At 34.2% G+C, this 57,671-nt stretch carries 52 protein-coding genes (2 of these 52 cut by a window edge); 29 read left to right on the forward strand and 23 right to left on the reverse strand.

The window, feature by feature from the left end; translation table 11 throughout:
• The 5 genes from G3A47_RS00445 to G3A47_RS00465 all read right to left on the reverse strand — a co-directional run.
• On the reverse strand, positions 1–252 hold the 5' portion of the coding sequence (locus G3A47_RS00445; RefSeq protein WP_166919376.1) for a hypothetical protein. The gene continues 198 nt to the left of window position 1, outside the view; the window shows 252 of its 450 coding nt (coding positions 1–252); it begins with the start codon at positions 250–252; the stop codon falls past the left edge of the window.
• Between the two features lie 96 nt (positions 253–348).
• Positions 349–879, reverse strand: coding sequence for a GNAT family N-acetyltransferase (locus tag G3A47_RS00450; RefSeq protein ID WP_166919378.1), 531 nt, complete (start codon positions 877–879; stop codon positions 349–351).
• Positions 880–1,536: 657 nt separating this feature from the next.
• On the reverse strand, positions 1,537–3,291 hold the full coding sequence (locus G3A47_RS00455) for a TonB-dependent receptor (protein WP_166919380.1): 1,755 nt from the start codon (positions 3,289–3,291) through the stop codon (positions 1,537–1,539).
• 156 nt (positions 3,292–3,447) lie between these two features.
• Positions 3,448–4,311 carry a PhzF family phenazine biosynthesis protein gene (locus G3A47_RS00460; RefSeq protein WP_166919382.1) on the reverse strand — a complete coding sequence of 288 codons (864 nt, stop codon included), beginning with the start codon at positions 4,309–4,311 and terminating at the stop codon, positions 3,448–3,450.
• Between the two features lie 90 nt (positions 4,312–4,401).
• Positions 4,402–7,416 carry a tetratricopeptide repeat protein gene (locus tag G3A47_RS00465; RefSeq protein WP_166919384.1) on the reverse strand — a complete coding sequence of 1,005 codons (3,015 nt, stop codon included), beginning with the start codon at positions 7,414–7,416 and terminating at the stop codon, positions 4,402–4,404.
• A 239-nt stretch (positions 7,417–7,655) separates the two neighbouring features.
• Between G3A47_RS00465 and G3A47_RS00470 the strand changes: the two genes are divergently transcribed.
• From G3A47_RS00470 to G3A47_RS00480, 3 genes are read left to right on the forward strand one after another with little or no spacing between them, the layout of a single operon-like run.
• Positions 7,656–8,339: a cell division ATP-binding protein FtsE gene (locus G3A47_RS00470; protein ID WP_166919386.1), complete on the forward strand. Its 684-nt coding sequence runs from the start codon at positions 7,656–7,658 to the stop codon at positions 8,337–8,339.
• Entirely contained in the window at positions 8,339–9,223 is an 885-nt protein-coding gene (locus G3A47_RS00475; protein ID WP_166919388.1) for a glycosyltransferase family 2 protein, read from the forward strand. The genes G3A47_RS00470 and G3A47_RS00475 overlap by 1 nt, the downstream gene beginning before the upstream one ends.
• A 6-nt stretch (positions 9,224–9,229) precedes the next feature.
• The gene (locus G3A47_RS00480) at positions 9,230–10,165 is read left to right on the forward strand and encodes a glycosyltransferase family 2 protein (protein WP_166919390.1); all 936 of its coding nucleotides are present in this window, start codon (positions 9,230–9,232) and stop codon (positions 10,163–10,165) included.
• On the opposite strand, the gene G3A47_RS00485 is transcribed toward G3A47_RS00480, so the two are convergent.
• Positions 10,152–10,550: a sugar 3,4-ketoisomerase gene (locus tag G3A47_RS00485; protein ID WP_166919392.1), complete on the reverse strand. Its 399-nt coding sequence runs from the start codon at positions 10,548–10,550 to the stop codon at positions 10,152–10,154. The two genes, G3A47_RS00480 and G3A47_RS00485, sit on opposite strands and share 14 nt — an antisense overlap.
• A 4-nt stretch (positions 10,551–10,554) precedes the next feature.
• Entirely contained in the window at positions 10,555–11,658 is a 1,104-nt protein-coding gene (locus tag G3A47_RS00490) for a glycosyltransferase (protein ID WP_166919394.1), read from the reverse strand.
• A 416-nt stretch (positions 11,659–12,074) separates the two neighbouring features.
• Here G3A47_RS00490 and G3A47_RS00495 point away from each other — a divergent pair, with 416 nt between their 5' ends.
• On the forward strand, positions 12,075–13,208 hold the full coding sequence (locus tag G3A47_RS00495) for a glycosyltransferase (RefSeq protein WP_166919396.1): 1,134 nt from the start codon (positions 12,075–12,077) through the stop codon (positions 13,206–13,208).
• Positions 13,209–13,262: 54 nt separating this feature from the next.
• Here G3A47_RS00495 and G3A47_RS00500 read toward each other — a convergent pair whose 3' ends face one another.
• The 7 genes from G3A47_RS00500 to G3A47_RS00530 form a co-directional block, all read right to left on the reverse strand.
• Positions 13,263–14,705: a lipopolysaccharide biosynthesis protein gene (locus G3A47_RS00500; RefSeq protein ID WP_166919398.1), complete on the reverse strand. Its 1,443-nt coding sequence runs from the start codon at positions 14,703–14,705 to the stop codon at positions 13,263–13,265.
• 111 nt (positions 14,706–14,816) lie between these two features.
• A complete protein-coding gene (locus G3A47_RS00505) occupies positions 14,817–16,133 on the reverse strand; it encodes a CDP-glycerol glycerophosphotransferase family protein (protein ID WP_166919400.1) in 1,317 nt (438 codons plus the stop codon).
• A 16-nt stretch (positions 16,134–16,149) separates the two neighbouring features.
• Positions 16,150–17,250 carry a DegT/DnrJ/EryC1/StrS family aminotransferase gene (locus G3A47_RS00510; RefSeq protein WP_166919402.1) on the reverse strand — a complete coding sequence of 367 codons (1,101 nt, stop codon included), beginning with the start codon at positions 17,248–17,250 and terminating at the stop codon, positions 16,150–16,152.
• Positions 17,247–18,224: a GNAT family N-acetyltransferase gene (locus G3A47_RS00515; RefSeq protein ID WP_166919404.1), complete on the reverse strand. Its 978-nt coding sequence runs from the start codon at positions 18,222–18,224 to the stop codon at positions 17,247–17,249. The genes G3A47_RS00510 and G3A47_RS00515 overlap by 4 nt, the downstream gene beginning before the upstream one ends.
• 11 nt (positions 18,225–18,235) lie before the next feature.
• On the reverse strand, positions 18,236–18,838 hold the full coding sequence (locus tag G3A47_RS00520; protein ID WP_166919406.1) for a trimeric intracellular cation channel family protein: 603 nt from the start codon (positions 18,836–18,838) through the stop codon (positions 18,236–18,238).
• A gap of 95 nt (positions 18,839–18,933) precedes the next feature.
• The gene (locus G3A47_RS00525; protein WP_243860361.1) at positions 18,934–19,827 is read right to left on the reverse strand and encodes a hypothetical protein; all 894 of its coding nucleotides are present in this window, start codon (positions 19,825–19,827) and stop codon (positions 18,934–18,936) included.
• 259 nt (positions 19,828–20,086) lie between these two features.
• Complete coding sequence (locus tag G3A47_RS00530; protein WP_166919408.1) at positions 20,087–20,830, reverse strand: RDD family protein; 744 nt, start codon at positions 20,828–20,830, stop codon at positions 20,087–20,089.
• Between the two features lie 20 nt (positions 20,831–20,850).
• On the opposite strand from G3A47_RS00530, the gene G3A47_RS00535 reads away from it, so the two are divergent.
• The 15 genes from G3A47_RS00535 (at position 20,851) to G3A47_RS00605 (ending at position 38,743) form a co-directional block, all read left to right on the forward strand.
• A complete protein-coding gene (locus G3A47_RS00535) occupies positions 20,851–21,831 on the forward strand; it encodes a stage II sporulation protein M (protein WP_166919410.1) in 981 nt (326 codons plus the stop codon).
• Between the two features lie 12 nt (positions 21,832–21,843).
• Positions 21,844–22,617, forward strand: coding sequence for a DUF4129 domain-containing protein (locus G3A47_RS00540; RefSeq protein WP_166919412.1), 774 nt, complete (start codon positions 21,844–21,846; stop codon positions 22,615–22,617).
• Positions 22,610–23,815 (forward strand): DUF4350 domain-containing protein, encoded by a 1,206-nt coding sequence (locus G3A47_RS00545; RefSeq protein WP_166919414.1) that lies wholly within the window; start codon positions 22,610–22,612, stop codon positions 23,813–23,815. The genes G3A47_RS00540 and G3A47_RS00545 overlap by 8 nt, the downstream gene beginning before the upstream one ends.
• 42 nt (positions 23,816–23,857) lie before the next feature.
• Complete coding sequence (locus G3A47_RS00550; protein ID WP_166919416.1) at positions 23,858–24,871, forward strand: AAA family ATPase; 1,014 nt, start codon at positions 23,858–23,860, stop codon at positions 24,869–24,871.
• 167 nt (positions 24,872–25,038) lie between these two features.
• Positions 25,039–26,370: a DUF58 domain-containing protein gene (locus G3A47_RS00555; protein WP_166919418.1), complete on the forward strand. Its 1,332-nt coding sequence runs from the start codon at positions 25,039–25,041 to the stop codon at positions 26,368–26,370.
• Between the two features lie 58 nt (positions 26,371–26,428).
• A complete protein-coding gene (locus G3A47_RS00560) occupies positions 26,429–27,514 on the forward strand; it encodes a phosphoglyceromutase (RefSeq protein WP_166919420.1) in 1,086 nt (361 codons plus the stop codon).
• Positions 27,515–27,971: 457 nt separating this feature from the next.
• Positions 27,972–28,763 carry a TrmH family RNA methyltransferase gene (locus G3A47_RS00565; protein WP_166919422.1) on the forward strand — a complete coding sequence of 264 codons (792 nt, stop codon included), beginning with the start codon at positions 27,972–27,974 and terminating at the stop codon, positions 28,761–28,763.
• Between the two features lie 16 nt (positions 28,764–28,779).
• Positions 28,780–30,315: a serine hydrolase gene (locus G3A47_RS00570; RefSeq protein WP_166919424.1), complete on the forward strand. Its 1,536-nt coding sequence runs from the start codon at positions 28,780–28,782 to the stop codon at positions 30,313–30,315.
• A gap of 233 nt (positions 30,316–30,548) precedes the next feature.
• Entirely contained in the window at positions 30,549–32,768 is a 2,220-nt protein-coding gene (locus G3A47_RS00575; RefSeq protein ID WP_166919426.1) for a RelA/SpoT family protein, read from the forward strand.
• A gap of 253 nt (positions 32,769–33,021) precedes the next feature.
• Positions 33,022–33,567, forward strand: a complete 546-nt coding sequence (locus G3A47_RS00580) for a hypothetical protein (RefSeq protein WP_166919428.1) — start codon at positions 33,022–33,024, stop codon at positions 33,565–33,567.
• A 184-nt stretch (positions 33,568–33,751) separates the two neighbouring features.
• The gene (locus G3A47_RS00585; RefSeq protein ID WP_026981862.1) at positions 33,752–34,210 is read left to right on the forward strand and encodes a Fur family transcriptional regulator; all 459 of its coding nucleotides are present in this window, start codon (positions 33,752–33,754) and stop codon (positions 34,208–34,210) included.
• A gap of 92 nt (positions 34,211–34,302) precedes the next feature.
• Positions 34,303–35,574: an adenylosuccinate synthase gene (locus G3A47_RS00590; protein ID WP_166919430.1), complete on the forward strand. Its 1,272-nt coding sequence runs from the start codon at positions 34,303–34,305 to the stop codon at positions 35,572–35,574.
• Positions 35,575–35,625: 51 nt separating this feature from the next.
• On the forward strand, positions 35,626–36,210 hold the full coding sequence (locus G3A47_RS00595; RefSeq protein ID WP_166919432.1) for an NUDIX domain-containing protein: 585 nt from the start codon (positions 35,626–35,628) through the stop codon (positions 36,208–36,210).
• Positions 36,211–36,252: 42 nt separating this feature from the next.
• Complete coding sequence (locus tag G3A47_RS00600; protein ID WP_166919434.1) at positions 36,253–37,749, forward strand: S41 family peptidase; 1,497 nt, start codon at positions 36,253–36,255, stop codon at positions 37,747–37,749.
• A gap of 106 nt (positions 37,750–37,855) precedes the next feature.
• The gene (locus G3A47_RS00605) at positions 37,856–38,743 is read left to right on the forward strand and encodes a L,D-transpeptidase (RefSeq protein WP_166919436.1); all 888 of its coding nucleotides are present in this window, start codon (positions 37,856–37,858) and stop codon (positions 38,741–38,743) included.
• Positions 38,744–38,993: 250 nt separating this feature from the next.
• Here G3A47_RS00605 and guaB read toward each other — a convergent pair whose 3' ends face one another.
• The 4 genes from guaB to G3A47_RS00625 form a co-directional block, all read right to left on the reverse strand.
• Positions 38,994–40,466 carry an IMP dehydrogenase gene (gene guaB / locus G3A47_RS00610; protein WP_166919438.1) on the reverse strand — a complete coding sequence of 491 codons (1,473 nt, stop codon included), beginning with the start codon at positions 40,464–40,466 and terminating at the stop codon, positions 38,994–38,996.
• A gap of 431 nt (positions 40,467–40,897) precedes the next feature.
• Entirely contained in the window at positions 40,898–42,301 is a 1,404-nt protein-coding gene (locus G3A47_RS00615) for a DUF5723 family protein (protein ID WP_166919440.1), read from the reverse strand.
• On the reverse strand, positions 42,298–42,852 hold the full coding sequence (locus tag G3A47_RS00620) for a hypothetical protein (protein ID WP_166919442.1): 555 nt from the start codon (positions 42,850–42,852) through the stop codon (positions 42,298–42,300). Before G3A47_RS00620 ends, G3A47_RS00615 begins: the two co-directional genes overlap by 4 nt.
• Positions 42,853–42,937: 85 nt before the next feature.
• On the reverse strand, positions 42,938–43,804 hold the full coding sequence (locus tag G3A47_RS00625; RefSeq protein ID WP_166919445.1) for a beta/alpha barrel domain-containing protein: 867 nt from the start codon (positions 43,802–43,804) through the stop codon (positions 42,938–42,940).
• 730 nt (positions 43,805–44,534) lie between these two features.
• Here G3A47_RS00625 and G3A47_RS00630 point away from each other — a divergent pair.
• The gene (locus G3A47_RS00630; RefSeq protein WP_166919447.1) at positions 44,535–45,140 is read left to right on the forward strand and encodes a SatD family protein; all 606 of its coding nucleotides are present in this window, start codon (positions 44,535–44,537) and stop codon (positions 45,138–45,140) included.
• A 4-nt stretch (positions 45,141–45,144) separates the two neighbouring features.
• Entirely contained in the window at positions 45,145–45,861 is a 717-nt protein-coding gene (locus G3A47_RS00635) for a DUF3307 domain-containing protein (RefSeq protein WP_166919449.1), read from the forward strand.
• Here G3A47_RS00635 and G3A47_RS00640 read toward each other — a convergent pair.
• Positions 45,847–46,881, reverse strand: a complete 1,035-nt coding sequence (locus G3A47_RS00640) for a quinone-dependent dihydroorotate dehydrogenase (RefSeq protein ID WP_166919451.1) — start codon at positions 46,879–46,881, stop codon at positions 45,847–45,849. The two genes, G3A47_RS00635 and G3A47_RS00640, sit on opposite strands and share 15 nt — an antisense overlap.
• A gap of 193 nt (positions 46,882–47,074) precedes the next feature.
• On the opposite strand from G3A47_RS00640, the gene G3A47_RS00645 reads away from it, so the two are divergent.
• The 4 genes from G3A47_RS00645 (at position 47,075) to G3A47_RS00660 (ending at position 50,683) form a co-directional block, all read left to right on the forward strand.
• Entirely contained in the window at positions 47,075–47,389 is a 315-nt protein-coding gene (locus tag G3A47_RS00645; protein ID WP_306783610.1) for a DUF6515 family protein, read from the forward strand.
• Between the two features lie 170 nt (positions 47,390–47,559).
• A complete protein-coding gene (locus tag G3A47_RS00650) occupies positions 47,560–48,696 on the forward strand; it encodes a formylglycine-generating enzyme family protein (RefSeq protein ID WP_166919453.1) in 1,137 nt (378 codons plus the stop codon).
• Between the two features lie 121 nt (positions 48,697–48,817).
• Positions 48,818–50,095, forward strand: coding sequence for a peptidase T (gene pepT, locus G3A47_RS00655; RefSeq protein ID WP_166919455.1), 1,278 nt, complete (start codon positions 48,818–48,820; stop codon positions 50,093–50,095).
• Positions 50,096–50,683, forward strand: coding sequence for a YdeI/OmpD-associated family protein (locus tag G3A47_RS00660; protein WP_166919457.1), 588 nt, complete (start codon positions 50,096–50,098; stop codon positions 50,681–50,683).
• 290 nt (positions 50,684–50,973) lie between these two features.
• Here the strand turns inward: G3A47_RS00660 and yajC are convergent, their stop codons facing one another.
• From yajC to G3A47_RS00675, 3 genes are all read right to left on the reverse strand, one after another.
• Positions 50,974–51,249 (reverse strand): preprotein translocase subunit YajC, encoded by a 276-nt coding sequence (gene yajC, locus G3A47_RS00665; protein ID WP_166919460.1) that lies wholly within the window; start codon positions 51,247–51,249, stop codon positions 50,974–50,976.
• A gap of 75 nt (positions 51,250–51,324) precedes the next feature.
• Positions 51,325–52,236 carry a transcription antitermination factor NusB gene (gene nusB, locus G3A47_RS00670; protein WP_166919462.1) on the reverse strand — a complete coding sequence of 304 codons (912 nt, stop codon included), beginning with the start codon at positions 52,234–52,236 and terminating at the stop codon, positions 51,325–51,327.
• A gap of 262 nt (positions 52,237–52,498) precedes the next feature.
• Entirely contained in the window at positions 52,499–53,605 is a 1,107-nt protein-coding gene (locus G3A47_RS00675) for a Glu/Leu/Phe/Val family dehydrogenase (protein ID WP_306783607.1), read from the reverse strand.
• Between the two features lie 204 nt (positions 53,606–53,809).
• On the opposite strand from G3A47_RS00675, the gene G3A47_RS00680 reads away from it, so the two are divergent.
• From G3A47_RS00680 to G3A47_RS00690, 3 genes are all read left to right on the forward strand, one after another.
• Entirely contained in the window at positions 53,810–55,588 is a 1,779-nt protein-coding gene (locus G3A47_RS00680) for an ABC transporter ATP-binding protein (protein ID WP_166919464.1), read from the forward strand.
• 68 nt (positions 55,589–55,656) lie between these two features.
• Complete coding sequence (locus tag G3A47_RS00685) at positions 55,657–56,025, forward strand: PUR family DNA/RNA-binding protein (RefSeq protein WP_029268690.1); 369 nt, start codon at positions 55,657–55,659, stop codon at positions 56,023–56,025.
• A 346-nt stretch (positions 56,026–56,371) separates the two neighbouring features.
• On the forward strand, positions 56,372–56,923 hold the full coding sequence (locus G3A47_RS00690; protein WP_166919466.1) for an RBBP9/YdeN family alpha/beta hydrolase: 552 nt from the start codon (positions 56,372–56,374) through the stop codon (positions 56,921–56,923).
• Between the two features lie 41 nt (positions 56,924–56,964).
• On the opposite strand, the gene G3A47_RS00695 is transcribed toward G3A47_RS00690, so the two are convergent.
• Complete coding sequence (locus G3A47_RS00695) at positions 56,965–57,300, reverse strand: tRNA-binding protein (protein ID WP_166919468.1); 336 nt, start codon at positions 57,298–57,300, stop codon at positions 56,965–56,967.
• A 130-nt stretch (positions 57,301–57,430) separates the two neighbouring features.
• On the opposite strand from G3A47_RS00695, the gene G3A47_RS00700 reads away from it, so the two are divergent.
• Positions 57,431–57,671: the 5' portion of an alpha/beta fold hydrolase gene (locus G3A47_RS00700; protein WP_166919470.1), read on the forward strand. The gene runs 653 nt beyond the window's last position; only the first 241 of its 894 coding nucleotides appear in the window; the start codon lies at positions 57,431–57,433; the stop codon falls past the right edge of the window.

Below are 57,671 nucleotides of genomic sequence, written 5' to 3' on the forward strand. Positions count from 1 at the left end.
AGTATCGGCAACTTTTGACGGATCAATTTTGTCTAAAACCGCTTTTTGAGTAATCGCTTCTTTTAACTTATTTGTCAATTTTTCCTGCTCGATGTGCATCATCGATAAGGCCGTTTCGTGTTTATCGCCGGCAGAACCTTTTGCATCGTTTTTAGAATCTTCAGTCAAGGCCGAAATCATGTCTCTGAAAACATCTATTCGGTCCTGAACCATTTGTGCGTAATGAGAATATATTTTTTGTTTGAAAGTCATTTTTTTTAAAGGTGCTTAGGTATTAAGATACTGAGGTGCTAAGATAAAGGTACAAAGGTGAAGAGATACAAAGATTTTCTTTCTTTGTCTCGATTTTTATCCGAAAAAAGCGGTGGGATATACCACTTCTCCGCTGACACCTGATAACCCGTTTGGAGTGAGTGCTATAACCATACAATTTTCAGCCGGAACATCAAATGGCATTTTTATATTGTGTTTTTCACAGCGTTCGTACCCGAATCTTGGATAATAATCTTCATGTCCCAATAAAATTACTGAATTGTATCCTAAGTTTTTTGCTATTTTGTGTCCATATAAAATGAGTTTCGAACCAATTCCTTTTCCGTGAAATTCCGGTAAAACTGAAACGGGAGCCAAAGCCAAAGACTCAAACGACTGGGATTGATTTTTAATCTCAAGTTTAGTAAACAAAATATGTCCGACAATTTTATCTTCAACTTCAGCAACAATAGATAATTCCGGAATAAAAGCTTGAGATTGTCTTAATCTTTCTACCAAAAACTGTTCTTTATGATCACTGTGCGCTTCCTTTTGGAAAGCTTTTTCTATCAATTTAAAAACACTTTCAAAATCGTTCTTGTTTTCTTTTCTTAATTTAATTTCCATATGATAAGATTATAAAAAAAAGCACCTTTATTTAGTAACTGAGTTACTGAGATTCTAAGTTGCTTAGTTTTTTTTTTTTAACCGCTAGGTGCGCAAAGATTTACGCAAAGGTCGCAAATTAATATCTTTTAACTTAAAAAAAACTTAGCCTTGAATTCGGAGACAAAACAAATTTACTCTAAATGATACTGAGTTACCTAGATTCTAAATTGCTTAGTTTTTTTTAACCGCTAAGTGCGCAAAGATTTACGCAAAGGTCGCAAATTAACATCTTTTAACTTAAAAAAAACTTAGCCTTGAATTCGGAGACAAAACAAATTTACTCTAAATGATATTAAGTTACCTAGATTCTAAATTGCTTAGTTTTTTTTAACTACAAAAGTGCGCAAAGATTTACGGAAAAACGAAAAGTCTTTTACACGCAGATTTAGCAGATTTATTCAGATTGTTTTTATCTAAATAACAAAACAAAAAAATCTGCTAAATCTGCGTGTAAAAATTTCACTGCGAACATAGGAGGTCGCAAATTAATATCTTTTAACTTAAAAAAAACTTAGCCTTGAATTCAGCAATAAAATAAATTTATTCTGAATTCAAGGCTAAAAAACCTTTGCGCTCCTTGCGTAAACCTTTGCGTCCTTCGCGGTTAAACCTATTCTAAAAATCGAATTTGTAGTTTCCTCCACCTAAGACCTGAAACCCTTGTACCGGGTAATTCAGCCATCTTTCGTAAGCCTGATTTCCAATATTATTCAATTTTAGGAAGAAAGTCAAACGTTCGCTGAACTTATATCCTACATGCGCATTGGCATCAAAATAGCTTTTTAAAGTTATTGGGGTAGCAAGAGGCGAAATAGTGGTATTCGTCTGCATGTCCTTACGATCGCCTACGTAAAAGATGTTTAAACCTGCATACCATTGTTTTGTAATACTAACATCCAGATTAGAACTCAACTTAATCGTCGGTAAATTCCATGCTTCCAGTTCCCCATCATTTTTATAGCTATTGAAAGTTCCGTTTACGCCAAAACTGACATTCTCAGAGAAATCAGCTTTTAACTCCCCATAAAAACGGAATGTTCTTAAATCCTGATAAACTACACCAAAAGAGTTTCCGTAAGCATAATTTTCATTGGAAATATCTTCTGTATAATCGTGACTTTTAAACAAAGCTCTGTCTTTTTCGTTCAAGTAAGAACCTGTAATATTGTAATTGACATTATTGGCCAGTTTCCCTTTTAATCCTGCAAAAACAGTGTACTGATTGTTTGTTGGTTTCACAGTAAGTGTTGGTGATAAAAACGGATTTTCAGTTACCAGATCAGCGTAAGAATTCTGATTTAAACCACCATTTACTCCCGTATAAAAAATCATTAAATCACCCACTAATTTATAAGAAGCATTTACTTTTGGATAAAAATAAAATTTGTTGCCGCTGTTTTCAGAATCCAAACCATAAAATATTCCGGCTCCTAATTCCAATGTCCAATCATTTTCGAGAATCACAAAACTAGGTTCAATTCCAAAATTGGTCAGACTGTATTTTAAAGATTGTGTATTATCACGCGCATAATTATTTTCAAACGAACCGCTCACATGATCTACAATAACATTGGTATTTATGGACTGATTCATTACCTCAACTTTGAAAGAAGGCTTCACATAAAACCGATTTTCAGAGGACGAAAAACTATCCGAAAAATGAGTAAACTTTGTTTTTATTTTGCTGAAAATACCTTCATTAAATTCAATATTCCCGCCTAACGAAATGGTGTTATAAGAATGATTCGGATTCATTTTATTAATCAAATCAAAACGCTGACCCGGAAGCAATGTCGCACCAAATTCGGCTGGTAAACCATACCAATTGTATATTTGGTTCTGATACCCCAAATCTACAGCCCAGGACATATCACGATTGTTTACGCCATATCCGACATTTAAGGCTGTGTCATAAAACTCATCGTTCAATTCGATACCTTTTATTCCTCCCTGAGAGGAATGGTGACGAAACATTCCGGCAAGATAATCGTTGTTCCCCAAATCGTGTGTCACAAACAATTCGGCATTTAAAGTCCCGTAATTTCCAACTCCAAAAGTGGCATAGTTACTGAACAAACGCTCTTGTTTTGATTTCTCCACCCCTTCTGCTTTTCCTTTTGAAGGCGTAAAAGTCGAAGCCACCGGAACAGACAAAATACTGTATTTAATCGTTTCCTTAGGCTGATTACCTGAATCGTCAAGCAAAGGTGTTTCTTTTACTTTAAAGGCATCTGAAATAGTTGGCGAATACGGTTTTACAACATTTACAGTTTCTGTTCCAATGCTCTCTTCTTTCTTCTGTGAAAAGGAAAACTGAAAAGCAAACAGCAAAGTCAAAATGATGGTTTTATTCTGGAAATTAATTTTCATATTTATTTTTATTTTGTGAAATGTGCTTGGTGAGAAGTGATTTGTGAAATGTAAAAAGTGAAATGTCTTTCTAAAGTCATTTTACAATTTACTATTCATCTTTTACATTTTACTTTTCGCAAATTACATTTTACATTATCCTATTTTTTTTCTATTCTACACTTCCCAATCGCCCTTGGCAATAAACTGGCTCTTCCCTCCAATTTGTATTGTAAAGTTATTGTCTGTTAATTCTCCTTTAAAATAAATCTGTGACGGTCGGTTTATAAAATCTCCCTGATGATTTATCGTTTCAATTTGAGCCGAATGGTATTTTAAAAGAAAAGCCTGTAAACAAGTACTGGCGCTTCCTGTTGCAGCATCCTCAACCAACTGATTGTGTTCTACACATAACATTCTGCTTGTTATTTTTGAGTTTTCCCAAACATAAAAATAAAAAGCCCTGTGATTGGTTTTACAATTCTTTATCAACCATTCGTTCATTTTATCTTTATCTAAAACCAACTTTTCTAAAGCTTCTGCGTTCTTTAACGGAACAATTACAAAAGCACTTCCCGTTGTCACTTCCTGAATTGGATATTGAACATGAAAATCGTCACTTTTCAGATTACTGAAGGATAAAAAATCTTCTTTATCAAAAACACTTAAAAATTCCGGTTGAGCCGCTTTTAGCCAAATCAAATCCTCTGTTTTATGAATCGGGATTTCCCCAATCGGAACCTGAAGCGTAATGGCTTTAGGGGCATTTTGAAACACTTTATGCATCAGCAACCAAGAAGTTCCAATTATAGGATGACCTGCAAACTTCATTTCGTGTGCCGGAGTAAAAATTTTAATTTCAGCCTTATTGTTATCAAAATCAAGCTTTGTAATAAAAGTACTTTCAGCAAAATTTATCTCTTTAGCTATTTTTTGCATTTCTTCGGAACTAAGGTTTCCTGCTTCTAAAAATACCGCCAATTGATTACCGGCATATTTCTTTTCAGCAAAAACATCAAGGATATAAAAAGGTAGAGTCATATGTGTAAGATGTATTTCGTAAAATGTGAAATGTGTCTTGAGATGAAAACCATTTTACATCTCACATTTTACATTTCACTCAAAAAAAACCTATTTAGTAATTGATGAATTTGTTTTTGATTCTTCCAGTTTTATAATACTCAGTTCTTTTTTAGCTTCCTCTACTACATCCGGATAATCAGTAAAATTATTGATTACATTATCTAAAATATAAGTCGCCTGGTAGCTGTCTTTTAATCCGTAGAAATTCTCGGCCATCAAAACCAAACTCTTTGCTCCATAATATTTATAAGCAGAGTAGTTTTTAGCCAGTTTTTGAACGGACACATTTGAGGCTTCAAATTTGCCTTCTTTTGTTTTAAAATAAGCATCATAATACAAGGCCTCCGCTGCTAATTCTCCCTTTGATGTGGCGGACAATTTTGCATAGGCAGCTTTTGCTTTATCCTGATCTCCAGATTGCATTGCAGAGCGTGCTACAATAATTTGCGCGTCAGATTTCACATTCGCATCTCCTTTAGGATTCTGTAATACTTTCTCAGCATATACTACCGAATTGTTATAATCCTTTTTATCGTAATAACACTTCATTAAGTTCGCCTGAGCGAAAGTTTTATTCTGAGGAAAATCGGCTTCGTCTTCTAAACGAACCAATACCGGAATCGCTTTGTCGCAATCTTTAGCTTTTAGGAAAATCTGTGACAATCGGCTTAGTGATTGTTCTGTAAACTCATTTCTTGGCTGATCAATAACATATTGATAATTCACTACCGATTTAGTTTGTGAGCCTTCTGCATAATACAATTGTGCCACATAAAAATTAGCTTCCACTGCATGAATTCCTGATGGAAATTTAGCAATATACCCTGCAAATCCGGTAATAGCTGCTTTACTGTTGTTTTGACTGTATTGTTTAAAAGCTCCTTCGTAAGTATCGTTATCCAATTCTGCATCTGTAACCGCCACAAAGTCCAATGTACGTACCCAAGTAGCATATTCATCTACTTTTCCTGAATCAACGTAAATTAATCTTGCTGTTGAAACGGCTTCTAAAGCCTCTGCTGTTTTAGGAAATTCAGCTGCCACTTTTTTCAATTTCACTAACGCTTGTTCATCGCGATCTGTATTGTAATAAATCAGACCTTGCTTCAGAATCGATTTTGAAGTAAACGAACCATTTTTGTACTCGGAAATTAACTGATCGAAAGTTTTAATCGCCTGATCGTTCTTTTTCTGGGCCACATAAGTATTCCCCAATTCATACAAAACATCATCTCGGTAAGATGATTTTTTATACATCTGCAGGAAGTTATTCAGTTCATCGATTTTTTTATCATTTTTAGACATAAAACCATAGGAAAGTGCTTTTTGATATTGTGCATAATCGGCATCAACTCCTTTTTCATCAATTGCTTTTGCATACGCTTCCATTGCAGGAGCATACTTTGCATTTACAAATCGGCAATCTCCCAAACGCAAATACGAATCATTTAAACGTATTTTATCTTCTTTTGAATTATCGATTTGTGCCTGAAAAGAATTTCCGGCCTGATCGTACTCTTTTAGCTTAAAATAAGTATAAGCAATATTATAATTAATGTTTTTGTATTCTTCCGTCGTTTTAGCGCCTGCCAAACCTGCAAACTGTTTGTAACTTACCAATGCTGATTGGAAATCATCAGTTACATATTCTGTTTCTGCTTTCCAGAAAGTGGCACGTGCTGTAAACTCAGGATTCTTTTGCTCTTTGACAGCATTATTGAACATTTTTAATGCCTCTGCATAATTCGATTCGGTGTACAATTCCAAACCTCTGTAAAAAAGCACTTTCTGGTAGGCCAATTTATTTTCTGCAGTTCTGTTTTTCTCTAATAAAACCAAAGCTTCTTTGTAGTTTTTAGAAGAAATATACGAATCAACCAATAATTTCTCTACTTCCGTTTTACTGGAATTGTTTGGGTATTTTTTTAAAAAATCAAGCAAAATTCCCGGAACGGTCTGATACACATTTCCAATTTCGTAACTCAACTTGGCATAATTCAAAGCGGCATCTTCCTGAATCTGTGCATTAAATTCCATTTCAGAAGCATTTTTAAAAGCATTCAGCGCTTCTTGTTTTTTAGCTGTATTGAGGTAGCTCAAACCCAAATGATAGTAAGCATTTTGAGCAACGAAATCTTTCCCTTCAATAATTTTATTAAACTGAGAAATGGCACTTTCGTAGTTTTTTTGTTCGTAATACGCATAACCCAACTGGTAAAAATCGGTATTGTTCCATTTTCCTTTTTTCCCTTTATATTCTTCTAAAAATGGAATCGCTTTGTCGTATTGTTTTAAATTGAAATAAGACTCTCCGATAATTTTATTCAATTCTGATTTTTCAATTGCATTTGATTTACTCATTGCTTTTTGCCCTAAATCAATCGCTTTTTGAAAATTCCCTAGTTTAAAATTCATATCGGCCTGATAATACGACAGCTTTTCTTTGTATTTTTCTTCGCCTGAAACTTCGTCAAAATATTTAGTAGCTTCTTTATAATCATCACCCTCATACGCCATAAATCCTAAATAATATTTGGCCTGAGAACCAAATTCAGCGGAGTTCACCACCTTATTAAAATAGGTTGTCGCTTCTTTCTTTCTCTTAGCATTAAAGTAGGCGTATCCTTTCTGAAAATTAAATTTATCCAGATCCGATTTACTCATATAACTTTCATCGACCTTGTCAAACCATAACAACGCTTTTGGGTAATTACCTTGTTCGAAGAAAAAATGAGCCACCTCAACATAGGCTTGATTTTGTTTGGTACTGGTCGGATAATCCGCAACAAACTTTTCCATTAAAGCATCCGCATTGGGCTGATTGGTTCTAATCGCACAATTGGCAATATAATAAGCACAATCAGACTGAACTTCTTCTGTCGTTGCATTATTTTTTACATATTCAAAAATATGTTGGGCCGAAGCATATTGTTTGTCCTTATATAAAGCCAGTGCTTTGTCAAAATCCTTTAAATCGTAAGTGTAAATAACTGATTTTTGCGCCGAAACCGTCGTCGAAGTAAGGATAATTTGGAATAAAAAGAACCAGAGAAGTTTACGCATTTTGTTTTTGTTTAGTATTCAAATTTATCATTTTCTACCGTTTATAACGAAACGTTTTGTTCTTTTATTATGATTATTTTTTTTAATAGTTGTTATTTAACAGCTTATTAATCCTCAAAATATTGGTTCTCAAATATTCAAAAACTATTATTTTTTAAACCGTTTTCTTTCGAAATGATTAAAATTTATTTTGAATCCAACCGTTATCTTATTACTTTTACCATTCAAATCAATTTATTATGTCACAAACCGTACTGTCTCTTAAAGAAGTAACTATATATCAGGAAGGAAAGAAAATTTTATCTCATATTAATCTGGATGTCCAACACGGAGAATTTATCTACATCATTGGAAAAACAGGTTCCGGAAAAAGTAGTTTCATGAAAACGTTGTACGGTGATTTACCTTTAACTGAAGGGGAAGGTCATATTGTTGAATTTGATTTGGCTGCCTTAAAAGAAAGCGAAATTCCATTCTTAAGACGTAAAATCGGAATCGTTTTTCAGGATTTCAAATTACTTCCGGATCGCTCTGTAAAAGACAATATGTTATTTGTTTTAAAAGCAACCGGCTGGCACGAAAAAGAAGCCATGGAGCACAAAATCGATGAAGTTCTGGACAAGGTGGGAATGAAAGAATTCGTAAACAAAATGCCACACCAACTTTCGGGAGGTGAACAACAGCGTGTTGCCATTGCAAGAGCTTTGTTAAACGACCCGGAATTTATCCTTGCCGATGAACCAACCGGAAACCTTGACCCTCAAACAAGCTCTGAAGTATTGGAAGTATTGAAAAAAATCAATGCTAATGGAAAAACGATCATCATGGCAACTCATGATTATGCTTTATTGATGAAATTCCCTTCCAAAACACTAAAATGTGAAGACGAAAGAATCTTCGAAGTGGTGCAACGCAGCGTATAATGCTTTCTATTTTAATTCCGGTTTATAATTATGATGTTTTTAAGCTTGTTTCAGAACTTAAACATCAGGCAGATAACTTAGGAATTGTATATGAAATTTTAGTCCAGGATGACGCAGGTAAAAGATTTATTGATGAAAACAACGCGATAAATCTTTTAGAAAACTGTTTTTTTTCTACCAATAAAGAAAACCTCGGAAGAGGTAAAAATATTAACTCGCTGTGTCTTAAATCAAAATATGAATTTATTTTGATTATGGAAGCGGATGCGTTGCCGGAGAATCCATCATACCTTAAAAACTTTTTCGAAGTATGGTCTGAATCCACAACCGTGATTTTTGGTGGCGTTAAATACCCTACTGTTATTCCTGCTACTGAAAAATTACTTCGATGGAAATATGGCAGACAAAGAGAAACTAAATCTCTAAATCAAAGACTTAACAATAATTACGATTTTGTTTTTACCTGGAATTTATTTTTAAAAAAAGAAATTCTTTTGCAATTCCCATTTCCCGAATTCATACATGATTATGGATATGAGGATTTGATTTTTATAGAGAATTTGCGTTTAAATTCAGTACCGGTGACCCATATTGAAAATTTCTTAGTTCATCACAACAATGAAGACAGTATTGTTTTTATTGAAAAAACGAATAGAGCCATTAAAAACTTACATCACTTAATTCAAATTAACAAAATTGATCCAAAAAGCACCAGATTAACTAAGGCATATCTTTTTCTAAAAAAACTACATCTTATTGGAATTACAAAAGCAATTTTCCAAACTACAAAAAAACAAATCCTTACGAATTTAACATCCGAAAATCCGAACCTGTATCTATTAGATTTGTATAAATTAGGCTATTATTGTGATTTAAAAAAATAATCGATTATGACATTTTTTTCTGTTGTTATCCCGTTGTACAATAAAGCTGATCATATTAAAAATGCAATCCGGAGTATTCTTGATCAAACTTTTACCGATTATGAAATCATTATTATAAATGACGAATCTACCGATAAAGGTGAAACTCTGGCACTTGAATTTAATGATAAAAGAATTCAGATTTACAATCAGAAAAAACAAGGAGTTTCGGTTGCCCGAAATCTTGGCATAGCCAAATCGAACGGAAAACTTATTGCTTTTCTGGATGCAGATGATTATTGGTTTCCGAATCATTTACAGGAATTATCAGACTTGCATCATGATTTCCCAGATTGCGGTATATATTGTTCACGTCATAAAATTAGAATCTCTAAAAATCATTTTCAGATTCCTCATTATAATGGTTTAGATAAATCGTTCAGAGGAATTGTAGCCGATTATTTTTTCTCCAACAGTCCTTTTAGAATTACATGGACTTCCAGTCTGGCGATTCCAAAAGAAATATTAGAACAAAATGACGTATTTACGCCAGGCATAACAAATGGTCAGGATTTAGAATTATGGACTAAAATTGGTATAAAATATCCTGTTGTTTTAGCAAATAAAATAACGGCTGTTTACCAGTATAATATTCCAAACAGTATTACCAAAAACCATATAAATGCAATGAAATTAATGGATTTTGAGCAATTCAAACTTTCTGAAAAAGAAAATAAATCCCTTAAAAACTTTCTCGATTTGTACCGAATTGAATATGGTCTGCGCTATTATATCTTTGGAAACAAAGCAAAAATGAACTTTTACCTAAAAGATGTAGACAAACAAAATATTAGCTTAAAAATTCGCTTTTTATTAGGCACACCTTCTATTTTTTTACGCACTTTTTTTAAACTAAAAAATGCCTTAAAAAGATTTGGGATTGATTTTTCTATCTACAATTAGAATATTTCAGAAATTCATCAAAATCTCTGATATAATCTTCTTCACTAAAAACCTCTGAGGCAACTACCAGACAAACAGAACCTGAAGAAAAATTCTGAAGCTCCCGCCAAATCCCCGGATTAATTAACAATCCTTCGTAAGGTTTATTTAATGTAACAATTTGTTCCTTTTTTCCATCTTTTAAAACTACATCAAAACTACCACTTAAAGCTACCAAAAACTGCTGCAAATTTTTATGCGCATGACCGCCACGTTCTGCGCCACTAGGTACATCATAAAGATAATAAACTCTTTTAATGGCAAAAGGAACTGTATCATTTTCAATAACAGAGAGATTTCCTCTTCGCTCTTCTATTTTAGGAATAGCTATAACTTCTATATTCATTTCACTAATTTATAGTATTTCCCATTAAATCCTGCCATTGTTTTCCTATTTTTTCCATTGAAAAACGTTCTATACTTTTTAGAGAATTATTTTTACATTGCATATACAAAACCTCATCTTCTACTAATAAATTCATCGCATCAACAAGTGCTTTGAAATTTTGATTTTCAACCAAAAGACCGTTTTCTTTGTCTGTTATGATTTCATTAGGCCCTGAAATACAGTCAAAGGAAATAACAGGTGTTTCGCAGGCTAGTGACTCAACTAAGGTCATTCCAAATCCCTCATATTTACTACATAAAACCAGGAATAATGCCTTTTGAAAATATTTATAAGGATTATTTTTAAACCCTAAAATATGAATTTTATCTGCCACTCCACTTTTAATTGCTATCTCTTTATAAACATCCATAAGATCTCCATCTCCTATTAACACCAGTGAAATCCCTTTTTGAGGGAGAACAGATTCTGCATAAGCTACTATTAATTTATCAAATTGTTTCACATTACCGGAGTCAAATCTTCCGGCAGCTATTATGTAAGGTGATTTCATTTCGATTTGATTATCGGCTAAAGTTTTTATTTCATCCAAATCAATCGGGTTATAAATCAAATGGCTATTCTGCAGTTGGAATTTTTCATCTACCAACATTTTAATTCCCTTTGAAACACAAACAACACTATGTTTTCCTTTGCAAATTTGCCTCGTTAAAAATCTGGAATTGGGCAAGTAAGTTTGCAAATGCGAATTATGAACGGTATAAATTGTATTCGTGGTATAAATAAATTTAGACAAAATATACTCCTGTACTGGTTTCACACGATATCTGAAATCAATAACAAAATCAAATTGATTCTTTTTTAAGTATTTATAAAAAAACAAAAGAAGTTTTAGCTTACCTAAAACTTTATTTTCCTTTGTCTTCATGCTTCCAATATTTACCAAAGTTCCGGAATAAGGGTAGCCAATATCATCAACAAAAACAATATTATGAACCTCAATACCTATCGAATCAAAATAAACGGATAAAGTTGACATTACTTTCTCCAATCCTCCACTATTCAATCGATAACCTACTAAAGCAATTTTATATTTTTTGGTTTGCATATTATTCCTGAATGCCTAAATTTACAACGAAAGTACGATAATTAATTTAAGTTGCTAGGTATGAGATGTGAGTTGTGAGATGTAAGTCTGAAATTAGATGTATTTGTTTTACGGCTCTATTTTACGTGATAAACATAGAAAGTAATAGAGTTTATAGGAATTGTCGAAGTCCAGTAATTAACAGCAACTTCATTTTCAGTTTTTAAGTCAGATATTAAAGAAATTAGTATTGTTTTTTGCTTTCGCAAACATTCTATTCATTAAATTTTGGTTGTTCTAAAAAACGATTAATTTCTCAGACTCCCCTTTCACATTTTACATTTTACATTTTACAACTAGCAACTTAAATTCATTATTCGCATTGCTTTTTTTACAGATTCAATGCTCATGAAAAATTTATAACTCATTATTAAAACATGAAAATTTTACTTGTTGGCGAATATAGTCGTTTGCACAATTCTCTGAAAGAAGGATTAGTGAAACATGGCCATACAGTAAAAATCGTTTCGAACAGCAATGGCTTTAGAAATTTTCCCGTTGATTATTCTATTGATTATACTTTCTGTAAATTAAGGTTCGTTCATTATATCAGACAACTTGTTCATAAAATAACCAAATTTGACATCGTAAATTTAGAACAAGGCTTAAGATTCTATTTTTTACTAAACCAATTTAAAGGTTATGATGTCGTTCAATTTATTAATGAGCGCCCTATAATTACAACCAAAAAATTCGAACTCTTCCTGGTAAAAAAAATTTTCAATACCAATAAAAAAGTTTTTGTATTGTCTTGTGGAGTAGATTATCTGACCTTACAGTATGATTTATCCAATAAAGATAAAAAATCTTTAATTCAGCCTTATTTACAAGACTCAGGGCTTCATAAATATTACAAATACATTGAGGAATATTTCACTCCCAACTACAAAAAAATACATGATTTTGTTTTAAAAAATTGTAATGGTATCATCGTTACAGATTTAGATTACATAGAAGCAAACCAACCCCATCCTAAATTCAGAAAATTAATTCCCTATCCTATAAATCATGATATACTCCCTTTTGAAGAACCGATTGTTCACAATAAGGTAATTATCTTTTTGGGAGTTAACCAATACTCCTATTATCAAAAGGGGATCAATTATTTTGAAGCTGCTCTGGCAAAAATAGCACTTAAGTATCCGGACAGGGTTGAAATCATCAGATCTCAAAATGTTCCTTATGCAGTATACATAAACTCTTACAATAAATCTCACATTTTACTTGATCAGGCCTTTACTTATGATCAGGGATACAATGCCCTGGAAGCCATGGCTAAAAGTAAAGTAGTTTTCACGGGAGCCGAAACGGAGTTCACAGCTTACTACAAGATCACTGAAAGAGTCTGCATCAATGCAATTCCTGATGTTGATTATCTGGTCAATGAATTGTCTTTTTTAATTGAAAACCCACAAGAAATCATAGCAATCGGAAAACGAGCAAGGGCATTTATCGAGGAAGAACACGATTATGTAAAAATTGCTCAGCAGTATTTGGATGTTTGGAAGTAGAAACAAAAACAACAGACTATCAAACACTTATAACTCTTTTTAAAAATGCATAAGTTAAAAATGTGACTTCAAAAACAACTCCCAAACCTCTTTTAATTCATCTAACTTCAATAACCAGCAGATAAACAAATAAGTAGCAACACCAATTATAACACCTAAGAGCAATTGAATTACCAAATTAGCAACAAAACAAGACATTACAAATACTAAAATTGCCATTCCTATTGTTGCAAAACAAAAAGGCAATACATCTTTTAATTGTTTAATCGCGCCAAAACCATAAAATTTCCCCGGTAAATAAGCATTTATAACAAAAAATATTGCCGAGGTAATAACATGTCCAATTACCATGATTTTTAGTCCCAAAGGAATTGTAATTAGCATTACCACTAAAGTTATTGGTAATTTTGACAAATCAACTTTTAGAAATAAGTCAGAACGTCCAATTGCATTTAATAAACTTAAATTTATGGCGCTTAATGGAAGAAAAATGCGCGATAATGCCATCAACTGTAAGAACGGAATAAGTGTACTCCATTTTTCTGTAAGCAGTAAGATCACAATTGGTTTTGCAAGCAGCGCAATAAGTACCATAAGTGGAAGAATCAAAAAAGCTGACATACGAATCATTCTTCTGTAGATGGAGACTAATTTATCTTTATCATGCTGCACTGTTGCAAGAACCGGGAATACAACTTGTTGCAAAACACTTACGACTGTACCGGCAGACAGATCCGCAAAACTCTTTGCCTTGGTGTAATATCCTAATGAAGCTGTTGGATAGAATTTCCCTATACAAATATTATAAATGTTGTTTAGAATTTGAGCATACAAAGAAGTTATTAGCAGTTTAGAGCCAAACCCAAATAAAGATTTAAAAGATTTTTTTGAAAAAGCGATGGAAGGACTCCATTTACTTAAAAACCATAATGATGCGGAAGAAGCGAAAGATCCGGTAAGAATTTGAATAACCAAGGACCATACTCCATAACCATTTAGAACGGCAATTATTGCGCATGCCCCACCGACAATCATTCCAATTACATTACTTCTAGCTATAGATTTGAAATCAATTGCAATCGTTAGTTTGGTTCGTTGAACAATTGAGAAAGCATTTATTAACAAACTCAAACCCAATATCCGTGTTAAATCAGTTAGTTGTGGTTGATTAAAAAACCCCGAAATAAAAGGGGCAGAGAAAAACAAAACCAAATAGAAAAAAAAGCTTGCAATTAAGTTAAACACAAATAGAGTAGAAAAATCAACCTCTTCTCTCTCCTGACGTTGAATTAGCCCTACATTTAAACCACTTTCAATAAAAATTTGCGATATCGTTATAAAAATGGTCATCATTCCGATTAGACCAAAATCCTGAGGTAATAAAATTCGAGCAAGTACTATACCTATAACGAACTGACCTATCTGCACTGCAAATTTATCAACAGCCGACCAGATCATTCCTTTTGTTGCGATCGCCTTAAGAGAGGTATTTTGCATTTACAAAAATTAAAAATTCATTCCAATTTACTTCTTCAATCAATGTACAACTATCATTTTCTTTCGTACAAAACTGCAAATCAAACGCTAAAATTAAAAAAACTCCATGCATTATCGAAAGATTTCCCCTTCTAAATATTCTAATATGTTTTCTGACGCGGTCAGATTTTTTTGAGGAATTAGATTCTCCTGCACAAAATTAGTACGTTCTTCTTTCATCCAATCGTTTTCATTAAGTACTACATTTTCAATAAAATCAATTACCTGCATTTTGTTTCTGGATTGATAATGTACTGCTATTGATTTTTCTCCAAAAAGACTCCAATACTGCATAACTGATTCCTCTCTAACCATAAAAAGAGACGGTTTTCCGGTAATCAGGTATTCCGACATAAAAGAACCACAATCGTGAATTAAAGCATCTGATGTTAAAAAAAGATCGATATACCCCCCATTTTTACACTGACCATTCTCCAAATTTTGCCATTTATTATAATAGTCATCTGTTTTGTCCTTACCCCAATTTGGGTCTTCTTCCAACTTGACTCTTAACAAATGATGTGGTTTGAAGGCAATTTGCAACCTATCCTTATAAATAACAGCCAACTCCAGAAAAAAATCATAATATTCTAAAAAATTGGCCACTTTATTAAACTCCTTCATCGCATGATGCGGTGCCCATATTACTTTTTTAAGACTGGAATTTTTATTTTTCCACACACCATAGTTCGGTCTCTTATTAACTAATATCGGATCGAATCCGGGATAACCCGTTACAATACTATTTCTTCCTTTGTTTGTTTGTTTTTGAATTGCTGTTTCTTTATGAAAAGGAGTTTCCGAAAAAATTCTCCAAACCAAATTATGAAATTTTAAATTATTAGTAAACTCAAAATCAACTGTCATAATAGCATACGGAACATAACAAGTTAATGTTCTAGAAAACTGTTTGATATAATACCGATAATCCTGCAAACCCTCATAGGGGTTCGTATAAAAAATCAGATCCGGCGAAAAACTCTTTTTGACATCTAAATACTTTCCGGTTTCCTTATCATAGGTTTTAACAACATTATATCCTCTTTTTTTAAATGAATTATAGGTCTTCTCCATTTCAAAAAGCATATTATCTCTGCCAAAATTTACAATGGGACAAACAAATAATGCAGGTTCAAATCTGGGGTGTTTCAACATCAAATCATAAAGAACATCGTATTTCCAAACCGATTCATGAGTCAAAAAGAAGGCGACTTTTACTTTTTCTTTTCTCCGAACAATTTGAAGCGCTTTTTGATGTTTTTTTGGTGCCTGTTTGATTTGATACCAATCAGAGACAGCCCTTAAATTAGTAAAGTTATAAACCCTGATTAGCGAAATCCAAATTGTTTCAGGTACGAATTTCTTAATAAATAATTTTAATCCTGCCATTTTTATCCAATCAAAATTAATATTTATTTAAAACTTCAATGATAAAACTGACTTCTGCTTCGGTTAAAACAGGACTCATGGGTAAACTTAAAACTTCTTTATGAATTTTTTCCGTAACCGGAAATGATAAACTATTCCAATCGGGAAATGCCTTTTGTTGGTGGGGAGGAATTGGATAATGAATAACCGTCTGAATAGCATTCCGAGACAAATAGTTTTGTAAATCTTCTCTGTTGGAAGTTCGGATCACAAATAAATGAAACACATGATTATCCGAAAAATCCCAATGCGGAAGTATTATTTTGCCGTTTTTAATTTCGGTCAAATATCGTTTCGCTACTAAGCGTCGTTTATCATTATCGTTGTTTAAATCAGGTAACTTCGAATTTAAAAAGGCAGCCTGCAATTCGTCTAATCTTGAATTTACACCTATAAATTCGTTGTGATATTTTTTATCGGAACCATAATTTCGAAGCGAAAAAAGCACTTTTGCCAACGCTGCGTCATTGGTTGTAATGGCGCCTCCATCTCCTAAGCAACCTAAGTTTTTTCCGGGATAAAAACTATAAGCAGCCGTAGCTTGTTGATTTTTAAGGTCCGATTTCAGCTTTTTTTCTGCCCCATGAGCTTGTGCGGCATCTTCTATAACCAGCAGATTATTTTTATCGGCTATTGCATTAATTGAGTCCATTTCTGCCAATTGTCCATACAAATGAACTACCAGAACGGCTTTTGTATTTGTCGTAATTTTCGCCTGAATTAAATCATGATTCAAATTGTATGTTTCTAAGCGGGGTTCAACTAAAACCGGAACTAAACCAGCTTCCATGATCGCCAGAATACTGGCAATATAGGTATTGGCAGGAACGATCACTTCGTCTCCTTTTTGCAGTTTTCCTAATTGAATATAGGCCTTAAAAATTAATGTTAAGGCATCGAGGCCATTGCCCACTCCAATACAGTATTCAGCTTTACAATATTGAGCAAAAGCTTTTTCAAACGTTTCGGTTTCTTTCCCCAAAATATACCAGCCGTTTTGCAAAACCAATTTCAGTTTTTCCTGAAAAGCAGTTTCGTACGGTTCGTTTATTTTTTTAAGATCTAAAAAAGAAATCATATCAAAACGTTGTTTAATAAACTATAACGAGACGTTTCTACCTCATAAAAATCATGAATTATAGTCCCTGCGCCAAAACTTTCTTTCCAATATGACAATCCTTCATTTAGTTTTTTGCCCTGATTTTCGTTTGAAATTCCGAAATCAAAAAAGCGCTTTCTGGCAAATTTTTCCTGGATAAGGTGCTGAAACAGAAAATCCAAACTTCCTAAGTTATCCTCCTGTTCCAACTTCGAAATATATTGACAGTGTGCTACTGTTTCTGTTTCAAAAATCGTTGTTCCGCCTACAATTTTATCTTTACAATACACATTGAACTGACGAATATTATTAGGAAACAGTTGTTTTAACCGACTAATTTCCTCCAAAGAATGAACTGGTATGGCCTTGTGCCTCTTATCCAGATTGGGAATCAGGATTTCATTCCAAAAAGATTCCAAATTATCTTCTTCTTTTATAGTTAACTGGTTTGAAATTGCTTTTTGAAAACCTCTTTTTCTAATTTTAGAAATGCTGTTTTTCTGCGACAAATCAATAACAGCAAGAGCATCCCTACGAATCAGTTTTGCTTCAGCGAGAAACAAACAATATAAAATTTCTTCAGCAGGTTTTAAGTGATAAAGAGACGGAAGTGTTTTAAAAATCAAATTTTGAATTCCATTTTCATTCAAAAAAAGCAAAACGGACTGAAAAACTCCTATCACCGTACTCAATTTCGTTTGCTCTCTATAAACCAAACCTCCGTAAGTAAGTCCCTGATGTGAATGTACAGAATTTGCTTCCTTATTTGCAGGTAAAACCGCAATTAAATTTTCATTTTTGAAAACAAGAAGCGAAAAATCGGTAAAACGATCTTTATGGTATTCGGTAAAATCACGATGAAATAAAAAGGTTGCATTTTTGGCTTTTGCAATGAAATCATTCCAAATTGCAGCATCGTTCTGATCGTATTTTTTTACCGTATATCCAGTCATCCCGATCTAATCTATTTGTGATCAAATGCTTTCAGATACCACTTGTATTTTACCGCCATTAGCCTTACCACAATAATGACCAAAGAGGTAATCAAATACAAAATATCATCCTCAAGATTCAATTTCTTTAAAATAAAAAATACCGCTCCGCCCAAAATACAGATCGTCGCATAAATTTCTCTTCTAAAGATGGTTGGAATTTCCGTACATAAAATATCACGAATGACTCCTCCAAAACAGGCCGTCATGGTTCCGAGAGCAATACAAATTATAGGATGCAAACCTATCGAAATTCCTTTTTCCAGTCCAATCAATGTAAAAACCCCCAGTCCGATAGTATCAAACAAAAACAGAGAAGTTCTTAATCTGTCAAACTTTTTTCTGAAAATTATAGCCAGAAAAAATCCAAAAGCAATAACGTAAACATACTGCAGGTCTTTCATCCAACCAACAGGAGTTCTGCCTATTAAAACATCCCGCAATGTTCCTCCTCCAACCGCAGTAACAAAGGCAATAATAAAAACCCCAAACGGGTCTAATTTTTTATGCATTGCTGTTAATGCGCCGGACATAGCAAAGGCCATCGTACCGATCAAGTCTAATAAATGAAACATTATTTATTTTAATTACAAAGATTCAATAATGCATAGGTACGACGTTTTGCCTTAATTTTTTGAATTTATTTTCTGTTTTTACAAAGACCGGACTTCTATTTTCTTGTATAAATCGGACTTCTTTTCAATAAATACTGAACAGAGTCCATCCAGCTGTCTTTCACACTTAAAAAAGGTTGTCTCGTTTGAGAATAGATTTTTGTATTGTTTTTGTACATATCAAAATATACAGTATAATAATAATTCAACTGAGTGCTGGTATTGGCTATTGAATAATCATTTGTTTTTACTTTTTTATTATTGTTGCTAACTTTGGCATTTCCACCATTATAAGCCAGTGCTGTAGAACTTTCGGTAGTAGTAAACGAAACCTTGACAGCCACAATATTATCAACTCCAAGAACTCTTTGAAGATCCTCGATGGGAATTTCATCAATATTTTTGTAATCAATTCCCGCTTTACGTAACAGATTGTTTGTTATTCTTAAATCCTGAACAGTAAGAGGAAAAATATTAGACGATTTATCTAATAACTTGTTATAAAGATCATTTTGCGCAAACTTAGACATCTCCTCAGAACTCTGCAAATTGTCTGCATTCAGATAAGGAACAGGTAGTACCCCAATTGTATTGGGTTTCATTTCTGCTGTAACCAATACCTGATTGGCATTACTGTTACCAGTAGCAACACTGCCATCATTATTGCCTCCTGTACTCACAATAGTGCCCGATGAAGGGACATCAAAAGTCTGTGAACGACCACTGCCAAAGTCAATTCTGGCAATTTGAGCAATATCAAGTGAAATTCGCAACGTTTCTCCGGGCAATGAATACTCTACTGTTTTATCGGACATTTTTGCGATAGTACATTCAATAATCTGGTAGTCACGTTTTATAATTTTGTCCAATTTTTTGTTCCCATTCTGAGCAAAACCAACAACGGTAACCAATAACATTATGAGTGCAAAAATTTTTGTAACTCTCATCATCTTTTATAATTTAATTTATCCTACTCTTATGGCTTTTCGGTGACGCCTCTTAAGTTTCAAAACTATAGCTATCATTTATTACCTTCTTGATTAAATTTATAAATGATACTTATCCACTTATTTATGTCAAATTTATTAAATTACTATGTATCAAAAAATGATATATGTCATACCTCTTTTTCACTTATCTTTTTCCCTCTTCTCCCAATTCATTTCTCACAACTCACTTCTCACATCTCACATCTCACATCTCACAACACTACATATTCTGCGTATAAAAATTATAATCTTTTAAAATTACCCGTAGAAAATCGCGTTCATTTCCGGATTGATTTTTAATTCCGGTAACACTTTCTATTTTAGAAACCAATTTACCAATGGTTTCATAATCATTCTTACTCTCTGCCTTTTGAAAGGTTTCTTTAATAATTCGCATATCATTATCAGACAATTTTATAACCAAAGGATAAGTTGGTATATAGGCATCTCCAATTTCTTCAAGAATAGTATGACTTATATTAATTTTATTTTTCAACGTAATAACAGCCGTTCCTGCGACCATATCTCCCAAGCGTTGTCCTTTTTTACTCGAAACTACAGCTATCAAAGCAATAACCCCGCTCATAATAGAAATATCTACAAGTCTAAAAAACCATCGCATCAGATAGTCTCCAAAACCGGCCTGATAGCCATCAATTTTCACCACTTTTATCTTAACCAGCTTTTTCCCGATCGTTTGTCCCTCAAAAATACTTTCCAAAGTGAGCGAATAGATGATTACAGGAAAATAAAGCAACAAAAGAATCGACATTCTTGACCAGTTATCTAAACCATCTAATGCCGCTCCTAAATTCAACGAGTAAAAAAATATGCCGTAAATCACTATGATATAGGCAAACTTAATAATCAAATCGATAAAATAAGAACCTATTCGCTCACCGGCAGAAGCTGCGATAAAATTTATTTTGACATTTTGCGTCGTATTTATTGATAATTCTGACATATTTTATATTTTAGCCCATAATGAGAGAGATCGCCTTCATAAAACAAAATAAAGAAAAATGGCTGGAATTTGAGCTAGCTATTTTCGGTAAAGCTAAAAAAAATCCTGATGAGTTAGCCAATTTGTACATTCAAATGATGAATGATTTGTCTTACGCCCAAACGTATTATCCAAAAAGCAAGACAGTTGTTTATCTAAATCATTTGGCTTCACAGATCTATCAGAAAATTTACAAAACCAAACGAGCCGAGAAAAACAGGTTTCTTGAATTTTTTAAAACCGAAGTTCCTCTACTGGTGTACGAATACAGAAGATATCTCCTCTATTCTTTTGTCTTATTTTTTATAACCGTGGGTATTGGTGTGATCTCGGCACGATACGACCAGAATTTTGTTCGCCTGATTTTAGGGGACGGTTATGTAAACATGACTTTAGAAAACATTAAAAAAGGAGATCCTATGGCCGTTTATGGCACGGGAAGCAACTGGGGAAGTTTTATTGGCATCACCATGAACAATCTTTATGTAGGCGCCAGATGTTATATTTATGGTATTTTCGGGGGAATTGGCACTTTTTACATTGCCTTGCAAAACTGTATTATGTTAGGGGCTTTTCAGTACTTTTTTTACGAACAGGATGTTTTCTGGAAAAGCGTTCGCGGCATCTGGATTCATGGTTCAATGGAAATTTTTGCTATTGTAATTGAAACTGCTGCCGGATTTATTTTGGGAGCCTCGATATTGTTTCCCAAAACATTTTCGCGAGTAAATTCTTTTAAAATAGGTTTCAAAAACAGTTTCAAAATTTTCCTGAGCACCTTTCCTTTTACCATTAGTGCAGGATTTCTTGAAGGTTTTATTACCCGATATTCTATCGATATGCCCAACTGGATGAGCAGTTTTATCATACTGTTGACACTAGGTATCATCTCTTTTTACTATTTGGTTTATCCTTTTATCGTATACAAAAAAACACAACAACTATCAGCCAAATTGACCTAATCAGAACCGATAATGAATAAAATTTTCTTTGTTTTATCTTTTCTTTTTTTCTTCAGCATCACCAATGCTCAGGATACTTTAGTGACTGCCGATCCGCCAAAAATTACTTCGGTAAAATACACGGAGAAAGATATCAAAATCGATTCGGACACTGTTGAAACCAAAAAATTCAAGAAAAATTTCAAAAAAGAATACACTTCCTCTGATTTCGTATACGAATACAAAGCACCCGAAAAAAATGCCTGGGATCATTTTAAAGAATGGCTCGCCGGCATTTTAAGAAAACTGTTCACTTTTAGCAATCCACAGGCCGCATTAGATTTTGTCTCTATTTTATTGAAAGTACTGGCTGTTCTTATTATTGTTTTTGTCATCTATCTGATCGTAAAAGCAATAATCAATAAAGAAGGAAGATGGATTTTCGGAAAAGATTCTCATAAAAAAACGGTTTATTACTCTGAACTTGAGAAAAACATACACCTCTTAGATTTCAAAAAACTCATTGAGGAAAGTATCGAAAAAGGAGAAAAAAGAATCGCAATTCGCTACTATTACCTGTGGTTATTGAAAGTTATGGCGCAAAACCATTACATCGAATGGGACATCGAAAAAACCAATTCCGATTATCTGTACGAGCTTCAAAGCCCTGTTTATAAAGAAGAGTTCACTTACTTATCCTATTTGTACAACTATATTTGGTATGGCGAATTTGAAATTGATGAAACCACTTTCAAAAAAGCAGAAAACCGTTTTAAGAATTCAATAAAAACCTTTAGCAATGAATAAATCCGTCAAAATTTACATCGCTATTCTGGTTTTTGTTTTTGCCATAATCATAATAGCCAGCTCTAACCAACCTAAACCTATCGATTGGCGTCCAACCTATTCTGTTAATGATAAAATTCCGTACGGTTTGTACATTTTTGACAAAGAAATTAGCGGTATATTAAAAAAGCAAAAAATTGAACGCATATCTACTGTAACTCCTTACGAGTTTTTAGATTCAAAATATATTCCTGATACCATTTCCGGAAAATACAGTATCAAAGGTACTTTTTTCAATGTAGCCGAATTTAGCGACATTGACAATCAGTCTATGACAGAACTTTTTTATTTTGTATCTCATGGCAATAATGCTTTTTTGAGTCTCAAAACATTTCCGCAGCCCCTGTTAGACAGTTTAAAAATTGAATTGAACACCAATTTTCAAGCTCCGGATAATGCCACAGTCTGGATGGCTAATAAAAAAGTAAGTTCCAAAAAATACCGCTTTAAAGATGTTGGTATCGAGAATTATTTCACAAAAATCGACACGGCAACAACAACCATACTGGGGTATCAAGGCACACCAAAACAAAAACACGTCAATTTTATAAAAGTCCCTTATTCAGGTGGTTATTTCTATTTGCACGTACAGCCCGTTGCTTTTACCAATTATCATTTATTAAAAAAAGATCATTATCAATACGCTGAAAATGTACTTTCTTATATGCCGAAAGGAAACGTTTACTGGTACACTAAAGGGCAAAACAACGAATCGATTTCCGATTCACCACTACGATACATTTTAAGTCAGCCCGCATTAAAATGGGCGTGGTATCTGTTGCTAATTGGAATTCTGATTTTTATTCTTTTTAATGTCAAACGAAAACAACGCATTGTTCCAATCTTAAAACCGCTTCCGAACCTAACCGTTGATTTTACCAAAACCATCGGAAACTTATACTATCAGGAAGGCGATCATGATAATATTATAGACAAAAAAATCATTTACTTTCTGGAAAGAATACGAAATGAATACTTGCTCGACACCACAAAACTCGATGATACTTTTATCCAAAAACTGCATCATAAGTCAGGAAAAGAAGAAAAAGACATCCGCGAACTTGTATTTTTGATCAACGAATACCGAAAAAGTTATCACGGAAGTCTCGAAGAAGATCTAATTCGAATTAATAATGCCATCGAAAAGATTTTAAATTAATACTTTTAACAGAAATTCATTCAAAAGAAAATATACCACAATATGGACGATATAAACACCAAAGAAACAGAAATTACAAACGAAAATGTAAATTTTGAAACCCGATTAAACCTAACTCCACTTTTAGATCACGTTAACAGTATCAAAAAAGAGTTGGAAACGGTAATTGTAGGTCAGCATAAAATGATTGATCAACTTTTGGTGGCTATACTTTCAAACGGACATGTTTTGCTTGAAGGTGTTCCCGGGGTTGCCAAAACAATCACCGCAAAATTATTGTCAAAAACCTTGAACATTGGCTTCAGCCGAATTCAGTTTACGCCGGATTTAATGCCGTCAGATATTTTGGGAACTTCTATTTTTAATCTAAAAAATTCTGAATTTGAATTTAAAAAAGGTCCTATTTTCTCTAATCTAATTCTGATTGATGAGATAAACCGTGCTCCTGCCAAAACACAGGCTGCTCTTTTTGAAGTTATGGAAGAGCGTCAGATCACCATTGACGGTTCTGCTTATAAATTGGAAACTCCATTTTTGGTAATCGCGACACAAAACCCTATTGAGCAGGAAGGAACCTATCGTTTACCGGAAGCACAATTAGATCGTTTTTTATTCAAAATCAGTATTGATTATCCAAAATTAGATGAAGAGATTCAGATTATCCAAAGGGAACATCTATTACAGGACCACGGCAAACTCGAAGCGATAAAAACGATTCTTTCTGCAGAAGAAATCAAAGGCTATCAGGCGCTAATCAAGCAAATCAGAGTAGAACAAAACCTATTGGAATACATTGCCCGAATTGTAGTAAACACGCGTGAAAATGCCTTCCTGTATCTTGGAGCCTCTCCTCGTGCCTCAATAGCCATTCTGAATGCTGCCAAAGGTTTTGCAGCCATTCGTGGTCGCGATTTTGTAACGCCCGAAGATATTAAAGAAGCAACAGTTCCGGTTTTACAGCATCGTGTTATTGTTTCGCCGGAACGCGAGATGGAAGGAATTACAAGCTCTGAAATCATTAAACAGATTATTGAGACCGTAGAAATCCCTAGATAATTTATCGATAAACGACTCCGGCAAGGTTTGAAAAAAGACCTTGCTGAAGTTCTAAAATAACAAGTAACAAGTCAATATTTTATACCCTAAAAGGTCTGAAAAAAAATTGCAGGAAAATCGAATAAAAAACCTGAAACCTGAAACGTTAAACCTGAAACTTTAAAAAATTGAAATTCATAAAAAGTGTATACATCAACAACTTCTTTTTTTATGTGCTTCTTGGCATTATAGGAATGTTTGTTTGTGCTTTTATTTTTCCTAATTTATACAACGGTGTTTGGTTTATCGTTTTAGTGCTGGCTACTTTTCTGGGACTTGATATTTTACTGCTGTATTTAACAAGAACCGGTATTGAAGCCTCAAGAAATACGCCCGAAAAACTTTCGAATGGCGATTTAAATCCAATCCGGATCACCATCAAAAATCAATATACTTTTACTGTTTCGGTAAAGATAATTGATGAAATTCCGTTTCAGTTTCAAGTGCGTGACTTCAAAATTGTAAAAACGATCAAAGCCTCTGCTCAGGAAGATATTGGATATGATTTGCGTCCAACGGAACGCGGTGAATACTATTTTGGAAACCTGAATATCTATGTCTCTTCGCCACTAAAACTAATCTCCCGCAGATTTACATTTGACAAAGGCCAAATGGTTCCAACCTATCCGTCTTATATTCAATTAAGAAAATACGATCTTTTTGCTATTTCAAACAATCTGTTTCAATACGGAATCAAAAAAATTCGTCGTATTGGACATACGATGGAGTTCGAACAAATCAAAGAATACGTTCAGGGCGATGACCTTAGAACCATAAACTGGAAAGCCACAGCAAAAAAAAATGCGCTGATGGTGAATCAATTTCAGGACGAAAAATCACAGTCAGTTTATCTGGCAATTGACAAAGGACGTGTCATGCAAATGCCTTTCAATGGCTTAAGTTTATTAGATTATGCAATCAATTCAACTTTGGTTTTATCGAATGTGATTCTGAAAAAGCAAGACAAAGCAGGGATTTTTGCTTTCTCCAAAAAGGTCGAAAACAGAGTTTTTGCCGAAAAAAGAGGATCACAAATGCAGAAAATCCTCGAAACTTTATACAACATCAAAACCGATTTTTTTGAGAGTGATTACAGCCGTTTGTATGTTGACATCAAAAAAAACATCAATCAGAGAAGTTTAATTATTCTGTACACGAATTTTGAAACGATGGATGGTTTAAACAGACAATTACCCTACTTAAAAGGAATCGCAAAGAGTCATTTGTTAGTGGTTATTTTCTTCAGCAACACTGAATTAAATGAAATTATTCACAAAAAAACGGGTACCATTCAGGAAATATACGACAAGGTAATTGCAGAAAAATTCATGTTCGAAAAACGACTAATCGCCAACGAACTAAAAAAATACGGAATTCATTCGATACTTACACAGCCCGAAAACCTGACTTTGGATGCTATTAATAAGTATCTGGAAATAAAGTCAAGAGGCATTTTGTAAGTATGTGAAATGTTTTTTGTGAAATGTGAGATGGTTACTAAATTTAAAATATAAAACTATGAAAAAAGTAATTTTGATTGTATTCGTTTTAACAGGCTTTTTGTCAAGCGCACAAAAAACAGAAAATATTATTATCATCACCACAGACGGTTTCAGGTGGCAGGAAGTTTTTAAAGGAATGGATGCCGCAATTGCCAACGACAAAAAATTCAATCAGGGAGACAGTACTTACATCTACAAAAAATATTACAGTACCGACAGTAAAGAAAGTCGTGAAAAAATCATGCCTTTCTTATGGTCTGAAATTGCTTCGAAAGGACAAATTTACGGCAATCGTGACTTGGGCAGTAAAGTTGATGTTTCCAATCCGTATTGGTTCAGTTATCCGGGCTATAGTGAAATTATGACCGGAAATGTCGATTTGCAGATCAACGCTAATTCTTACAAAGCCAATCCGAATATAAATGTTCTGGAGTTTTTAAACCAACAATCCAAACTAAAAGGGAAAGTTGCCGCTTTTGGAGCCTGGGATGCTTTTGACAGAATTTTAAATGAGAAAAGAAGTAACTTTCCAGTAATTTCTGCCTTTGACAAAGTTGGAGGAAGTAAACCCACTTCTAATCAGAAATTGTTAAACGAAATGCGTGACAATTCGTTTAAACCTTTTCACAACGACGAATGTCTGGATGTATTCACACACTACCAGGCCTTGGATGAACTAAAAAACAAAAAACCAAAAGTACTTTACATTGCCTATGGTGAAACAGACGAATGGGCACACGCAGGCTTTTACAAATCCTATCTCGATGCCGCCAATCAGGTAGACAAATGGATCAAAGAAATCTGGACTTTTGTACAAAGTGATTCGCAATACAAAAACAAAACAACTTTATTAATCACAGTCGATCATGGTCGCGGTGACAAAACAAAAGCACAATGGACAGACCATGGCTCAGATGTTGTCGGCGCATCAGAAATCTGGTTTGCCGCAATAGGGCCCGAAATTGCTTCAAAAGGAGAAATCAAAACAGACTCTCAATTGTATCAAAAACAAATTGCACAAACCATTGCCAAAATCATGGGATACACCTTTACCGCACCACATCCGGTAGCTGAAGAGATTTCAGAAGTCGTTAAAAAATAGAAACACGAATTACACGAATTGACACAAATTTTTATTCGTAATAAATGCAAAACGAAGCCGAAGAGATTTCAGAAGTCGTTAAAAAATAGAAACACGAATTGCACGAATTGACACAAATTTTTATTCGTAATAAATGCAAAACGAAGCCGAAGAGATTTCAGAAGTCGTTAAAAAATAGAAACACGAATTGCACGAATTGACACAAATTTTTATTCGTAATAAATGCAAAACGAAGCCGAAGAGATTTCAGAAGTCGTTAAAAAATAGAAACACGAATTACACGAATTGACACAAATTTTCACTCGCAATACAAGCAAAACTAATTCGTAAAAATTCGTGCAATTCGTGGCAAGCTTTTTATCCCCCGTCCCTCTGAACCTTTGCAATTCTGAACCTTTGCAACTCTAAAAAAAAACTCAGTATCTTAGCACCTCAAAAACTCAGTCACTTAAAAAAAATGAAACAAATTACTTCAATACAAAATCCGTTTATCAAATCGCTTGTTTTACTTCAGGAAAAAGCAAAAGCCCGCAAACAAACCGGAACATTTTTGATTGAAGGTCTACGTGAAATTTCATTAGCCATAAAAGGAGGTTATGAAATAGAAACGGTTTTATTTTTACCTGAATTAGTCACTGAAAACCAAATCAATAAATTAGTCCAAACACCGGTTCAACTGATAGAAATAAACAAAGAAGTTTATCAAAAGCTCGCCTATAGAGACACAACCGAAGGCATACTGGCGATCGCCAAAACCAAATCGTTACAGCTAGCAGATTTAAAACTATCTGAAAATCCGTTGATTTTAGTAGCCGAAGCACCGGAAAAACCGGGAAATATAGGAGCCCTTTTGCGAACAGCAGATGCAGCCCGTTTGGATGCCGTTTTAATTGCCAATCCAAAAAGTGATTTATACAATCCGAATATTGTACGTTCGAGCGTTGGTTGTTTGTTTACCAATCAGATCGCTACCGGAACAACCGCAGAGATTATCGCTTTTTTGAAAGAAAAAAAGATTGATTTTTACTGCGCTACGTTGCAAAATTCGACCTCATATCACACACAAAATTTCACAACTCCAACCGCTTTGGTGGTCGGAACAGAAGCAACAGGCCTAACTCAGGATTGGCGTGATGCTGCTACACAAAATATCATTATTCCAATGCAGGGCGAAATCGACAGTATGAACGTATCTGTTGCTGCAGCTATTTTAATTTTTGAAGCCAAACGTCAAAGAGGATTTAACTAATGTCAAATTTAAAATTATGAAGTACAAAGTATCGCTTTTAGTCTTATTATTTAGTTTTACCGTTTCCGCACAAATCACAAATCAGGAAGTGGATGAATTGGTCAATCGAACCATCAAAGCCTTTGATGTTCCCGGTATTTCCGTTGCCATTGTAAAAGACGGAAAAGTAGTTCTGGCAAAAGGATACGGCGTAAAATCTGTTTTAACCCAACAAAAAGTAGATGCCAACACGCTGTTTGGAATTGCCTCAAACAGTAAGGCCTTTACCAGTGCCGCACTGGCTATGCTGGTAGATGAAGGTAAAATAAAATGGGACGACAAAGTCACAAAATACCTTCCGGACTTTAAAATGTCTATTGATTATGTAACAGAAGAATTTACAATCCGCGATTTACTCACACACCGCAGCGGACTTGGTCTTGGTGCCGGCGATTTAATGATCTGGCCTGACGGAAGTGACTTTACCGCCAAAGATATCGTTCATAATTTACGTTATCTGAAACCGGTTTCCAGTTTCAGAACAAAATACGATTATGACAATTTAATGTACATCATCGCAGGCGAAATCGTGCATGTAGTAAGCGGTCAAAGCTGGGCAGAATTTGTTGAGACCCGCATTATGAAACCCTTAGAAATGAACGAAAGTGTCGCTTCGATAAAACGTTTAAAAGATACTTCAAATGTCATTACACCTCACGTTCCTGTTGATGGAAAATTAAAAACAATCAAAAGATACGAAAATCAGCTTTTTGATGGTGCTGCCGGAATTTACTCCAGCGTAAATGATTTGAGCAAATGGGCTATTCTACAAATCAACAACGGAAAATATGGCGACAAGCAATTGTTCTCTGAAAAAGAGCATGACGAAATGTGGCAACTACAAACCATTATCCCCGCAAAAACAAGACCTCCTTACAATACGCATTTTTCAGGATATGGTTTAGGCTGGTTTTTGAGTGACATAAAAGGTTACAAACAAGTTTCTCACACCGGTGGATTAGAAGGAAATGTAACCCAAACGACTTTGATTCCGGAATTAGGTTTAGGAATCATTGTTTTGACCAATCAACAATCTGGAGCTGCATTTAGCGCCATTACAAATACAATAAAAGACAGCTATTTAGGCATTAAACCACAAGATTATGTAACGCTTTACAGCGACAGAGTAAAAGCCAGCGAAGCATCTGCTGATAAAGTTACCGATGAAGTTTGGGCCACAGTTGCCAAAAATAAAAAAGAAAAGCTTAAAACCGATTTCAGTAAAATAGTGGGAACCTACCAGGACAATTGGTTTGGAAAAATCACGATTACAGAGAAAAAAGGAAAGCTGTACTTTGCCTCTCAACGTTCACCACAGCTGGCCGGAGAAGTCTTTTTCTACAAAGAGGGTAACTATGTCGTAAAATGGAACAATGCCTTTTTTCACGCCGATGCGCATTTATTATTTAAATATGACGAAAGCGGAAAAGTAGCAAACCTTAAAATGCTCCCTATTTCTGAACTGACTGATTTTAGTTATGACTTTCAGGATTTGGATTTTACGAAAAACTAAGCACAGGTTTCAAGTTTCAAGTTTCACATTTTACATTTTACATTTTACATTTTACATTTTACATTTTACATTTTACATTTCAGGTTTCAAGTTCCAGGTTTCAACAAACTTGAAACCTGAAACCTGAAACTTTTTCCACCTCAAAGCCCTAAATCTAAAATCAAAATTCCCCTCTCTATTCCCTTGCGTATGTTCTAACTTATTCTTATTTTTAGTACTTGAACTATGCCGTTATGATAGAAATAGATATTGAAAAAGAAAATAAAGCAATTGCGCAAGAATACAAAGAATTACTTCGGATTAGCTACCAAACTTTATCCCCTACCGACAAAAAACTCATCAGAAAAGCTTTTGATGTAGCGGTTGATGCACATAAAGAACAACGTCGCAAATCCGGTGAAGCCTATATCTTTCATCCTATTGCAGTTGCGAAAATTGTAGCCTCCGAAATTGGTTTGGGAGCTACCTCTATTGCTGCGGCCTTATTGCACGATGTTGTCGAAGATACCCCGATAACAGTTGAAGATATTGAGCGTTTATTTAACCCAAAAGTAGCGCAATTAGTTGAAGGACTGACCAAAATCTCGATGGTTCAAAGAGATTTGAATGCGTCCATGCAGGCAGAAAATTTCAGAAAAATGATTCTGACCCTTAACGATGATGTTCGGGTAATCTTAATCAAACTGGCAGATCGTTTACACAATATGCAGACGATGGATTCTATGGCAGAATACAAACAGACCAAAATTGCCTCAGAAACCTTATACATCTATGCCCCGCTTGCCCATCGTTTGGGATTGTACAACATCAAAACAAAACTCGAAGATCTGGGTTTAAAATATACAGAACCGGCCGTTTATGAAGATATTGTCAGCAAAATAAGAGAAACTAAAGAAGAGCAGGATGCCTACATCAAAGACATTTCTGATGTTTTAAAAAAATCTTTAGATGCCGAAAATGTCGATTATATTATAAAAGGCCGTCCAAAATCAATTTATTCGATTCGTCGAAAAATGCGTGCTCAAAATGTAAGTTTTGACGAAGTCTACGACAAATTTGCCCTTAGAATCGTTTACAAATCAGATCCTCATGACGAGAAATTTATCGCCTGGAAAATTTATTCTATCGTAACAGACCATTACAGACCCAGCCCAAGTCGTTTACGCGATTGGATTTCGTCTCCAAAATCAACCGGTTATGAAGCCCTGCACATTACCGTAATGGGACCAAAAGGTCGTTGGGTTGAAGTACAGGTTCGAAGCGAACGAATGGATGAGATTGCAGAAAAAGGATACGCAGCCCACTACAAATATAAAAACGGAGCCACAGAAGAAAGCGGCCTTGATGTCTGGTTGAATTTGCTTCGTGAAGCTTTAGAAAATCAGGAAACCAATGCGGTTGATTTTGTTGAAGATTTTAAAATGAATCTATATTCAAAAGAAATCTTCATTTTTACTCCAAAAGGAGAAATCAAATCACTACCAAAAGGAGCAACTTCTCTTGATTTTGCCTTTAGTATTCACTCCGAAATCGGAATCAAAACCAGAGGAACACGTGTAAACGGACGTCTTGTTCCTTTAAATCACGAACTCAAAAGCGGGGATCAGGTTGAAGTAATTACCTCTGCCAATCAAAAACCAACCATTAACTGGCTGGAATATGTAACGACTTCCAGAGCAAAAACCAAGATTAAAAATGTTCTGAACGAGAACACCAAAAAAATTGCCGAAGAAGGAAAAGAATTACTTACCAGAAAACTAAAACACCTAAAAATAACCATCAACGAACAGGTTATTAATGAATTGGTGAACTTTTTCAAGCTTAAAACAAGTTTAGATTTATTTTACAGAGTTGGAATTGGCGCTATTGAGAATCAGCAATTAAAAGATTATGCTGCTCAAAAAAGCAACACCTTTATCAATTTCTTTAAAAATAAAATCAAGAGAAATAAAGATACTGCTGCCGACGATATACACAAACCTATTATTAGCAGCAATTATGACATGTTGGTTTTTGGAACCGAACATGACAAACTCGATTACAAACTTTCACAATGTTGTAACCCAATTCCCGGAGATGATGTTTTTGGGTTTGTAACAATAAACGAAGGAATAAAAGTCCATAAAAAAGACTGTCCAAATGCAATCGGAATGCAATCGAATTATGCGTACCGTATCATGAGTGCCAAATGGATTGATTCGTCTCAGGAAGAGTTCAAAGCCATTATCAATATTACCGGAATGGATGTTTTAGGGCTTACCAACCAACTAACCAGAGTAATTTCAAACAATATGAGTGTCAATATTCAGAGTATTTCTTTGAGCACTGATGCCGGAATTTTTCATGGTCAGATTGCGGTGATTGTTCAGAACAATACCATTTTGAAGAAAATGATTAATGCCATTAAAAAAATTGACGGAGTCGACAAGGTAACCCGCGAATACCGAACCTAAGCCGATACCCCACTCCATTTTTAACTTGTTGCGTACAATTTACTCAACAAGTTAAAAACATGAATTCTAATTATAAAAGAGTAAAAAAAGAAATATATTTTTACCACATAGCAACTATGAGGTCTGCGACTTCGCTCAGACTGACAATTGAAATTTTAAATAAGTGAAATACTTTTTTTCGTTTAAAAAAAACTATGTTCCTATGTGTTAGAAAAGCAAACGCATGCAATAGACTACTTTTAATAAAATTGTTATGATACAAAATGATTCTTTAGAAATTCCGAAATTAAATTTTGACGCCAATGGAAGTCTAGTTATTGTCGCTTCTGAATCTTCCTCAAAAGATGATTTCGACTTTTTTCAAGGAAAATCTAGTATTCAAAACAAAAAACTAAAAAAAAGATTTGCCGATTGCAACGAATGGATTGAATTCCCTTCTACTCAGGAAATGTACAAGATTCTAAACGGAATTGGCAACATTGACAATTTTCTCGCTACTTTTGATGGAGAACCTTTTGAAGGCATGACAGTTCGTTTGTTTAATCCTGTAACAAAATTATGGAGCATTTATTGGTCCGATTCTACTACAGGAGTTTTAGACAAACCGGTAACAGGTTCCTTTGAGAACAATGTAGGGCATTTTTTTTCGGAAGATATTTTTGAAGGCCGAAATGTAATTCAGGTATTTCGTTGGGATGCCCGCGATACAAAAAAACCAATCTGGAGCCAGGCCATGAGCGATGACAAAGGAAAAACATGGGAATGGAACTGGTATATGTTTATGACAAAAATAGACTAACTATTTTGTTAGTATTATCTCAAATAAAAATAAATATGTTAATAAAGCTAACTTAAGCCGGTAAAAAAAAGTAACGCAAAACCCTTAAACAGGAGCTTTTGCCACGCATAAACTCCGATTTGAAAGTTAAACTTTGAACCTGAAACTTTTATTCATTAAAATAAAAAATTATCTTTGCCAGATTATGACACTAATTTCAACTGACAATACTAAAAATCAAGAAATTGTAAAAAATGTTTTTACAATGTATCTTGAGCAAAAAGGGCATCGCAAAACTCCTGAGCGTTATGCTATTCTTCAGGAAATTTACGATAGCGAAGAGCACTTTGATATAGAAAATCTTTATATCAAAATGAAAAACAAAAACTATCGTGTGAGTAGAGCAACGCTATACAACACGATCGAGTTGTTGCTGGACTGCGCTTTGGTTAGAAAACATCAATTTGGGCAAAATCAGGCTTACTACGAGAAATCTTATTTTGATAAACAACACGATCACATTATCATGACAGATTCCGGTGAGGTAATTGAATTTTGCGACCCAAGAATTCAAACCATCAAAAAAACAATCGAAGAAATCTTTGACATCGAGATCACAAATCACTCGTTGTATTTCTACGGTAACAAAAAGCAAAAACAATAGTCCGAAAGGAATTATTTCGAAAATAAAAAAAGAAAATTAACTACATTAATCAGTAGGGCAATTTAAATTGCCTCAACGCAAATTAAAACAGAATGACCGTAGACTTATTACTAGGATTACAATGGGGAGATGAAGGTAAAGGAAAAATTGTTGACGTTCTTACCTCTAATTATGATATTATTGCACGTTTTCAAGGAGGACCAAATGCAGGACATACATTAGAATTTGACGGAATCAAACATGTATTGAGAACCATTCCTTCCGGGATTTTTCATAAAAAATCAGTAAACATCATTGGAAATGGTGTTGTAATAGATCCGGTAGTTTTTCAAAAAGAAATTGAAGGTTTAGAAAAATTTAATCTTGACATTAAATCTAAATTGATCATTTCGAGAAAAGCACATTTAATTTTACCAACACACCGTTTGCTGGATGCTGCTTCTGAAGCATCAAAAGGAAAAGCAAAAATCGGTTCTACATTAAAAGGAATTGGTCCAACTTATATGGACAAAACCGGTAGAAACGGATTGCGTGTAGGAGATATCGAATTAGAAGATTTCAAAGAAAGATACAGAGCATTGGCAGACAAACACGAAGCCATGATTGCTTTTTATGATGTTGCTATTCAATACAACTTAGACGAACTTGAAAAAGAGTTTTTCGAAGCTATTGAAGAATTAAAAAAATTAGATTTTATCGACAGTGAAGAATACATGTTCCAAGCTCAAAAAGCAGGTAAATCTATTCTATGCGAAGGTGCTCAGGGATCTTTATTAGATGTTGATTTCGGAACTTATCCTTTCGTAACATCATCAAACACCACTGCTGCCGGAGCTTGTACCGGTTTAGGAATTGCTCCTAATAAAATCAAAGAAGTTTACGGTATTTTTAAAGCTTACGTTACCCGTGTTGGTAGCGGTCCTTTCCCAACTGAGCTTTTTGATGAAGTTGGTGCCACTATGGCAAGAGTTGGTAACGAATTTGGTTCTGTTACAGGAAGACAAAGACGTTGCGGATGGTTAGACTTAGTAGCTTTAAAATATGCTGTTCAGGTAAATGGTGTAACTCAGTTAATGATGATGAAAGGGGATGTTCTTTCCGGATTTGAAACCTTAAAAGTATGTACAGAATACAACTACAAAGGACAAAATATTTCTCACTTTCCTTACAACATCGAACCTGAAAATGTAACTCCGGTTTACAAAGAATTTAAAGGATGGCAAGCGGACTTAACCGGAATGACTACTTACGATCAATTGCCAATTGAATTAAAAGAATATATCGAATTTATTGAAGCAGAAGTTGGAGTGCCAATCAAAATTGTATCGGTTGGGCCAGACAGAAAGCAAACCATAACAAAATAATACTCAAAAACGCTCTGATAATCAGAGCGTTTTTTTATATAAAATTTGATCATGAGAAAAAATCCTGAAATTAAAATTACAGAAACTAAGTTGTTATCAGACAATTGGTACATATTAAACAAAGTTACTTTTGATTATAAAAAAGAAAATCAGCCTGTAGAATCTCATATCCGTGAAGTTTACGATCGTGGCAACGGTGCCGGAATTTTACTTTATAACTACACTAAAAAAACAGTAATCCTAACACGACAATTTCGCTTACCAACTTTTCTCAACGGAAACAAAACCGGAATGATGATCGAAGTCTGCGCAGGTCTTTTGGATAAGGATAATGCCGAGCAGGCGATCATTCGCGAAACTGAAGAAGAAACAGGCTATCGTTTAAAAAAAGTTCAAAAAGTGATCGAAACGTATATGTCTCCGGGATCTGTTACAGAGATTTTACATCTATTTATTGGTGAATATGACGAAAATATGAAAGTAAGCAAAGGAGGTGGTCTCGATGCTGAACAGGAAAATATCGAAGTGCTGGAATATACTTTTGATGAAGCTTATGCCATGATTGAATCCGGTGAAATTACAGACGCTAAAACTATTTTACTATTACAGCATGCTAAAATAAAAGGCTTGTTATAAGACAATTTTCATTATTTTAGATTTGAATTTAATGCTTTTATAATGTTCAAATCTAAAATAATACTTTTTCTTTTTCTTCCATTTTTGATGGTTTCACAAAATAAGACGTTAACAACAAACGAGTTAAAACAAGATCTTACTATTTTTAAAGAAATTAGAAAAAAAGCCAATTCCGGTCTTTATAAATACCGCACCAAAAAACAAATTGACAGCATTTATTCGTGGGCATTTAACGAAATAAAGAAACCAAAAGAGTTACTTGATTTTTATAAAGTAATTTTAAAAATTACCGATTTTGAAGGAAGTACACATAATGATACTTCCCTGCCCGATGGTTTTGAAAAAAAATACTTTACCGGAAACGGATTCTTTCCTTATCCCATAAAACTAATCCAGAATAAAATTCTTGTAAATTTTAAAAATCCTGAAATTCCTTTAGGCTCGCAAATACATAGCATTAACGGAATAAAAAGTGACCAAATAATTCGTGATTTTTATAAATACTATACCACAGACGGCTTTAATATCTCCGGAAAATCTATTGGAATAACTTCTACTTTTGCTAAATATTTTGCTTTAGAATATGGCATGCAAAATAAGTTTACTGTAACGTATTCTGCACCTTATGAATCAGCGATTTTAAGCAAAACTATTGCCGGAGTAAATAATGATGTAAGAAAAGAAAATTTAAAAAAACGTTACTCCCTGCCCATTGATAGTTTGCAATTTAGCAGTGCTCAAAAAGACAAATATTATTTTAAAATTCTCAACCAAAATACTGCTTTGCTTTCTATACACACTTTTGTAATTGGCCGTAATGCCAAAGACAAAGAACATTTGGCTTATAAAAAATATCTGGACAGTTGTTTTCAAAATCTTTCTCAAAACACGGCTATTAAAAATTTAATTGTTGATGTAAGAAATAATGGCGGTGGCACAGACCCGAACGACATTTTAACTTTCTCCTATCTTACACAAAAATCATATCAGGAAAATGCATCAGCTTATGTCACTTTCCAAAATATTCCTTTTCCAAATTATTTTGTTTACGAAGAAACGGAACCTCAAAAACAAAAAGAAGAACGATTAGATTTTGAAAATGAATTAAAAGAAGAATTTACCATTTTAAAAAACAATAACTATTTTCAAAATCAAAAATTTAATGTTGTATTACAGCCAGATAAAAATGCTTTCAAAGGCCAGATTTATCTGCTTATAAGCCCTCGAATTGCTTCTGCAGGATCGCTTTTTGCTTCATTAATTGCAGGAAAAACAAACGCTATTATTATTGGAGAAGAAACTATGGGCGGCTATTTTGGGCATAACGGTCATACACCTGTTGAATATGAACTGCCGAATTCTAAAATTAAAACACAGTTTTCTATCGTCAATTTAGAACAAGATGTTACCAAAAAACCAAATCAATTCTTTGGCAGAGGCGTAATTCCAAATTATGAGGTTCCTCAGACTTTTGAAGACTTTATGAAAAACAAGGACACGCAAATAGATTATACTTTGAATCTAATAAATAAGAATTAAATTATTTCTAAAGCAAAATGAAAATCAAATAAACAATCCAAAAAATTGTATAACTGATTTTTACTTTAAAAAAGAGAACTTTATCATAATAAAAAAACGACTCATTATGAAAAAGTTATTTTACACCTCAAACGCATTACTTTTATTAGTTTTAGGTTTATTGATTTCTTGTAATCAATCTAAAACCACTCGTAATGAAACAGCAATAAAAGCCAAAGAACACAAAAAAATAGAATATAAAAAACCAAAATCTGTTGCATATCATTTTGAAAAAACTAAAGAATGGCTAAAAACAAATGAAGCTGACAGCACTAAAACTGCAATAGTTTATGCCATAAACCGAACGGATAAAAAGAATTTAGCGAAAATGGATTCGATTGTGGTTCCTACAGATTTTAGCGGTGATCTCGTTTACTATCTCCCTTTTCCCCTGCATGTTACTTCTCTGGAAAATGTCTCAAAAGTTCTTATCTTCTCTTATCCGACTCAAGTATTTGCAGCTTATGAAAACGGCGAACTGGTCTATACCGGTCCGACCAATATGGGGCGAAAAAAAGATCCCACACCAACCGGCTTGTTTTTTACCAACTGGAAAGCAGAGCAAACAACCAGCACTTTTAACGATGAATGGGACTTAAAATGGAATTTTAATATCGAAAATAAACTGGGCGTTGGTTTTCACCAATACGAATTACCGGGTTATCCTGCCTCACATTCCTGCTTAAGACTCCTTGAAAAAGATGCCAAATACCTGTACAAATGGGCAGACGAATGGATTTTGAAAGATTCCGAAAATGTAAAAGTAAAAGGAACTCCGGTTATCGTTTTTGGAAGTTATCCTTTTGACACCTCAAAACCCTGGCTAGAATTAACCAATAACCCAAAAGCATTAGATATTTCAGAATCAGAATTAGAAAAACAGGTACAACCTTTTTTAAAAAACATTTTAGAGAATCAAAAACTTAGAGAAACCGACCTGACAACAACTCCGTAAGATGTAAGATTTGTTTTTCTTGGCGATTCCTACTATTAACTTAACCGCAAAGTTCGCAAATTTCCTCACGCAGATTTAGCAGATTGTTTTTATCAAAATAATAACGCAAAAAAATCAGCGTAATCTGCTAAATCTGCGTGCAAAAGACTTTTCGTCTTTGCAGTTAAAATTCAAACTCCAGAAATCACAGAGTTCAAAAAAAAGGCGCAAGAATCAAATCTTACGCCTTTGGCTTTATACAGAGAACAAATTATCTTGAATAATTTGGAGCTTCTTTAGTAATAGTAACATTATGCGGGTGGCTTTCTGTAATTCCACTTGAAGTGATTCTAACAAAACGCCCTGTTTCCTGTAAAGTCGGTATATCTTTTGATCCACAGTATCCCATTCCGGCACGAAGACCACCAACGAACTGAAGCATACTTTCGTTTAATTCTCCTTTGTAAGGAACACGACCTACAATTCCTTCCGGAACCAGTTTTTTAACATCATCTTCAACATCCTGGAAATAACGGTCTTTTGATCCGCCTTGCATTGCTTCTACAGATCCCATTCCGCGATAAGATTTGAATTTTCTTCCTTCGAAAATAATAGTTTCTCCCGGAGATTCTTTTGTTCCTGCCAATAATGAACCTAACATTACACAGTCAGCTCCGGCAGCGATTGCTTTAGGAATATCTCCTGTATAACGAATTCCTCCATCAGCAATTACGGGAACTCCCGATCCTTTTATAGCTGCTGCTACTTCAAGAACCGCAGAAAATTGGGGAAAACCAACACCGGCAACGATACGAGTAGTACAGATAGAACCAGGTCCGATCCCTACTTTTACACCGTCAGCGCCATTTTCTACTAAATATTTAGCAGCTTCCGGAGTTGCAATATTACCTACAATTACATCAATGTTTGGGAATTTTGTTTTTACTTCTTTCAACACATTCACGACACCTTCTGTATGTCCGTGAGCAGTATCGATAATAATAGCATCTACTCCTGCAGCAACTAAAGCTTCAGCTCTCTGAACTGCATCTCCTGTAACTCCAATTGCAGCGGCTACTCTCAAACGTCCAAAAACGTCTTTGTTTGCTATTGGTTTTTGAGTTAGTTTGGTAATATCTCTAAAAGTAATTAAACCAACTAATTCATATTTATCATTTACAACCGGTAATTTTTCGATTTTGTGACCTTGCAGAACTACTTCTGCCTGCTCTAATGAAGTTCCTTCTGCAACGGTAACTAAGTTTGTACTTGTCATTACCTCTACAATTGGTCTTGCACCGTTTTTCTCAAAACGCAAATCACGGTTTGTAACAATACCTTTTAAAATTTTATTCTCATCAACAATTGGAATTCCACCAATTCCGAATTCTTTCATTGCATTTTTTGCATCTGCAATTGTTGAAGTCAACGGTAAAGTTACCGGATCGATAATCATACCTGCCTCAGCACGTTTTACTTTTCTAACCTCTGCAGCTTGCTGCTCAATAGTCATATTCTTATGCAAAACACTTATTCCGCCTTCCTGTGCCATAGCGATAGCCATTGCACTTTCGGAAACGGTATCCATAGCAGCTGATACTATTGGAACGTTTAGCGTAATGTTTCTTGAAAATTTTGATTTGATGCTCACTTCGCGTGGAAGCACATTCGAGTAGTTAGGTACTAATAATACATCGTCATAAGTTAAACCTTCGCCGATAATCTTGGAGTTGTGTGCTATCATGTTGCAATTTCTAGTTGAATTGCGTGCAAATATAGTGAATAAATTGCAAACTTGTTTACTAACTTATTCATAAAATTCGTTTTACAAGAAAGGACTTACAAATATAAAAGTATGTAATTCTATATCATAATATACTAATTTCTACTGCTGGCCTGACTGTACGGAATAGTACACAGCTAAAATATATAGGTTATCTTTTTAAACCATATAAGTTATAAAAGTTCATTAAAGTTTTTCTTTTTCTAAAATAGAGTAGAAAATTCTTATGCTCGCTTAAGCTCTGCACTCAGTATTTGGTTTTGAACCATATAAGTAATATAAGTCTATTTAAACTTTACTTTAAATAATTAAAGAGAAAAAACACATCCGCTCCCAATTTAACGCATGCTATTAATATGAACTTATATCACTTATATGGTTCAAAACACGCGTCAATCCTCATTATTCTGAAAGACAAAATTAAAGCCGAATTGAAATGCCAGACTATTCGCTTTTGCAACATCTTTATACTCCAGAACATTATCGACCAGGGCGTAAAGATTAAATTTCCCTATTGTCCCGGAAAGTCCCAGGCCAATATTCTTTTTAGAAAAGGTATCAAAAGTATAAGTAACTTTTGCATCTAACTTTTCAAAAATACTACGTTTGTAAAAAGCCGTAAAAGCTACCAAAGGACCTCTGGGCATTGTCATCATAAACAACTGACCTCCAACATCGTTCAGATACTTTCGACTTACACTACCTCTACAATTACATTCCTCATCTGATCGGGATTCTCCGAACGAATATTGCATAGAAGAATAAAATTTAACCGGCCTCCAAGTGGTATATTTACTATAAAGTGTATCACGAGGGATGGCTTTTTTGAATTCATCAAAGACATTATCAGGATCATTGCTACCGGAAAAAATAGGATTAACCCCATCGTACTTATACTGCCCTTTATAGGTTAGAGTCTGAACATCTTTTGATTGTTTTATAAAACCAACATCCACAACACTAGCCGTAAACTGAAGATTTTCTTTGAAATAATAGGTAAGCCCGGCATCGAAACCTAAACCCAAACTTCCATTAAAGAAAGTATTACGAGCCAGATCACTCGCTACATTTCCGTCATAATCGTCTTCTCTAAAATTGGCAATTCCGGACGTTTTAACTTCCATATTGGATAAAATCGCCTGATTGTAAAAATTTGGCGTACCTGCATTTTGCCCTGTATAAATATAACCGGAATTCTTTGTTGATGTTATATTAGCACCACTTGAATAAATCTTAGCGCGACCACCGAGGACTAATTTTTCATTTACTTTTTTATGAAATCCGACATGTAATACCGAAAGTACTTCTGCTTTAAGATTTAAGTCTGCCAGATTAAATGATTTTCCTATGTAATTGCGATTTCCGTCTATTGCCAGAATGCCAAGATCTTTGGGGAAATACATCAGAAAATCGAACTCCTGATAGACTCCAAACGAAACATACGATTTACTGTCCCTGTCTCCTACTCTAAAACCTCCTGAAAATATTTCAAGCTGTTGATTGACATGCGTTTTATCGCTATCAGATGATTTATTTACAATTCTTCGGACTTTCTCATTAAAATCAACTCCGTTATCAGCAAATAAATCGTAAGCAGAAAAACTCTTAGATCCTATATTTGCTGAAACTCCGGACAATAATGGAACTCCGAAATAAAATTTATACGACACATCAGCACCCGGATTTACAAGTGATGATTGCGGAATAGAGGTAAAATTATACAATACTTCTTTATTCTGAGAGAAAGAAGACAATTGAAAAAACACTACTAAAAAAACAAACCAAGCCTTTTTCATTCTACTTCCATATAAACCGTTGCACCTGATTTCAATTTTATACTTCCCGGGCTATTTTCGTTTAGAGGCGGACCGGCAGCCATTTGTACTAAAAAACCAATCTTAGCCGTATTTTTTAATAAATCTAATCGCTGATTTTCAAAAACTTCTACTGGATATTGTATCACATTTGAACCTCCTGAATAAGCAGGAACCACCAGTGTTATTGTATCCAGAGTTTTATTATCCTCACTAATAAGCAATAGTTTTACAGTAAAAGCTCTCTCTATCGTATTGTTTATTTCAAAATTAAATTCCGCTTTTATCAGATCATTTCGCAAAAATTTCCTCTTAAAAACATCAAATTCCTGTACATCAGACGCTACGTCCTGCTCCACACCGTTATCAACAAATTGATTCGCCGGAACATCAAAGTAAGCCAAATTCCCCACTAGAACAGGATTTAATTTCAGGTCATCCACCTGCTTAAAATCTAAATCACTTGAACATGAAACGAAGAGTAATGGAAAAAAAATAAAGGGGAAAATTTTATTCTGAAAGTATAATTTCATGACTACATGATAATTTGGTTATAAGAACTATAACATTAAAAGTTAATAATTATTATTTTTTTTGCGAGATAAAGATACTTGATTTTTAATGATACTTCCCAAACAATTTTGATGCTTCATTATAAGCGCTTTCAAAACTTAAAGAATTTAGTTCTGTCCTTTTTTTATTTGCCGTAAAATAAGAAATCAATTTTTCGGTAGGCATGTTTCCTGTTAGTTTATCCGTAGCCATTGGACAGCCGCCAAATCCCTGAATTGCTCCATCAAAACGAACACATCCTGCCTTATGTGCCGCATCTATTTTCTCAAACCAGCTATCAGGCGTGGTATGCAAATGTGCTCCGAATTCTATTTGCGGGTATTTCAGAATTAAATTCGAAAAAAGATACGTAATCACTTCCGGCGTAGAACTTCCGACAGTATCTGAAAGCGACAAGATTTTCACTCCCATTTCAGACAACTTTTCGGTCCATTCCCCTACTATCTCAACATTCCATGGATCTCCATACGGATTTCCGAAGCCCATAGAAAGATATGTTACCACTTCTTTATTTTTTTTATCGGCAATTTCAAGAATTTCCGTCAGAGTAACCAAAGATTCTGCTATCGTTTTATGGGTATTTCGCATCTGAAAATTCTCTGATATCGAAAAAGGAAAACCCAGATACTGAATGGGTTCGTGTTCAGCTGCTAAAGTCGCTCCTTGCGTATTTGCAATTATAGCCAAAAGTTTACTGGTAGTTTGAGATAAATCAAGCTGAGCCAAAACTTCTGCCGTATCCTGCATTTGTGGAATCGCTTTTGGAGACACAAAACTTCCAAAATCAATTGTATCAAATCCCACTCTAAGCAAAGCTTGTATATAGGAAACCTTATTTTGAGTCGGAATAAAATCCTTGATACCTTGCATAGCATCACGTGGACATTCGATAATTTTAATTTCTTTATTCAAAGCTTATTCTTTTATGAAGGCTAAGTTAGTTTCTTTTTTAAAGAAATAAAAACTATAATTTTCTTTAATGCCAAAATTACTGTATGAGGTAACATTTTGCATTGTTACCAAAAAGCGTAACAATGCAAAATGTTACACAAAAGTGTAACATCTTAAAATAATCTGTATATTTGTATTGTTATTAGTTCTTTATTTGTAATTAATTCAAGTTGTTTAGTCTAAAAAAAATAAAAAGTAAGAACCAAAAAAAAGAGAAATGCTGATTTTTTGATTGATTTAGATCAATTGCCTCCAGTTTTAACTGGAGTTAAAGAATAGATTAATAATAAAGAGGCTTTAGCCAAACTCTTTGAAGATTCAGCTAAAGCCTTTGTCTCTTTCTTAATAAATAACCTCCAGTTAAAACTGGAGGCAATTCAAATAAAATTTGCATTATTTGTATTCGGATTACAAGTAAATAAAGTGATCAACCAGCAACTTGAATTAATTATTTTCTAACACATAGAAACATAATTTTGAAAACGAAAAAAGGCATTTCGCTTATTTAAATTTTCAATTGTCAGTCTGAGCGAAGTCGGAGAACTCATAGTTTTGACCATATTCTGGAAATGTACTTCTTTTTCAAACTCATTTTATACGCAAAATATATGTCTCTATATGCTAAGTTTAATTTTTACAAACTACACCTAATGGGTCACTATTACTATTTATTTTAATTATATTTGAATCTATGACTAGTGTAATCACAGGAGACATTATTGACTCCAGAAAGCAGACATCAAAAGACTGGGTAGAAGGTTTAAAAAAAATCTTGTCATTATTTGGAGAAGCCCCCACACAATGGGAAGTGTACAGAGGAGATGAATTTCAAATCGAAATAAAGAATCCTGAAGACGCTTTATTGTCAGCGATATTAATAAAAGCGCATTTAAAAGCCATTAAACTGGATGCCCGAATGAGCATTGGTATTGGAAACAAAACGCATGCTGCCGAAAAAATATCTGAAAGTAATGGTTCTGCCTTTATACATTCGGGAGACCTTTTTAAGACTTTAAAAAAGCAAAAAGTAAATTTAGCAATACGAACAACTGACACATTGATCGATGAGAAAATAAATTTAATGCTTCAACTTGCACTTACTTTTATGAACAATTGGCCTATACAAGCTGCTGAATTTGTAGCTATTGCAATAGAAAAGCCCAATTTATCTCAAGAAGAATTAGCACCGAAGTTAGGCATCAAAAGAGCTGCTGTGAGTCGCAGACAAAAACGGGCCCAATTTGATTTGATACTAAATTTAGATCGTTATTTCAGAAAACAAATAAACAATTTATAGCCTTATGATCTTATTTGTAAAATTACTTTTGGCCCATTTATTAGGCGATTTTATAGGACAGCCAAATTCATGGGTAGTGCATAAAGAAGTTCAAAAACACAAAAGTATTTATTTATATCTTCATATTACCCTTCATGGGATCCTGAGTACCGTTCTGGTCGGCGAAATTCGATTTATTCCTTATGCTATTTTTATTGCTGTTACACATGGCATAATCGATCTGATTAAATTACATTTTCAAAAAGACAGAACAAAACGCACCTGGTTTATAGCAGATCAAATCCTTCACGTTTTAGTTTTAATTGGAGTTGTTTTTCTCTATCAAAACAAATCCATAGACATCAACTGGTTTAACAATCAGTTTTGGATTTTAATCACGGGGATTTTATTTGTAACAAAACCAACTTCTATTTTCATCAAAATAATCATTTCAATATGGAATCCTGAGAACAGCAATGCCCCTAGTGATAATTCGCTGGCCAAAGCAGGAAACTATATTGGTATACTGGAGCGTCTCTTTGTTTTCTGTTTTATTCTGACGGGTCACTTTGAAGCCATTGGTTTTTTACTGGCTGCGAAATCGGTTTTTAGATTTGGCGATTTAAAAGAAGCCAAAGACCGGAAACTTACCGAATATGTTCTAATTGGTACCTTACTGAGTTTTGGAATCGCTATTCTTACCGGACTTATCGTCCAGGCCCTACTTTTACAATTGCTTTAAAATCTTTTTGTTTATGGCTTTTATCAAGGCCGGCCCTTCATAAATAAAACCGGTATACAATTGTACCAGACTTGCTCCTGCATTCAACTTTTCGATAGCATCATCCGCAGAGTGAATTCCTCCTACTCCAATAATAGGGAATGCTTTATTGCTTTTTTCAGAAAGAAAACGAATAACCTCTGTAGAACGCTTCGTTAGTGGTTTTCCGGACAAACCTCCCATTTCTGTTTGATTTGCAGCTTGCAATCCGTCACGTGAGATAGTCGTATTTGTCGCAATAACACCTGCAATCTGAGTTGTTTTTACAATATCAATAATATCTAATAACTGCTCATCTGTTAAATCCGGAGCAATTTTCAAAAGAATAGGTTTTACTTTTTGACTGCTTGTCTTTTGTTTTTCTATATTTCTGTTTTGCAATGTCTGCAACAAAGCTGTTAATGGTTCTTTATCCTGTAAAGCTCTTAAATTTGGAGTATTCGGAGAACTTACATTCACCACAAAATAATCGACATGATCAAATAAGGCATCAAAACAAATGATATAATCGTCTACCGCATTTTCGTTTGGAGTAACTTTATTTTTACCAATATTCCCCCCAATTAAAACATTCGAATTCTTTTTCAAACGTTCAACAGCCTCCAGAACTCCTCCGTTATTAAATCCCATTCGGTTGATAATCGCCTGATCTTCTTTTAAACGAAACAAACGTTTTTTAGGATTCCCTTCCTGACCAACCGGTGTAACGGTTCCTATTTCTATAAAACCAAATCCAAAATCAGAAAGTTCCTTATATAACTTAGCATCTTTATCAAATCCTGCAGCAAGTCCCACCGGGTTCTTGAATTTAATTCCAAAAACTTCTCGTTCTAAACGACTGTCTTTTACTCCATAAACTGACTTAATAATTGAAGAAACTCCTGGTATTTTTGAAATGAATTTAACAAAAGAGAAAGTAAAGTAATGTACCTCTTCCGGATCAAACCAAAAAAGTATCGGGCGAATTATCAATTTATACATAGTGTGTTGTTGTTATTTTTTCGGTGGCAAATTTAATTATAAAACTTGAAAACTACCCTGCATTTACAAAAAACAAATTCCCTTCCTTTTATTGCAACCTCCAAAAGTAAAATTCAGGGCACCCCTAATTCCTTTTGCAAAAAAAAAGTAAAAGAAAGATCTGTAAAATAAATACCTCAATAACAATCAGATCATTCATCAAAGTTTAGCCTCTGTTCAAACTGATATTCCCAGTGGTGCACAGACCGTCAATACGGGAACGGTTGATAATTACTATTACGGAGGAGCCTATTATGAAAAAGACGACAGCAATTACAAAGTGGTAGTACCTACTGCAGGAACAATCGTTGAAAGCCTGCCGGAAGGTGGCGAAGAAGTAACTATTGGCGATGTAAAATACATCAAATTTGGCGAAACATACTATCAGCCGGTTCAGGTTGATGGCAAAGACAAATACGAAGTAGCTCTTGTTGAAGAAGACAATAGTATTGTTCAGATAAAAAATTAAAATGGTTCATACAAAAACTATTTACTCTATAGAAATAATAGAATTTTTATATATTTGAAATGAAATTGAATACCTTATTAAACAAATTACATTTAATAAGGTTATTTTTTTTAGCAGCGCAATCATTATTATCGTGTACAACAATACCTTTCAATTCAAAATCAACCAAAATGAAAACTAAAACTTATTGGATTTTTGCAATACTTACTTTTTCGATTATCAGCATTGCTTTCGGTTACACTAAATTTATCAGTCCGAAAGAAAAACTGGTTGCCATAGATTGCACCGAAACTCCACATAGTAGTGAAGAATCTGACTTTAAACCCACTATTGTAAATAAAACTCCCGCCCCTACCAAAGCTCCAAAAGGAATGGTTTGGATTCCCGGCGGAGAATTTTCAATGGGAAGCAACATTGAAGACGAAAGTTTGTGCAATATAAAAGGTGTTACAAAAGATGCGGCACCTATTCACCGCGTTTATGTAGATGGGTATTTTATGGATGAAACCGAAGTTACCAACGAAGAATATGCCAAATTTGTAAAAGCCACGGGATACATAACCGTTGCTGAACAAAAACCAACTCAGGAAGAATTTCCGGACGCTCCAATAGAAAGTTTAATTGCGGGTTCTGTAATTTTCACTCCGACATCGGCAGCCGTAAACCTGAACGATTTTCTTCAATGGTGGGCTTACATTGGAGGAACCGACTGGAAACATCCGGAAGGACCAAAAAGCACCATAAAAGGAAGAGAAAAATACCCCGTGGTTCAAATCGCCTACGAAGACGCAACGGCTTACGCAAAATGGGCAGGAAAGAGACTTCCAACTGAAGCAGAATGGGAATTTGCAGCCCGAGGCGGAAAAACAGGAAACTTATACTCCTGGGGAAATACTCTAAAACCAAATGGCAAATTTCAAGCCAACATTTATCAGGGACACTTCCCTATTAAAGACGGCGACACTGGAGAAGACGGATTTAAAGGAATCGCACCAACAGCACAATTCAAACCAAACGCATATGGACTCTACGATATGGCCGGAAATGTATGGGAATGGGTAAACGACTGGTACAGCCCTAGTTATTACAACGAATTAAACAGCAACCAAAAAGTAACCAGAAATCCACAAGGACCAGAAGCTTACAACGACCCCAGCGATCCAACAGAGAAAAAAAGAGTGCATCGTGGAGGATCCTTTTTATGCACCGATCAGTATTGCACCCGCTATATGGTTGGCACCAGAGGAAAAGGAGAAATCAGATCAGCAGCCAATCATCTTGGCTTTAGATGCGTAAAAAGCATTTAAAAATACAACACATCAAAAAGGATTCTTCAATACAGTATCCTTTTTGATTAAAATATAGATATGTATGAGCTCTAATTTTACAGCTAAGAAAAATGTCTATATTTGCTAAAAAAAAATAAAAATGCAACATATTATTGATCGTTTTATCAGTTATGTAACAATTGATACAGAATCTGATCCAAATTCAAAAACAACTCCAAGTACAGCAAAACAATGGGATCTTGCCAATAAACTGGTCGAAGAGCTAAAAACAATTGGCCTGGAAGACGTTACTATAGACGAAAAAGCATACATCATGGCTACGTTGCCAAGTAATGTTGCCCATGAAGTCCCTACAATTGGATTCATTTCACATTTCGATACTTCTCCGGATTTTAGCGGAGCAAACGTAAAACCTCAAATCGTTGAGAATTACGACGGAAAAGACATTGTGCTAAATGCTGAAAAAAACATCATTTTATCGCCTGATTATTTCAAAGATTTACTGCAATACAAAGGTCAGACTATTATCACCACTGACGGAACAACACTTTTAGGTGCCGATGATAAAGCCGGAATTACAGAGATTGTTTCCGCAATGGAATACCTGGTACAACATCCGGAAATTAAACATGGTAAAATCAGAATTGGATTTACACCTGACGAAGAAATTGGTCGTGGAGCACATCATTTTGACGTAGAAAAGTTCGGAGCACAATGGGCTTACACCATGGACGGAAGCCAGGTTGGCGAACTGGAATACGAAAACTTTAACGCTGCGGGAGCCAAAATTATTTTTAAAGGAAAAAGTGTTCACCCGGGTTACGCCAAAGGAAAAATGATCAATTCGATGTTAATTGCGAATGATTTTATCAATGAACTTCCAAAAGACGAAACACCACAACAAACCAAAGGATATGAAGGCTTTTTTCACGTTCATCATATCTCGGGACACATTGAAGAAACCGTTTTAGAACTTATTATTCGCGACCACAACAGAAAGAAATTCGAAAAACGAAAAGAATTAATCGCAAAAATTGCAAAGAAAATCAATAAAAAATTCACCAAAAAGTTCGGTGAAGACATTGTAACTATTGAGGTAAAAGACCAATATTACAACATGAAAGAAAAAGTACTTCCTGTAAAATATGTCGTTGATATAGCCGAAAAAGCAATGCGGGAACTGGATATAAAACCAATCATAAAACCTATTCGTGGCGGAACAGACGGTTCGCAGCTATCCTTTATGGGATTACCATGCCCTAATATTTTTGCAGGTGGTCACAACTTTCATGGCAAATATGAATATGTTCCTGCAGAAAGCATTCAAAAAGCAACTAATGTCATTATAAAAATTGCTGAATTAACAGCAGTACCGGGAATTTTTGATACTCCGGAAAAACCTAAAAAAAGAAAATAATTGGAACCAAAATCCGACAAAAAACACGTTTGGGACAAAGTCAATAATTGGGAGGAAGAACTTCTTCTTCTTCAATCAATTATTGACAAAACCGAACTGACCGAAACCGTAAAATGGGGCGTCCCGGTTTATGTTTACAATAAAAAAAATGTCATAGGAATTGCCGGCTTTAAAGAGTATTTTACCATTTGGTTTTACAATGGTGTTTTTCTCAAAGATGAGAAAAAGAAACTCATCAATGCACAGGAAGACAAAACAAAATCATTGCGTCAATGGCGTTTTACCTCTAAAGAAGAAGTAAACGAAAAAGAGATTCTGGACTATATACTGGAAGCCATTGAAAATGAAAAACAAGGAAAAGTAATCAAACCAACAAAAAAAGAACCAATCGTTTCTGAATTGCTGGAAAAAGAAATGAGTCAGAATCAAGCTCTGGCCGAAGCTTTTCAGACCTTTTCTCCCTACAAACAACATGAGTTTTTAGAATATATTGAAACCGCAAAACAGGAAAAAACCAAGCTTTCAAGAATAGAGAAAATAATCCCTATGATTTTACAGCATATTGGATTGAATGATAAATACAGGTAATTTAAATTCCAAGTTTTTTAAATTCAAAATTCCAATTGGCTGCGATTTTTGTCATTCCGAAGAATGAGGAATCGCACTAGAAACTCCATACAGAATGTTACCAATCTTTGCCGAATTGCGTGTGTGATTTACTTCGTCTATTCGCTATCGCTCGGGTCTCCTGCGTCGAAATGACAATTAAACAACAATTCCGTCATCTACGGAAATAAAAGAACTAAAACAAAAAATCCCAAATTCCACTACAAAAATTGGAATTTGGGATTTTAAAAATTTTGGAATTTCAAAAAAGCTTATGCCTTTTTATTCAAAGCAGCACTCATTTCCATAGAAATTGCTGAACGCTCTAATTTTAATTTTCCTGACATTGTTTCGATAACTACAGTAGTTTCTGCTAGTTCAACTACTTTACCATGGAAACCACTTTTTGTAATTATTTTGTCACCTACTTTTAGGTTGCTTTCAAATTCTTTTTCGTTTTTTGCTCTTTTTTGCTGCGGTCTGATCATAAAAAAATAGATTACCACAAACATTAATAGAAATGGCGCAAATTGAGTTAATTGTCCCATGATTTAAATTCTTTTTGTTTATTATTAATATTCTTTTTGGAATTTGGCATTTTAAAAATTGCTGTTATTGCAATTTTACATCAAACCTCTACCAACTTTAATCATCTTTTTGTTAGCTTCCAGCTCTTTAACTAAATTATCCAAAATTCCGTTGATAAAAATACTACTTTTTGGTGTAGAATACTCTTTAGCAATTTCTAAATATTCGTTAAGAGTTACTTTTACCGGAATTGAAGGGAATTTCAAAAATTCACAAATTGCCATTTTCAGGATAATGGTATCAATTTCAGCAATCCTTTCACTGTCCCAATTAGGTGTTTTATCATCATATTCTTTTGCAAAAACCGATTCATTCAAAACAGTTCTTCTGAATAAATCTTTTGCAAAATCTTTATCCTCGACATCTTTATACAATCTAGGCACTCTAAAATCGTCCGGATCTTGCGTTTTAATAGCTTTCAATTGCTTGATAATATGTGTATTTACAACCGGAATATCATCAACCCATGTTAACTTATCGTCTTCCAGATACTCATACAATTTATCATTCGGAACAATAACATCAGCAAACAAATCAATTACAAATTGTCTGTCTTCTTCAAAAGTATTTGTTGAATTGCTCATGTATTTAGCATACAATTCGCTTGATTTAATATCGTTTAAAAGCAATATGATATAATCATCATTTAATGACCAGTTATTGATTTTACGATTTTCTAAAGCAATACTAAGTGAATTGCTTTCGGCAAGAAGTTGAAAAATTTTGTTATTGATAAATTTTTCATTCGGATTACGTTCTGCAGCAGTTGCAAGATGTTTTTTACTTGAAAGATGTAAAAAAACAGACTCTTTTTTACAAATTTCTATCAATGAAGATAGCATTATAAGATATAAGTCCTGAATATTATCTATGCTGTAAAAAAGAAACTTCTCTTCTTTTTCCATATTATCAGAACCGCTTTGATGCATTGCATAAATGGACTGCATTACTTTAACGCGTATGTGTCTTCTATTTACCACCTTGTAAGAACATTTTAAAATTAGGGTGCAAAAATAAGAATTAAACAGGTTATAATAAAATTTAATCCAATAAAAAACACAATTCGTAAACAATTAAGTTTTAATCGTAAAAAAAAGTCTCAGTTTCAATCTCACTCGCAGCATTCAGATGACTTCAAAAATTGCAATTGAAACCGTGACTGAGACAGCGACAGGGACTATAACTGAGACTAAATTATAAACTTAAAAACTACTTTTTAGCGTTCTCGATTTTTCTTTGATCGATACGATTCTGAGCAATTGTAAGTGCAGCTTTATGCGTAGTGATTCCGTTTTTCACAGCATAATCGATAATTTCTAAAGTAGTATTGTAGATATTTTCGGTTTTGCTCATGATTTCAGCTTTACCATAATGCTCTAATTCCGCATAAACGTTGATAATTCCACCAGCGTTGATTAAGAAATCCGGTGCATATAAAATACCTCTTTCCTGCAATCTTGCTCCGTGCACATTCTCATCCGCTAATTGATTATTTGCTGCTCCGGCAATAACTTTTGCTTTAATTTTGTTTACAGTATCATCATTGATTGTTGCTCCCATTGCACACGGTGCATAGATATCAACATCTGCAGTATATAAATCTTCTCCGGTATAAATTGTAGCATTGTATTTTGAAGCTACCTGATACAATTTTTCTTCGTTGATATCTGTAATGGTCACCTGCGCTCCTTCTTTAGTCAAATACTCAACCAAAGTTTCTCCCACGTGTCCGATTCCCTGAACCAAAACTTTTTTACCATCTAAAACATCAGAACCAAACTGGCTTTTTGCAGCCGCTTTCATTCCTAAATAAACACCATAAGCTGTTACAGGAGAAGGATTTCCTGAACCACCTCTTTCTTCAGAGATTCCGGTAACATAAGGCGTTACGTCTCTTACAGTATCCATATCTTTAGTCTCCATTCCAACATCTTCAGCTGTAATATATCTACCACCTAAAGAGTGAACAAATTCACCAAACTTACGCATTAACTCAGGAGTTTTTTGCGTTTTGGCATCACCTATAATTACTGCTTTTCCCCCACCAATATTCAGTCCGGTAATTGCAGATTTATAAGTCATACCTCTTGAAAGACGCAAAACATCGTTTAAAGCTTCCCATTCAGTATTATAATTCCACATTCTAGTACCTCCTAAAGCTGGTCCCATAACTGAATTATGAATACCAATAATTGCTTTTAAACCTGTATCTTTGTCATTGCAAAATACAATTTGTTCGTGATCGTTAAAAGATAACTGACCAAAAACAGGATCCATTTTTTGAAGTTCCTTTCCGGTTGTGAAAGTTGCATCCATAGCGCTACTATTTATTTGTTAAAATTATGAATTTGTCAAAAAGACATCTCAAACATAAACAAAAAATACACATGTGCTAATTTTTTGTCTTTAGAATAACAAATTAACAATCAATTTATTGTGAGTAAATTGCGTTTTCTATTGCTTTTAATTCAAAGCAATTCACAAAACCAATATCATTTTAACATTGAATATCTTAAAAAAATGAAAGAATTAAGCTATTTAAACAAATACTTCATCAAATATAAATATAGTTTCTCTTTAGGAATTTTAATCACCATAATCGCACAAATTTTTTCTTTATTCACTCCAAAGCTAATTAGCAGCTCCCTAAGTGCTATTGAAAAGTTCGATAAACTACCAAAAGCTGAGCAGGCGTCAGAAACAATTATTGCTTCCTATCATCAGGATTTAATTCATAATGTATTGCTAATCATAGGCACCACAATTGTTGCAGGCTTTCTAACCTTCTTAATGCGTCAGACTTTAATCGTAATGTCACGTCATATCGAATTTGATCTAAAAAATGAAGTCTTTAAACAATATGAAAATCTCTCTCAGAATTTCTACAAACAAAACCGAACAGGAGATCTAATGAACCGAATCAGCGAAGACGTATCAAAAGTACGTATGTATGTTGGTCCTGCCGTTATGTACACCATAAACACTTTTATACGTTTTGCAATTGTCATTATCTATATGTATAGTGTATCTCCATTACTTACTTTATATACTATTTTACCCTTACCTATACTCTCCTATTGCATTTTCAAACTAAGTTCTGAAATCAACAAGAGAAGTACTGTTTTTCAGCAATACCTCTCTAAGGTTTCCAGTTTCTCTCAGGAAATATTCTCCGGAATACGAGTAATAAAAGCTTATTCTTTAGAAAATCAACATCAGAACAACATGGTTGCCCTTGCTGACGAAAGCAAAAAAAAGAGTTTGGATTTAGCCAAAGTACAATCGCTGTTTGGTCCTTTAATGATTGCTTTAATCGGTATCAGTAATCTGGTGGTGATTTATTTTGGTGGTGTTATGTACATTAACGGAACGATTAAAAGTATAGGAACAATTGCTGAGTTTATTTTATATGTAAACATGTTAACCTGGCCTGTAGCCTCATTAGGATGGGTTTCTTCTATGGTTCAGGAAGCCGAAGCTTCGCAAAAACGTTTGAATGAATTTTTGAAAATTGAACCGGAAATCAAAAACAACAATCAAAACTCATCCGATATTCAAGGTTCGATTTCTTTTGAAAATGTAAGCTATACGTATGATGATACCAATATTGAAGCCCTTAAAAATGTAACTTTCACTGTCAAAAAAGGAGAAACTTTAGCTATTTTAGGAAAAACCGGTTCCGGAAAATCAACAATATTATCTCTGATCTCACGTTTATATGATGTAACGGAAGGAAAAATTACGATAGACGGAAACGAAATAAGCACTTTAAATCTAAATGATTTAAGAAACAACATCGGAATTGTGCCTCAGGATGCCTTTTTATTTTCAGATACTATTAAAAATAATATCAAATTTGGAAATCAGAATGCAACAGACGAAGAAGTTATTAAAGCTGCCAAAAATGCTGTTGTCCATGACAATATCATCGCTTTCAACAAACAATATGATACTGTTTTAGGAGAAAGAGGTATTACGCTTTCGGGCGGACAAAAGCAGCGCGTTTCGATTGCGAGAGCCATTATTAAAAATCCGGCGATTTTACTTTTTGACGATTGCCTGTCTGCAGTCGATACAGAGACAGAAGAGACGATTTTGAACAATTTATTCGAAATTTGTAAAGATAAAACGACAATTATAGTCAGTCATCGGGTTTCTTCGGCCAAAAATGCCGATAAAATAATCATTCTGGAGGACGGTAAAATCATTCAACAAGGGGCTCATAATCAATTAATAAATCAGGAAGGTTATTATTCTTCGTTATATTTGAAACAACTTTCGGAAAAAGAATTACTTTAATTGTTGTGTAATCGATAATTTTTTATGATTTTTGAGTACTATTAATTCCAAAAATGATAGAACGTATTATGAGAGAAAATGACATGTTAGAAAAAGAAGAGATTTTTTCTAAAGTATTACGAGCAGGGAGAAGAACCTATTTCTTTGATGTGAGAGCAACAAAGGCTGACGATTATTATATCACGATTACCGAAAGCAAAAAATTTACTGAAGAAGACGGTTCCTTTCACTTTAAAAAACACAAAATCTACTTGTACAAAGAAGATTTCAGTGCTTTTGCTGAAATACTAGAAGAAATGACTTCGTACGTCTTGAACCACAAAGGCGAAGAAGTAATTTCTGAAAGACACCAAAAAGATTTTAAAAAAGAGTACGGTTCTGATAAACCTGAAGGACAGAGATCTAGCTTTACTGATATTGATTTCGACGATATTTAGTCCTAAAAATAGCTTTTTAAAAGTACGAGTCCAACATGTCCTGCATTTTGGACTTTTTTTATACCTTTAAACCAGAACTCGATTATTCATGTAGTGCCGTTACTATTCAACAATCAAATTCACATCAATTAGTGAAATTCGTGGCAAAAAAACCTAGCCACAAATTGCACGAATTTGCACAAATTATTTTTTTCACTAAGAAATAATCCATTTAATTTTTTTAATCTGTGGCAAAAAAAGTAGCCACAGATTTTACTGATTTAAATGATTTTTTTGCTAATTTGATAGCACATTCAATAATCGATTTAAGTTTTAAATTCTAACATTTTAATCAAAATCCACGGCAATGGAAACAAATTTATTAATACTACCCGGACTGGGAAATTCAGGAGAAAAACATTGGCAAACCTTCTGGCACGAAAAATTCAAAAACTCCAAACGAATTGTTCAAGACAATTGGGACGAACCTATTCGCAGCGAATGGATTGCACGACTGACAGAAGAAATTTCTAAACTAGACAGCCCGACTATTCTGGTAGCGCATAGCCTAGCCGTTTCACTGGTATTGCATTGGGCCTCCTCCAATTACAGCAAAAATATCGTCGGCGCGCTCTTAGTAGCTCCCGCAGATGTAGACTCCCCGGAACATACACCGGAAAGCATCAGAAACTTTTCTCCTATACCAACCATAAAATTACCTTTCCCGTCTATTGTTGTAGCCAGCGAAAACGACCCTTACGCTTCATTTGAGCGCAAACAATATTTTGCAGAAATGTGGGGAAGTGATTTTATTAGTGTTGGGCAACAAGGTCACATCAATTCCGACTCCGATTTAAAATACTGGGAAGAAGGGCAGTTGATTTTACAACAATTAGTTGCAAAGATTAATACTGTTTGAAGATAATTTTCAGTCGCAGCTTTAAAAACTGCGACTGAAAACTACCCAATCCGCAATCCGTTTTCGATTTTAAAGTCAGGAGCCAGTAAAATAACATCTCCTTCCTCTCCTACGGCACCAAGAACCAGACATTCACTATTAAATTTACCAATTTGCTTTTTAGGAAAATTAACAACGGCTACAATCTGCCTGTTTAGCAAATCTTCTTTTGCATATCGTTTGGTAATTTGAGCCGATGATTTTCGGATGCCAATTTCAGCACCAAAATCTATCGTAAGCTGATAAGCCGGTTTTCGGGCTTCGGGAAAATCATTTACCGCGATTATTGTTCCCACTCGCATATCGGTTCTTTCGAATTCACTCCAGGTTAAATCCATATTTCAAATCATGTTTATTTACAAACCTATTAATTTTGTAATTATTCTTCATAATTCTATAACTTTTTTTTGAGCTTCACTTATAATTTTACAAATCATATTAGTCTGGCCAACATTAAATTATACGAAAATGGAAAATAGTTTTACAAATACCCTCACTTCTTTTAGAGAAGCTGATCTTGACGCCAGAGTACAAAACACCGATAAATACATAGAAACTGCACAGAATGTAAAACTATATGTAAGAGACTACGGCAAAGGAAAACCTGTCATTCTGATTCATGGCTGGCCACTTTCTAATGAAATGTGGGAATACCAAATTGACTTTCTGGTTCAAAATAATTTTAGAGTAATTACCTATGACCGACGTG

This window comes from Flavobacterium poyangense, from assembly GCF_011751075.1.
In the GTDB taxonomy this organism is placed as follows: Bacteria; Bacteroidota; Bacteroidia; order Flavobacteriales; family Flavobacteriaceae; genus Flavobacterium; species Flavobacterium poyangense.

Bases quoted from the DNA above. Each gene is read 5' to 3' on its own strand.
- G3A47_RS00465 (WP_166919384.1), bottom strand. From the start codon at position 7,416: ATGCGTAAACTTCTCTGGTTCTTTTTATTCCAAATTATCCTTACTTCG.
- G3A47_RS00550 (WP_166919416.1), top strand. From the start codon at position 23,858: ATGGACGATATAAACACCAAAGAAACAGAAATTACAAACGAAAATGTA.
- G3A47_RS00460 (WP_166919382.1), bottom strand. From the start codon at position 4,311: ATGACTCTACCTTTTTATATCCTTGATGTTTTTGCTGAAAAGAAATAT.
- G3A47_RS00475 (WP_166919388.1), top strand. From the start codon at position 8,339: ATGCTTTCTATTTTAATTCCGGTTTATAATTATGATGTTTTTAAGCTT.
- G3A47_RS00580 (WP_166919428.1), top strand. From the start codon at position 33,022: ATGATACAAAATGATTCTTTAGAAATTCCGAAATTAAATTTTGACGCC.
- nusB (WP_166919462.1), bottom strand. From the start codon at position 52,236: ATGCAGTCCATTTATGCAATGCATCAAAGCGGTTCTGATAATATGGAA.
- G3A47_RS00570 (WP_166919424.1), top strand. From the start codon at position 28,780: ATGAAGTACAAAGTATCGCTTTTAGTCTTATTATTTAGTTTTACCGTT.
- G3A47_RS00690 (WP_166919466.1), top strand. From the start codon at position 56,372: ATGGAAACAAATTTATTAATACTACCCGGACTGGGAAATTCAGGAGAA.
- G3A47_RS00500 (WP_166919398.1), bottom strand. From the start codon at position 14,705: ATGCAAAATACCTCTCTTAAGGCGATCGCAACAAAAGGAATGATCTGG.
- G3A47_RS00630 (WP_166919447.1), top strand. From the start codon at position 44,535: ATGACTAGTGTAATCACAGGAGACATTATTGACTCCAGAAAGCAGACA.
- G3A47_RS00605 (WP_166919436.1), top strand. From the start codon at position 37,856: ATGAAAAAGTTATTTTACACCTCAAACGCATTACTTTTATTAGTTTTA.
- G3A47_RS00680 (WP_166919464.1), top strand. From the start codon at position 53,810: ATGAAAGAATTAAGCTATTTAAACAAATACTTCATCAAATATAAATAT.
- G3A47_RS00480 (WP_166919390.1), top strand. From the start codon at position 9,230: ATGACATTTTTTTCTGTTGTTATCCCGTTGTACAATAAAGCTGATCAT.
- G3A47_RS00585 (WP_026981862.1), top strand. From the start codon at position 33,752: ATGACACTAATTTCAACTGACAATACTAAAAATCAAGAAATTGTAAAA.
- G3A47_RS00520 (WP_166919406.1), bottom strand. From the start codon at position 18,838: ATGTTTCATTTATTAGACTTGATCGGTACGATGGCCTTTGCTATGTCC.
- G3A47_RS00560 (WP_166919420.1), top strand. From the start codon at position 26,429: ATGAAAAAAGTAATTTTGATTGTATTCGTTTTAACAGGCTTTTTGTCA.
- G3A47_RS00565 (WP_166919422.1), top strand. From the start codon at position 27,972: ATGAAACAAATTACTTCAATACAAAATCCGTTTATCAAATCGCTTGTT.
- G3A47_RS00490 (WP_166919394.1), bottom strand. From the start codon at position 11,658: ATGCAAACCAAAAAATATAAAATTGCTTTAGTAGGTTATCGATTGAAT.
- G3A47_RS00535 (WP_166919410.1), top strand. From the start codon at position 20,851: ATGAGAGAGATCGCCTTCATAAAACAAAATAAAGAAAAATGGCTGGAA.
- guaB (WP_166919438.1), bottom strand. From the start codon at position 40,466: ATGATAGCACACAACTCCAAGATTATCGGCGAAGGTTTAACTTATGAC.
- G3A47_RS00470 (WP_166919386.1), top strand. From the start codon at position 7,656: ATGTCACAAACCGTACTGTCTCTTAAAGAAGTAACTATATATCAGGAA.
- G3A47_RS00515 (WP_166919404.1), bottom strand. From the start codon at position 18,224: ATGACTGGATATACGGTAAAAAAATACGATCAGAACGATGCTGCAATT.
- G3A47_RS00510 (WP_166919402.1), bottom strand. From the start codon at position 17,250: ATGATTTCTTTTTTAGATCTTAAAAAAATAAACGAACCGTACGAAACT.
- G3A47_RS00685 (WP_029268690.1), top strand. From the start codon at position 55,657: ATGAGAGAAAATGACATGTTAGAAAAAGAAGAGATTTTTTCTAAAGTA.
- G3A47_RS00675 (WP_306783607.1), bottom strand. From the start codon at position 53,605: ATGGATGCAACTTTCACAACCGGAAAGGAACTTCAAAAAATGGATCCT.
- G3A47_RS00650 (WP_166919453.1), top strand. From the start codon at position 47,560: ATGAAAACTAAAACTTATTGGATTTTTGCAATACTTACTTTTTCGATT.
- G3A47_RS00495 (WP_166919396.1), top strand. From the start codon at position 12,075: ATGAAAATTTTACTTGTTGGCGAATATAGTCGTTTGCACAATTCTCTG.
- G3A47_RS00635 (WP_166919449.1), top strand. From the start codon at position 45,145: ATGATCTTATTTGTAAAATTACTTTTGGCCCATTTATTAGGCGATTTT.
- G3A47_RS00540 (WP_166919412.1), top strand. From the start codon at position 21,844: ATGAATAAAATTTTCTTTGTTTTATCTTTTCTTTTTTTCTTCAGCATC.
- G3A47_RS00505 (WP_166919400.1), bottom strand. From the start codon at position 16,133: ATGGCAGGATTAAAATTATTTATTAAGAAATTCGTACCTGAAACAATT.
- G3A47_RS00595 (WP_166919432.1), top strand. From the start codon at position 35,626: ATGAGAAAAAATCCTGAAATTAAAATTACAGAAACTAAGTTGTTATCA.
- G3A47_RS00590 (WP_166919430.1), top strand. From the start codon at position 34,303: ATGACCGTAGACTTATTACTAGGATTACAATGGGGAGATGAAGGTAAA.
- G3A47_RS00545 (WP_166919414.1), top strand. From the start codon at position 22,610: ATGAATAAATCCGTCAAAATTTACATCGCTATTCTGGTTTTTGTTTTT.
- G3A47_RS00530 (WP_166919408.1), bottom strand. From the start codon at position 20,830: ATGTCAGAATTATCAATAAATACGACGCAAAATGTCAAAATAAATTTT.
- G3A47_RS00615 (WP_166919440.1), bottom strand. From the start codon at position 42,301: ATGAAAAAGGCTTGGTTTGTTTTTTTAGTAGTGTTTTTTCAATTGTCT.
- G3A47_RS00455 (WP_166919380.1), bottom strand. From the start codon at position 3,291: ATGAAAATTAATTTCCAGAATAAAACCATCATTTTGACTTTGCTGTTT.
- G3A47_RS00620 (WP_166919442.1), bottom strand. From the start codon at position 42,852: ATGAAATTATACTTTCAGAATAAAATTTTCCCCTTTATTTTTTTTCCA.
- G3A47_RS00575 (WP_166919426.1), top strand. From the start codon at position 30,549: ATGATAGAAATAGATATTGAAAAAGAAAATAAAGCAATTGCGCAAGAA.
- pepT (WP_166919455.1), top strand. From the start codon at position 48,818: ATGCAACATATTATTGATCGTTTTATCAGTTATGTAACAATTGATACA.
- G3A47_RS00600 (WP_166919434.1), top strand. From the start codon at position 36,253: ATGTTCAAATCTAAAATAATACTTTTTCTTTTTCTTCCATTTTTGATG.
- G3A47_RS00450 (WP_166919378.1), bottom strand. From the start codon at position 879: ATGGAAATTAAATTAAGAAAAGAAAACAAGAACGATTTTGAAAGTGTT.
- G3A47_RS00695 (WP_166919468.1), bottom strand. From the start codon at position 57,300: ATGGATTTAACCTGGAGTGAATTCGAAAGAACCGATATGCGAGTGGGA.
- yajC (WP_166919460.1), bottom strand. From the start codon at position 51,249: ATGGGACAATTAACTCAATTTGCGCCATTTCTATTAATGTTTGTGGTA.
- G3A47_RS00525 (WP_243860361.1), bottom strand. From the start codon at position 19,827: ATGATGAGAGTTACAAAAATTTTTGCACTCATAATGTTATTGGTTACC.
- G3A47_RS00485 (WP_166919392.1), bottom strand. From the start codon at position 10,550: ATGAATATAGAAGTTATAGCTATTCCTAAAATAGAAGAGCGAAGAGGA.
- G3A47_RS00640 (WP_166919451.1), bottom strand. From the start codon at position 46,881: ATGTATAAATTGATAATTCGCCCGATACTTTTTTGGTTTGATCCGGAA.